The 41162-nt window shown below is 43.1% G+C and carries 41 protein-coding genes, 3 tRNA genes and 1 riboswitch; of the genes, 6 read left to right on the plus strand and 38 right to left on the minus strand.

Features of this window, described 5'->3' with window-relative positions; genetic code table 11:
- Positions 1-43: 43 nt before the first annotated feature.
- From WB217_RS02455 to WB217_RS02470, 4 genes are all read right to left on the minus strand, one after another.
- Positions 44-118, minus strand: a tRNA-Glu gene (locus WB217_RS02455).
- A 16-nt stretch (positions 119-134) separates the two neighbouring features.
- Positions 135-225 (minus strand) — tRNA-Ser (locus tag WB217_RS02460).
- A 15-nt stretch (positions 226-240) separates the two neighbouring features.
- Positions 241-315 (minus strand) — tRNA-Asn (locus WB217_RS02465).
- A 142-nt stretch (positions 316-457) separates the two neighbouring features.
- Positions 458-931 (minus strand): SprT family protein, encoded by a 474-nt coding sequence (locus tag WB217_RS02470; protein ID WP_423990394.1) that lies wholly within the window; start codon positions 929-931, stop codon positions 458-460.
- A 95-nt stretch (positions 932-1026) separates the two neighbouring features.
- On the opposite strand from WB217_RS02470, the gene cmpA reads away from it, so the two are divergent.
- Positions 1027-1140 (plus strand): cortex morphogenetic protein CmpA, encoded by a 114-nt coding sequence (gene cmpA / locus WB217_RS02475; RefSeq protein ID WP_207503039.1) that lies wholly within the window; start codon positions 1027-1029, stop codon positions 1138-1140.
- A 74-nt stretch (positions 1141-1214) separates the two neighbouring features.
- On the opposite strand, the gene WB217_RS02480 is transcribed toward cmpA, so the two are convergent.
- From WB217_RS02480 to acpS, 15 genes are all read right to left on the minus strand, one after another.
- Positions 1215-3383: a Tex family protein gene (locus tag WB217_RS02480; RefSeq protein ID WP_423990396.1), complete on the minus strand. Its 2169-nt coding sequence runs from the start codon at positions 3381-3383 to the stop codon at positions 1215-1217.
- Between the two features lie 256 nt (positions 3384-3639).
- Positions 3640-3858, minus strand: a complete 219-nt coding sequence (locus tag WB217_RS02485; RefSeq protein ID WP_423990330.1) for a hypothetical protein — start codon at positions 3856-3858, stop codon at positions 3640-3642.
- Between the two features lie 136 nt (positions 3859-3994).
- Positions 3995-4591: a SpoIIE family protein phosphatase gene (locus WB217_RS02490; RefSeq protein WP_423990332.1), complete on the minus strand. Its 597-nt coding sequence runs from the start codon at positions 4589-4591 to the stop codon at positions 3995-3997.
- Positions 4588-5382 (minus strand): RNA polymerase sigma factor SigB, encoded by a 795-nt coding sequence (sigB, locus tag WB217_RS02495; protein WP_423990334.1) that lies wholly within the window; start codon positions 5380-5382, stop codon positions 4588-4590. The genes WB217_RS02490 and sigB overlap by 4 nt, the downstream gene beginning before the upstream one ends.
- Positions 5360-5833 (minus strand): anti-sigma B factor RsbW, encoded by a 474-nt coding sequence (gene rsbW, locus WB217_RS02500; RefSeq protein WP_207503034.1) that lies wholly within the window; start codon positions 5831-5833, stop codon positions 5360-5362. Before rsbW ends, sigB begins: the two co-directional genes overlap by 23 nt.
- Entirely contained in the window at positions 5830-6162 is a 333-nt protein-coding gene (locus WB217_RS02505; RefSeq protein WP_207503032.1) for an anti-sigma factor antagonist, read from the minus strand. Before WB217_RS02505 ends, rsbW begins: the two co-directional genes overlap by 4 nt.
- Before the next feature lie 58 nt (positions 6163-6220).
- Positions 6221-7231 (minus strand): PP2C family protein-serine/threonine phosphatase, encoded by a 1011-nt coding sequence (locus WB217_RS02510; protein ID WP_335431293.1) that lies wholly within the window; start codon positions 7229-7231, stop codon positions 6221-6223.
- An 11-nt stretch (positions 7232-7242) separates the two neighbouring features.
- Positions 7243-7644: an anti-sigma regulatory factor gene (locus WB217_RS02515; protein ID WP_207503028.1), complete on the minus strand. Its 402-nt coding sequence runs from the start codon at positions 7642-7644 to the stop codon at positions 7243-7245.
- A 4-nt stretch (positions 7645-7648) separates the two neighbouring features.
- Positions 7649-8005, minus strand: coding sequence for an STAS domain-containing protein (locus WB217_RS02520; RefSeq protein WP_335376244.1), 357 nt, complete (start codon positions 8003-8005; stop codon positions 7649-7651).
- Positions 8002-8835, minus strand: coding sequence for an RsbT co-antagonist protein RsbRA (locus WB217_RS02525; RefSeq protein ID WP_423990338.1), 834 nt, complete (start codon positions 8833-8835; stop codon positions 8002-8004). Before WB217_RS02525 ends, WB217_RS02520 begins: the two co-directional genes overlap by 4 nt.
- Positions 8836-9452: 617 nt before the next feature.
- Positions 9453-9803, minus strand: a complete 351-nt coding sequence (ndoA, locus tag WB217_RS02530) for a type II toxin-antitoxin system endoribonuclease NdoA (RefSeq protein WP_041967053.1) — start codon at positions 9801-9803, stop codon at positions 9453-9455.
- 4 nt (positions 9804-9807) lie between these two features.
- Positions 9808-10089: a CopG family ribbon-helix-helix protein gene (locus tag WB217_RS02535; RefSeq protein ID WP_423990340.1), complete on the minus strand. Its 282-nt coding sequence runs from the start codon at positions 10087-10089 to the stop codon at positions 9808-9810.
- A gap of 220 nt (positions 10090-10309) precedes the next feature.
- Positions 10310-11467: an alanine racemase gene (alr, locus tag WB217_RS02540; protein WP_423990342.1), complete on the minus strand. Its 1158-nt coding sequence runs from the start codon at positions 11465-11467 to the stop codon at positions 10310-10312.
- A 369-nt stretch (positions 11468-11836) separates the two neighbouring features.
- The gene (locus WB217_RS02545) at positions 11837-12850 is read right to left on the minus strand and encodes an outer membrane lipoprotein carrier protein LolA (protein ID WP_335431302.1); all 1014 of its coding nucleotides are present in this window, start codon (positions 12848-12850) and stop codon (positions 11837-11839) included.
- Positions 12851-13037: 187 nt separating this feature from the next.
- A complete protein-coding gene (acpS, locus tag WB217_RS02550; RefSeq protein WP_423990344.1) occupies positions 13038-13391 on the minus strand; it encodes a holo-ACP synthase in 354 nt (117 codons plus the stop codon).
- Positions 13392-13495: 104 nt separating this feature from the next.
- Here acpS and WB217_RS02555 point away from each other — a divergent pair, with 104 nt between their 5' ends.
- The gene (locus WB217_RS02555; RefSeq protein ID WP_423990346.1) at positions 13496-14083 is read left to right on the plus strand and encodes a rhomboid family intramembrane serine protease; all 588 of its coding nucleotides are present in this window, start codon (positions 13496-13498) and stop codon (positions 14081-14083) included.
- An 82-nt stretch (positions 14084-14165) separates the two neighbouring features.
- Here WB217_RS02555 and WB217_RS02560 read toward each other — a convergent pair whose 3' ends face one another.
- The 14 genes from WB217_RS02560 to WB217_RS02625 form a co-directional block, all read right to left on the minus strand.
- Positions 14166-15614 carry a PH domain-containing protein gene (locus WB217_RS02560; RefSeq protein ID WP_423990348.1) on the minus strand — a complete coding sequence of 483 codons (1449 nt, stop codon included), beginning with the start codon at positions 15612-15614 and terminating at the stop codon, positions 14166-14168.
- On the minus strand, positions 15607-16089 hold the full coding sequence (locus WB217_RS02565; protein WP_423990350.1) for a PH domain-containing protein: 483 nt from the start codon (positions 16087-16089) through the stop codon (positions 15607-15609). Before WB217_RS02565 ends, WB217_RS02560 begins: the two co-directional genes overlap by 8 nt.
- A 225-nt stretch (positions 16090-16314) precedes the next feature.
- Positions 16315-17280, minus strand: coding sequence for a UV DNA damage repair endonuclease UvsE (uvsE, locus tag WB217_RS02570; protein ID WP_423990352.1), 966 nt, complete (start codon positions 17278-17280; stop codon positions 16315-16317).
- Between the two features lie 377 nt (positions 17281-17657).
- Entirely contained in the window at positions 17658-19133 is a 1476-nt protein-coding gene (locus WB217_RS02575) for a DEAD/DEAH box helicase (protein ID WP_423990354.1), read from the minus strand.
- A 311-nt stretch (positions 19134-19444) separates the two neighbouring features.
- The gene (locus tag WB217_RS02580; RefSeq protein ID WP_423990356.1) at positions 19445-20155 is read right to left on the minus strand and encodes an alpha/beta hydrolase; all 711 of its coding nucleotides are present in this window, start codon (positions 20153-20155) and stop codon (positions 19445-19447) included.
- A gap of 127 nt (positions 20156-20282) precedes the next feature.
- Complete coding sequence (locus WB217_RS02585) at positions 20283-21662, minus strand: UDP-N-acetylmuramoyl-tripeptide--D-alanyl-D-alanine ligase (RefSeq protein ID WP_423990358.1); 1380 nt, start codon at positions 21660-21662, stop codon at positions 20283-20285.
- A 177-nt stretch (positions 21663-21839) separates the two neighbouring features.
- Entirely contained in the window at positions 21840-22922 is a 1083-nt protein-coding gene (locus tag WB217_RS02590) for a D-alanine--D-alanine ligase (protein ID WP_423990360.1), read from the minus strand.
- Positions 22923-23410: 488 nt separating this feature from the next.
- The gene (locus WB217_RS02595) at positions 23411-23830 is read right to left on the minus strand and encodes a universal stress protein (RefSeq protein ID WP_423990362.1); all 420 of its coding nucleotides are present in this window, start codon (positions 23828-23830) and stop codon (positions 23411-23413) included.
- An 85-nt stretch (positions 23831-23915) separates the two neighbouring features.
- Positions 23916-25388: a SulP family inorganic anion transporter gene (locus WB217_RS02600; RefSeq protein ID WP_423990364.1), complete on the minus strand. Its 1473-nt coding sequence runs from the start codon at positions 25386-25388 to the stop codon at positions 23916-23918.
- Between the two features lie 244 nt (positions 25389-25632).
- Positions 25633-26016: a VOC family protein gene (locus tag WB217_RS02605; RefSeq protein ID WP_423990366.1), complete on the minus strand. Its 384-nt coding sequence runs from the start codon at positions 26014-26016 to the stop codon at positions 25633-25635.
- An 89-nt stretch (positions 26017-26105) separates the two neighbouring features.
- Positions 26106-27548: a heme ABC transporter ATP-binding protein gene (locus WB217_RS02610; protein ID WP_423990368.1), complete on the minus strand. Its 1443-nt coding sequence runs from the start codon at positions 27546-27548 to the stop codon at positions 26106-26108.
- On the minus strand, positions 27548-28606 hold the full coding sequence (locus WB217_RS02615) for a FecCD family ABC transporter permease (protein ID WP_423990370.1): 1059 nt from the start codon (positions 28604-28606) through the stop codon (positions 27548-27550). Before WB217_RS02615 ends, WB217_RS02610 begins: the two co-directional genes overlap by 1 nt.
- Positions 28572-29534 (minus strand): ABC transporter substrate-binding protein, encoded by a 963-nt coding sequence (locus tag WB217_RS02620; protein WP_423990372.1) that lies wholly within the window; start codon positions 29532-29534, stop codon positions 28572-28574. Before WB217_RS02620 ends, WB217_RS02615 begins: the two co-directional genes overlap by 35 nt.
- A gap of 304 nt (positions 29535-29838) precedes the next feature.
- Positions 29839-30039, minus strand: a riboswitch (cobalamin riboswitch).
- A gap of 77 nt (positions 30040-30116) precedes the next feature.
- Entirely contained in the window at positions 30117-30893 is a 777-nt protein-coding gene (locus tag WB217_RS02625) for a hypothetical protein (protein ID WP_423990374.1), read from the minus strand.
- Positions 30894-31315: 422 nt separating this feature from the next.
- On the opposite strand from WB217_RS02625, the gene WB217_RS02630 reads away from it, so the two are divergent.
- Positions 31316-32500: an FtsW/RodA/SpoVE family cell cycle protein gene (locus tag WB217_RS02630; RefSeq protein ID WP_423990376.1), complete on the plus strand. Its 1185-nt coding sequence runs from the start codon at positions 31316-31318 to the stop codon at positions 32498-32500.
- Positions 32500-33369: a GNAT family N-acetyltransferase gene (locus WB217_RS02635; RefSeq protein WP_423990378.1), complete on the plus strand. Its 870-nt coding sequence runs from the start codon at positions 32500-32502 to the stop codon at positions 33367-33369. The genes WB217_RS02630 and WB217_RS02635 overlap by 1 nt, the downstream gene beginning before the upstream one ends.
- Positions 33370-33387: 18 nt before the next feature.
- On the opposite strand, the gene WB217_RS02640 is transcribed toward WB217_RS02635, so the two are convergent.
- Entirely contained in the window at positions 33388-34254 is an 867-nt protein-coding gene (locus WB217_RS02640) for a sulfite exporter TauE/SafE family protein (protein WP_423990380.1), read from the minus strand.
- A 123-nt stretch (positions 34255-34377) separates the two neighbouring features.
- Between WB217_RS02640 and WB217_RS02645 the strand changes: the two genes are divergently transcribed.
- Positions 34378-34956 carry a YqaA family protein gene (locus WB217_RS02645; protein ID WP_423990382.1) on the plus strand — a complete coding sequence of 193 codons (579 nt, stop codon included), beginning with the start codon at positions 34378-34380 and terminating at the stop codon, positions 34954-34956.
- A 76-nt stretch (positions 34957-35032) separates the two neighbouring features.
- Here the strand turns inward: WB217_RS02645 and WB217_RS02650 are convergent, their stop codons facing one another.
- A complete protein-coding gene (locus WB217_RS02650) occupies positions 35033-35161 on the minus strand; it encodes a hypothetical protein (protein WP_423990384.1) in 129 nt (42 codons plus the stop codon).
- A gap of 144 nt (positions 35162-35305) precedes the next feature.
- On the opposite strand from WB217_RS02650, the gene WB217_RS02655 reads away from it, so the two are divergent.
- Positions 35306-36946, plus strand: coding sequence for a mechanosensitive ion channel (locus WB217_RS02655; protein ID WP_423990386.1), 1641 nt, complete (start codon positions 35306-35308; stop codon positions 36944-36946).
- Positions 36947-37562: 616 nt separating this feature from the next.
- Here WB217_RS02655 and WB217_RS02660 read toward each other — a convergent pair.
- The 3 genes from WB217_RS02660 to WB217_RS02670 all read right to left on the minus strand — a co-directional run bounded on the left by WB217_RS02660 (position 37563) and on the right by WB217_RS02670 (position 40814).
- Complete coding sequence (locus WB217_RS02660) at positions 37563-38204, minus strand: L-fuculose-phosphate aldolase (RefSeq protein WP_423990388.1); 642 nt, start codon at positions 38202-38204, stop codon at positions 37563-37565.
- A gap of 43 nt (positions 38205-38247) precedes the next feature.
- A complete protein-coding gene (mtnK, locus tag WB217_RS02665; RefSeq protein WP_423990390.1) occupies positions 38248-39468 on the minus strand; it encodes an S-methyl-5-thioribose kinase in 1221 nt (406 codons plus the stop codon).
- 110 nt (positions 39469-39578) lie between these two features.
- Complete coding sequence (locus tag WB217_RS02670) at positions 39579-40814, minus strand: ATP-binding protein (protein ID WP_423990392.1); 1236 nt, start codon at positions 40812-40814, stop codon at positions 39579-39581.
- Between the last annotated feature and the right edge of the window lie 348 nt (positions 40815-41162).

The following is a 41162-nucleotide window of genomic DNA, read 5'->3' on the forward strand; positions in this document are numbered from 1 at the left end:
CTACACCACGGGACCAATATTTATTTGAAGAAATGAAAGTAGATGGTGACCCCTACGGGATTCGAACCCGTGTTACCGCCGTGAAAGGGCGGTGTCTTAACCGCTTGACCAAGGGGCCATTAATAAAAGTGTTCTGGCGGAGAAGGAGGGATTTGAACCCTCGCGCCGGTTACCCGACCTACACCCTTAGCAGGGGCGCCTCTTCAGCCTCTTGAGTACTTCCCCATACCATAGAATTAATGGCTCCGCAGGTAGGATTCGAACCTACGACCGCTCGGTTAACAGCCGAGTGCTCTACCACTGAGCTACTGCGGAAAAATATTAATTGTCTTCTTAAAAGCTCTTTAGAAGACTGTGTCGCTGTCTTGTCGACTCTTACTATTATAGGTAGGTGCATAGTAAAAGTCAAGCTGGTTTTTAAAAGTTTTTCATTTGTTTTTTCCTCATTGTAAAAACGCTATTCTATCAACATTTCTTTCACCTTTATCAGCTTTCCCCGACACTTTCCGCATACATATCTTTCAGTATTCATTGATCGTTTTCGGTGATACTCCATTTTACAATTGCTGCATTGATAAATGACAATTCTCTGTTGCAAACTTTTTTTCTTCTCCTCAGGCAGCATGGAGCAAAATCTCGGTGCCCCGACTTGTTTCATCAGCTCCCTGAAATCTTTATCACGATGCTTGTAGCCCTTTCCCTCTAAATGAAGATGGTAATGGCATAATTCATGCTTAATGATCCCAATCAATTCCTGTTCGCCTAATTGCTCAAAGTACTTCCTGTTTATTTCAATATTATGGCTTCGCAGCATATAGCGTCCGCCTGTTGTACGGAGTCTCGGATTAAAGAACGCTCTATGCCTGAATGGCTTATGGAATTGCTCTGCAGATATTTTAACAACTAGGTTGTGTAAATGCTGATCTGTCATCATAATAAAACGCCTGCCTTTTATAGAAACATGACAACCCATTATAGCATATATTAAGGATACCTTTTCTCGTATTATCTAAAGGAGGTATTGTTATGCCTGTCTGGTTCCAGAATCAAATGAAACGAGCCTTCTATGAAAAAAATCGATACCAAATTAAACTGCTGAATCAATGCTGGTTTTTTTACAGGAATAAACAAGGCTATTAGTTGTTTGAAGTCTTTTGCTTTAGGCGTATTTTCCCATAACAAAAGACTGCAAGAAAATCCTGCAGTCTTTTCATTTAAGCTTGCTCCGGCTTAAGCATAGTCAATGCTACTCGCCCTTTCTTATGGTCAACACCGTCAACCCAGACTGTTACGATGTCCCCAACTGATACGATATCCAGCGGGTGTTTAACGAATCTATTGCTAAGCTTAGAGATGTGGACCAAGCCATCCTGCTTAACACCGATATCAACAAAAGCCCCGAAGTCTACTACGTTACGGACTGTTCCTTGTAACTCCATGCCCGTTTTTAAATCCTCAAGCTTAAGAACATCTTTCTTAAGAAGTGGAGTCGGCAGTTCATCACGAGGATCCCTTTCCGGTCTTACAAGGGCATCGATGATGTCTTTGAGTGTCAGCTTGCCAATGCCAAGATCGTTCGCAGTCTGATCGATATTGATTTTGGCTAATGCCTCTTTTAACGCAGCACTTCCTAAATCACGTGTTTTAAAACCAAGGCTGTCTAGCAGCTGCTTCACTTCTCCATAGCTTTCCGGGTGGATGCCAGTTCGGTCCAGCGGCTCTTTACCTTCTATTACTCTTAGGAAGCCGATTGCCTGCTCATAAGTTTTGGCGCCTAGGCGAGGGATTTTTTTAAGCTGCGCTCTGCTTGTGAATTTCCCTTCTTCTTCACGCTTTTTAACAATGTTATTGGCTACAGTCTTTGAAAGACCTGAAACATATTGCAGTAAAGAAGATGACGCAGTATTTACATTCACCCCTACCTGGTTAACAGCTGTCTCGACCACAAATGTCAAAGATTCGGAGAGTTTCTTCTGCCCGACATCATGCTGGTACTGTCCGACACCTACTGATTTAGGGTCAATTTTAACAAGTTCAGCCAGTGGATCCTGCAAACGGCGCGCGATTGAAACTGCGCTTCGCTCTTCTACCTGGTAGTTCGGGAATTCTTCACGTGCAAGGTCTGATGCCGAATACACACTCGCCCCTGCTTCATTGACAATCAGGTAATAAATTTCTGTATCTAATTCCTTCAGGATATCAGATACGAATTGTTCTGTTTCCCTGGAAGCTGTACCGTTACCGATTGCCACCATTTCGACATTATAATCCTTCAGTACTTTTATGAATTTCTCGCGGGCTTCGGTGCTTTTCGAACTGGAAGTATGCGGGTAAATAACACCGATTGATAGAACCTTCCCTGTTTCATCTACCGCAGCTAGCTTGCAGCCGGTCCTGAACGCTGGGTCCACCCCGAGGACAACTTTTCCTTTTAACGGCGGCTGAAGCAGCAGTTTCCTCAGATTTTCCGAAAAGATGTGGATGGCCTGTTCTTCTGCTTTTTCCGTAAGTTCATTCCTGATTTCACGCTCAATGGACGGCTGGATTAGCCGCTTATAGGCATCCTCTATTGCTTCTATTATCGCTGATGTTGTAATAGCATGCTCTTTTTTTACCCATTTACGTTGAAGGAAGTTCATGATTAAATCCGTTTTGGGTTTAATCGAGACCCTTAAGAGCTCCTCTTTCTCACCGCGATTAAGGGCAAGAATTCTGTGGGGCACAACCTTGTTTACCGGCTCTGAATATTCATAGTACATCTCATACACTTTTTTCTCATCCAACTCTTCATTCTTTACCGCAGATTCAATGGAACCGGATTTGAATGTTTCGCTGCGGATCCACTTCCTGCTGTCAGCATCATCGGAAACCATTTCAGCAATGATATCCTTTGCCCCAGCAATTGCTTCCTCGGCAGATGTTACACCTTTTTCATCTGATAAAAATTCAGCCGCTTTTTGTTCGAGGCTGCCGTTCACCGGAAACTCGAGCATCCATAAGGCAAGAGGTTCGAGACCTTTCTCCTTCGCAACTGTTGCTTTCGTTCTCCGTTTTTGTTTGTAGGGACGATACAAATCTTCTACTTCCTGGAGCTTGATTGCTTTTTCAATGCTTGTCCTAAGTTCTTCCGTCAACTTTTCCTGTTCATCGATCAGCCTGATGACTTCTTCTTTGCGCTGCTCTAAGTTCTGTATGTATTGCCATCTTTCAACTATGTCCCGAATTTGCACTTCATCAAGCGCACCGGTCATTTCTTTCCGATAGCGGGCAATGAACGGGACAGTATTCCCTTCATTAATGAGAGATATTACGCTCTGCACTTGTTTAGATGTTATTGATTGCTCTTTGGCAATGATACTTACGTATTGATCCTGCTTTTCCATCGTTTGATTCAAGAGTCAATCCTCCATATCTTTATTGGATAAGTGATTTTCTTATCCCTCATTATAGTGTACCAAAATTGCTACTGTGTTTATAGGGAGTAGTAAGGAGGTTGGTTACTCGGTATTAATTCGCATGTTATTACGCTTCTATCGCTTTACCATTATGTACTGTCATAATTCTTCCTATTTAATTGCTCAATTTGGATTTTTGGTAACAGCATTGAGATTTCTCTTACCGTTTTTCAGCTGCACCTTGTCATACGGGCATAACTTCATCTTTTCTGTACCCTTTTCCTACTTCACAACAAATTTCGGTAACAGCTTCCCTCTTTCTCTTCCCCTTTTTCAGCCACACCTTGATTTTCGGGCACAACTTCCCCTTTTCTGTTACCCTTTTTCTACTCACGATCAAATTCCGGTAACAGCTTTCCTTTTTCTCTTCCCCTTTTTCAGCCACACCCTGAAATTCGGGCACAACCTCCTCTTTTCTGTTACCCTTTTTCTACTCACAATCAAATTCCGGTAACAAAATCACCTATCCAGAACTTCAAGACCAACTCAAACATACTAAATCCCTAAACTCCCGCAAAAAACAAAAAGAAGCCCACTGGCTATAGTAGACTTCCCACAATAAAAGTTGCATCATCCATTGAATTTTCGTAATCGCTTTTTATTTGTTCTGCGATGGCTGCTACTGATCTGTAACCCTTCAATAAAGATTTTGCCCCGTGGATATCAAAACCATCTGAGTAAATCAGGAACTTTGATTCCGGTTCAAAAACGAATCTTTGGGTGTGAAATACTTGCGGCTTTCCTGACAAATATCCTGTTACCGGCAATGGATATGTCAGTTTGCCGTTTGGTGAATAGAGGAAGAATCGGATATTCCCGACACAGCTGTAGACGAATTCGTTTGTACCGAAAAAAACCTTGAAAATCGATACAGCTGCTCCCCTTTTTTGCACCAATATATTGTTGCAGTACTTCATAAGAGTATCGACATCTTCATGATGGTGTTCCTCTACTACAGCCACAACCGCCGCAGAAGCTTCGTGTGCGTATTGCCCAGACCCTAACCCATCAGCTACCACACAGACAAAATAATCATCGGTGGCAGTATAGTAATAGCTGTCACCGCACTCTAATTTACCTTCTTTAATTGTCTGGTAAGCATAAAGTTCAATTTTGTCGTTGAACTGTTGGATCATGTAATATACTCCGAATTATTGTTTTCTGCATGAATTGCTTCTTGTAGCTTCTTGATGGCTCTTCTTTGAAGTCGTGATACATGCATTTGTGATATTCCCAGCTTGTCTCCTGCTTCCTTTTGGCTCAGGTTATCAAGGTAGGTATATTGGATAATTAACTTTTCTCTTTCACTCAGTACATGGAGTACTTTTTCGAGAACCATTCTTTGATTGATTTTTTCATAGCCTTCATCAATATTCCCGACGATATCTAACAGAGTGACAGTTCCTCCATCAGAATCAGCTTCAATGGAATGGTCGACCGATAATGCCTGGTAGCTTTTGCCCATCTCCATAGCTTCCAAAATTTCTTCCTCAGAAACCTGAAGAACTTCCGCTATTTCGTCCACTCTTGGAGAGCGGTGCAGCTGTGTCGTCAAATCTTCGACTGTTGTCTTGATTTTCGGACCAAGCTCTTTGATTCTGCGCGGTACATGGACACTCCACGTTTTATCTCGTAAAAATCTCTTGATTTCACCAATGACGGTTGGTACAGCAAAGGCCTCAAAGCTTTTGCCAAACGTTTCATCGTATCGGCGGATTGCGCCTAAAAGTCCGATCATTCCCACCTGAAAAATATCCTCATGGAACGACCTTCCTTTTGAATATTTACGGGCGATTGTTTCAACCAGATTTTGATAATGGAGAACCAACTCATTTTGAGCTTCGGCGTCCTCGTGAAGCTGGTATGCTTTGATTAATTGATTAATCTCTTCTTTTGGACGTTGCTTAGGTTGAGATTGTCTCTGCATCTCTCTCCACCTGCTCTCCTTCTCGGTACTTGGTCATGAAGACCGTGACACCCTCTTTGTGATGAATTCGAACCTCATCCATTAAGGTTTCAATCAGATACAGTCCCAAGCCTCCTTCGCGAAGGAATTCTACAGAACTATTTTGATCGTAAGGACCAAGCCCCTGGCGCGCCGAATGGAAATCAAAGCTCTGGCCATTATCTGCAACCATTACTTCAAGTCGGTCTTCATATAATCCAAAACCGATGATCACTTCGCCATTTTCATTATTCTTATATGCGTGCTGTACCGCATTCGTACAAGCTTCACTTGTCGCAATCTTCAAATCTTCTATCTCGTCATATGAAAAACCCATGCGGCTTGCGATCCCGGAAAGCGTGAGGCGGATTACGCCAACAAATTCCGGTTTAGCCGGGATTTTCATTTCTATATAGTCAAACGCCTGGTTCATTGCACTCCACCCTCAATCTGGCTGTTTATATCGATAATATCGGCCAAGCCGGTAATTTCGAAAAGTCTCTGCAAACGCTCGGATAAACCGACGATTTTGAACTCCCCGTTATGGGCTCGGACATTTTTAAATACTCCTACAAACACTCCCAGCCCAGTACTATCCATATAATTGACCTCAGAAAGATCCACAACCATTTTTACGCCCTCTTTTTCGGACAAAGGGAAGAGTTTTTCCCGTAGCTGTGGTGCTGTATACGCATCAATTTCACCATTAACCTTAACTGCTAACACAGATTCTGTATCTTTAACATCTATTGAAATATTCATAACTGACCCACCCTTTACAATTCAATTGCTCTTTAGATTTACCCGGTTCGGAACCGAATTAAACCTCTCTTTTTAAAATAATTAAGGTAAAATCATCACGCAATTGGAAATGCTGAAGTTTTTCGAGTTCCCTAAAGATATTATTGACAATTTCCTGAGCATTTAAGTGAATATATTTATTAATATATCCGATTAATGTTTCCTTTTCGATGAATCCCTCTTCCGTCCTGCACTCTGTAACTCCATCAGACATCAAGATCACCATATCCCCAGCATGAATCTCTTTTTCATACTGGATATATTTCGTCCGTTTGTCTACTCCGAGTAGCAAACCTCTTGCCGTGAGCTCTGTGAATTCCTTGGTCACAGAATCATAATAAAAACCAGGCTCGTGTCCGGCAGAAGCATAATAGAAGATATTATTGTCTGGATTAAACATTCCGTAAAACATCGTGATAAACATACTTGGATCAACGTTCTGCTCAACAACCCTATTCAGGTTTTCGAGTATGCTGCTAGGGTCAAGACGATTTTCCGGCAGACTGTCCATTGCATACTTGATCATGGACATGCATAGTGCGGCCGGAATCCCTTTTCCAATAACATCCGCAATCGCAACACTTATATTATTGTTTTCATCTTGGACGAAATGGAAATAGTCACCATTCATATGCTTAGCAGGTACGCTGATCGCACCAATATCGAGACCTGGAACTGTAGGGATTTTTGTCCCCAGCAGTGTTTGCTGCACATTAGCCGCAATTTCCATTTCCGATCTTAATTCCTCCTGCTGGTGCCTCAAACTTTGGTGTTCTCTGTAAGCAATACCATAGCCGATCATGACCTCAAGGAGAATGTCAAAGGAATGCATGATATCTTCCGGAAGTTCAGGATACATCTCAAGAAGCAAGCTTTTATGAAGGCTAATGATCTCTTCCGGTGCGATTTTGTGCTCAATCGACTTACGGCTGAATTTTTGACCTGCATATAATGCTTGTTCTGATTGCTCTTTAATATAATTGTCAAGAATATCCCGATACTTTGATTCCATCATTTCTCGGAATTCCATACTGTTTCCCCCTATCGGAGCCATTTAGATGCTCTTATCTGTGTTCCTTGTCCTGGAGTTGACTCAATATCGAATTCGTCCATGAGTCTTTTTACTCCTGGAAGGCCGGCTCCAAGTCCTCCTGATGTAGAAAAGCCATCTTCCATGACCTGGCGAATTTCTTTTATACCTGGGCCACTATCCACTGCATTGATTCGCAATCCCACTTTTCCGCCGTCGTACAATTTGTCGATGCAAATTTGTCCTTTCCCAGCATACAAGTATATATTCCTTGCCAATTCACTGATGGCGGTTGTGATTCTGGCCTGGTCAACGGTGCCAAAGCCAAGCTCTTTCGCAACATTCCGGCCAAGCTGGCGCGCTGCAACGATGTCCCATTCATTTATGATCGTAACGCAGGATTGGATGTCCATTCACCTATTCCCCCAATTCCTGTTGTAATTTCTCCAAACCTTTTTCTAAATCTAATGCAGTTAGGACATCATCAAGGCTGATCCCTAATTCAATTAGCGTTATGGCAACAGCAGGCTGGATTCCGGTAATGACAACAATAGCGCCCATAAGCTTGGACATATTGATTACGTCCCCAAGAACTTTAGCAATAAACGAGTCAATGAAGTCTATCGATGTTAAATCAATGACCACGCCATTGGCGCTTGTTTCATGTATCTTATGGAGCAAATCCTCTTGGAATTGAAGAGCAGTCTGGTCGTCTAGCTCCCATTGAATGGAGACCAATAGACAATCATTCAGCTTAAGGATAGGTATTCTCACTTTGCTCCCCCCATAGAAACAATTTTTTTATTTGTCAGCTCGAGAGCTGCTTCAATACCTTTTTTCAGGTTATTCTTAGTTGTAAACTGGTTTAAATCAATACCCAGATTCACGATTGTCTGTGCGATTTCAGGACGGATCCCTACGAGCATGCACTTAGCACCAATCAGCCTGACCGCATCCGCAGCCTGGATAATATGATGGGCTACCATCGTATCGACAACTGGAACTCCAGTAATATCAATGAGGACAACTTCGGAACGATGCTTGACAGCACCCTTCAGCAGGTTTTCCATAATTTGTTTTGCGCGTTCAGTATCGATAGTACCTACAAGCGGCATTACCGTTATCCCTTCGAAAACCGGAATTAATGGTGCCGAAAGCTCCTGAAGGGCAATCTTTTGCAAGGAAACCGTTCTTTCCCACGTAGATGAATACACACTGACAATTTCATTATTCATGGGCGTTGCCCAACGGTCGAATTCGTAGATGACTTCCATCTGGTTGTCCTTTGTTACGATCCCTTCCTTTTGCATGCCATCAAAAACAATTAAGTTAAAAGTATGGAGCCCCTTGGTCACGAATGTCAAAGGCCAGCCAAGCCTGACGACCTTTTCAGCAAAATCCGTCAGTTTGTTATGGTATTCTTCATTCGAACCTTTAAAATTTGAAATGATCAAGTCGATGAATTCTTTGCTAGTGGCATTAAAAACCCGGTCTGATACAAGGCGTATCACTCGTTCATCGGCTTCTTCCTTTGTTCTATTTATCCATTCATCCAGAATCTCCTGCTTATGAGACTGAATGTAATTTGAAATTGTATTGTTCATTCCATCCTCCCCATTCTATCACACAAAAATTTTATATTACCCTCTTCCGACCAAATGTAAACCAATCTTAAAAATGTAAAAAATTATTCATAAATTCAATGTTTATATATCTCCATTTAATGATAACAGTTTGCGTTCGTCAAATAAAATCAACTTCTCGACAATGCTATTGGCTTAAAATTGTCACCATTTGACATAATCAGTGCCAAAGCGATTTTTGTAAGAAAAAAAACCAACTGAGAACGGTTTCATTACAAGGGCAGCCAGAGTATAAAGTGCATTAAAAAAACGCCTCATAAATGCTGCCTAATGGACAAAAGTTATTCTTACTATTCCTTATTATTCAGCATTCTATTTTTACCGGATAAAATTTACTGTTTAATCATCACCGAACGACCGCACTTCCACTCATTAACGCGACGGGGGTCTGACCCCCAGTGCTTTAATGCGTTAATTTGTTTACTGATGAAAATTCAATAAAAAAAGAGGCAAGCTTTCATAGCTTGCCTCCACACAGAACACATCCGTTTTATTTTTTTCGTTATGTAAAGGACCTGGAGTCCAGGCCTAATGCTTGCAGTTACAAAAAAACGCTCCTGCACAGAGCGTACTTTAAATTAAAATTCAATAAGACCTAAACTTACCTGAAGGGCTTCATCCACTTTTTCCATCATTTCGTCATCGAGATGGGTAATTTTATCGGTTAGGCGCTGTTTGTCAATTGTGCGAATTTGTTCCAATAATATAACCGAGTCTCGTTCAAAACCGTACCGCTTCGCATCAATTTCAACATGAGTTGGAAGCTTCGCTTTTTGGATTTGAGCTGTGATCGCTGCGATAATGACTGTGGGACTAAACCGATTCCCGATGTCGTTTTGGATGACCAGTACAGGGCGTACTCCGCCTTGCTCTGAACCAACAACTGGGGATAGGTCCGCAAAATAGACGTCACCACGTTTGACAATCAAGGGATTATCCTCCGCTGACTAGACGTTCAACTGCGTGTTCTGCCTCGTATTCTGCTTGAAATGCCTCAGAAGCAATGGTCAGATTAATTTTGGCCATTTCCATATAGCCTCGTCTCATGGATTCACGAATTTGTCTCTTTTTCTTCTCACGCAAATACATTTTTGTAGCCTGATAAATAAATTCGCTGCGGTTTACGTTCTCCTGCTTAACAAATCCATCTAGTTCACTTAATAGATGCTGCGGTAACTTAACCAAAATCTCAGTTGTTGCGCTGGATTCAGACACAAACATACACCTCCACCATCATCACTACATACCGTTATTAAATTCTTTATCTCTCTACCATTTCTAATCTTATCACTATTTATCCCAGATGCAAAGGCTAATCAGCAATTCTTCTGTATTATCCGCCAAAAAAATAAGGTTTTATGCAATGTTTTAAGCGAAAAAATAGTTTTGTTAATATTTGGATAATAATAGCCGTTTTCTTAAGCGTTTCATCCCTTTAAAGCAGAGAATTGTTTAAATCCACTATTTTTCCTTCCTGTTTGTAAATCCTCGGTACACGTGAAGATATGATGCAGGGAACTTCATAATTGATTGTTTCCAGCCTTTTCGCAATTTCATTGATGGAAATCATCTCATCCCCTTGTTTTCCGATCAGGGTGGCAATCGTCCCTACAGAAACCTCATTAGGCAGCTTAACCATGCACTGATCCATACAAATCCGCCCGATGATCGGGGATCGTTTACCATTTATCAATACTTCCTGTCCCTGAAGCCTGCGGATCCAGCCATCAGCATAACCTATCGGCAGTGTTCCGACCCAAATATCTTCAGCCGCCTCATAGGTTGCCCCGTAACTTACCTTTTGGCCCTTTTCAAGCTTCTTCACATGCACAAGTCGTGAATGGAGGGTGAACGCTTCATTTAATCGAACTGGCAGCTCCGGTTCAATCTCCAATGAAGGAGTTAATCCATACATAGCGATGCCGACCCTGACTGCGTTGAATTGAGCATCAGCATGCATGAGAGCAGCCGCACTATTGCTGCTGTGCACACATGGAGGGAGCTCCTCCAGCGTCGCGAGCAATTCTTTAAAAATGCCGAGCTGCTCCTTATAGTACGTTTGATCAAGTTCATCAGCTGTTGCAAAATGCGTATACACTCCATGAAGCTCGAGCCGCGGATCTTCCTGGATCGACTTTTCAATCGATTTCAGTTCTCCTGCTGACCGTATTCCGATCCGGCCCATACCTGTATCTATTTTTATATGAAGAGAAATGGAAGCACCGCCTTTAAGAACCTCACGTGCTTTTGCCAGCCATTCCTCCTGGAAAACAGTTAGAATGATGTCTTCCTCCGCAGCAATGTTAACGTCCTCAGGGCGGCTTGCGCCAAGCACAAGGACTGGTGCGGTTATCCCCTTTTTCCTTAATGCAAGGGCCTCGTCCATAAAAGCAACAGCCAGCATGGATGCTCCCGCCTCAAGCGCAGCTTCTGCTGTTTGCAAATCCCCATGGCCATATGCGTTCGCCTTCACCACCGCTATAAAATCAACCTCTTCAGGCAGATGGCCTTTAATCGCCTTCACGTTTTCTTTAATATGATCCAAATCCACCTCTGCCCATGTATCACGGTAAAAAAATCCTTGCTCCTCCACCGAAACTCCACTTCCTTCAGACCGAACATTTTATTTATTTTACCATTATCGAATTCCATCGGTTCAATGTCAAATGGTTAATATAGTTTGTGGAGAACGGCCTTATTTTCATAAAATTCAATCGTTCGTGTCAAATCCACTTACATTTGCCTACCTTTTACCTCAAGGAATAGTTCAGAAGAGAGCAGGAGTTAAGATATTCCGAAAATTTATCTTTTATTCCGGAATCCCCGGCATTTATTCCGAAAAAATCCGATTTATTCCGAAAACCATCTCGTTTATTCCGAAAAAAAAGGATTTATTCCGAAATACCTATTTCATCCAAATAAAAAACAGGCTCAGGTTGCTCTGAGCCTGTTATTCGCAATCTTATTTTTCCATGTCGGCAACCACTGATTTTGCTACCATTTCTAATTCTTCTGGTGACAAGTCGGCAGAAGCCAGCATATAGTCTACTCCAAGGTGTGTCCATGAAATCGATGTTTCAGTCATGGCGCCGATTGTAAATCCAAGGTCAACAGGCTGGCCAGTCACGTTGATTGGAGAAGACATTGCTGGCATTGCGTCAGCTTTCTCCTGAATCAAGGTGAAGGACTTGTCGCCGTCGTATGTTAAGACGACTCGCTTGCCATCCTCCGTTGTGATTTCCTTTTCATCCACTAATGTGACGCCAGGGATTTCAGCCATTGGATACTTGACCGTGAATGCCTTGTCATTGACATCTGCCATAACTGGCACTTCAAGCTGTACACGTGTCATGTTTTTCTTCATGTCAAATGCATCTTTATCAAAGCTAGCGTCGAATTTAACCTCTGAAAATTCCACCGTAACAAGTGAATTGCGGTCAGGATCCATTACCTTCACGCTTACCGGAGAAAGATTCTTTTTGTTCAGCTTAATTTCCTGGATCGGAAGCATCTTATTGTTTTGGTACCTTGTTTTCGTTTCAAAAACATAATGATTCTTTGTTGCTGAGAACTTCGCTTGTTTGTCCTCGAGGATATCTGTGATTAAAGATTCGTATAAGTACGCCTGGCTGCTGTTTTTCGGCCAGTCGCTCTGGAATCGGAAGCTTTTGTTCAGCGCAGGTGTCAAAACAAAAACTCCTTCTTCATTGCGAAGAATCATCTGGCTTTGGTCTTTCTGGGCATTCTTCAGATTCACACGGTAAAATGACGGATCCTTATGCCAGATTTCTACTTCATACACCTGAGGCTCCGTACCCATCTGCAATGTCATTTTTGCCTTAGCCTTGTAACTCTTTAAATCATTGAGCGTTCCATCCAACTCTTTAACCACAGATTCCTGTGATTTCGTACCGCAGGCAGCCAGAGCAAAAATAACCATGAGCCCGGCGAGAAGCAGCAACAACCTTTTCTTCATTCTTCCAACCCCTTTTAGTCTCATTTAAACGTGTAAAGGGAAAGAAAGGACAGGAATAAGACACTGACTGCAGATTGCCTGAGTTGTCTCTTTGCAGCCATGTTCCCGCCGCCTAGCCTTGTCTCCCTTACTGCATTATGAATATATGAGACAACCAGGGTGAATATGACCAAGCGATGACAAGCTTTTAAATTTTTTCGATGATGACCTGCGCAATCGCATACTGCTCACTATGGGATATAGAAAGGTGAACCCCATCCTTCATCGGCTTCATCACGGTTGGACGGCCATGCTGATCCGCTTCGATTTCAATATCCAGGAAGGATAATTCTTTGCCGATGCCCGTCCCTTTTGCTTTCGAAAATGCTTCTTTTGCAGCCCAGCGGCCAGCAAGAAACTCTACTCTTCTTCGTTCATTATATGTACTGTAAATGGTCTTTTCCTTTTCCGTAAGCACCCTGTCAGGAAAACGCGGCTGGGATTCAATCAGCTTCCTGATCCGGCCTATTTCAATAATGTCAACGCCAGTTCCTATGATCATTTTTCTTGCTCCTTCTAAAAAAGTTACATTCCGCATACAAAATATTGTACAACGATCTGAGATTAAGGCTATGCTTTTATATATTAGTACCCAGGAGGTTTGGCATGTTTACGAGAACTGAAAGCTTTCGTGATTTCGTCAGGTTTTACCCAATTGTTACATTGATTATCTCTATCCATATCTTATTATATTTGGCGACTACAATACCATTCTTGCCAAGCAGATATTTGTTTGAGCTGCTTTCAGGCGTAAATTTGTACATTGTAAATGGTGAATACTGGCGGCTGATCACCCCGATGTTCATGCACGCCGGCTTTGCGCATATGCTTTTTAACAGCTTTTCGCTCGTCTTATTCGGTCCGGCCCTTGAACAATTGCTGGGGAGAACGAAATTCATCCTGTTATATTTAGCAACAGGGATTGCTGCAAACATCGCAACACTTACCATAGAGCCACTAACGTATACTCATGTTGGTTCGAGTGGAGCTATCTTTGGACTGTTCGGTTTCTATATTGCAATCATTGTGTTCCGTAAGGCCATGCTGTCCCGGGAAAACTCCCAAACAATCATGACCATAGCGATCATCGGGGTTGTGATGACCTTCGTCCAATCCAATATCAACATAACCGCCCATATTTTCGGTCTGATTGCCGGATTTATGATTGGCGCTGCTATTTTTAAAAAACGCTGACAGAAAATCAACTTGCTTCTGCATAGAAAAAAGCGCCGGATTGGCGCTTTTTTCTTTTAACCACAGGCAGGTTGCCCCTGTATTACTCTGCAGCTTCATGCGAATACCAATGATAAATCATATCGGCATCCTTTTTCTCAAGGTCGATTACTTTACCGCCCGTCCCGCCATGGCCCGATTTCACAATTGCTTCTACGGTTGCCAGCTTCTTTTTTCGCTGGAAAAAGCTTTCCTTGACGGAAAAGGACTGGACTTTATTTTTCCTCATAAAAACAGTGCTCTTCACAATACGGCGGTAGCGGAATGTCAGCATGCCGCTGTCTATATTCCAGCCGGCATCCTTAAAATTCAAGAATGACCACAGTGCAGAAACCGCAAGCAGAACAAGCGCTGTATATCCCCATGGCCTGAAAAACCAAATAGCCGAAATGATAATCGGAAGGATGAGGATCCAGCCTTTTAATAAGTATCTTAAATACGCTCGTATCGGCGCGGGCGCAAGCCTGGTCCGAAATCGGTAATCCGTTAAGTACGGTTCAAGCAAATCTGGTATCCGGCTTTTTTTTACTATCGGAAGAATGAGTACCTGTGAGCTTTCATGATCTAGAGCAGAGCCCCCGGCACTTTCAAGGTAGGCAGAGGCATAGCCAAGCGGCTGCCTGATCAGGTTTTCACTGATGCGGACTGCCTGGATGCGATTCAAAGGAATCGTAAATTGCCGCTTCTCCAGCAAACCCCTAGTGATCACGAGGTCATTATCCACTTTCCTTACGGTAAAATTCGCGTATTTCAGCATCGTGCCAAAAAGAGCGATGATCCAAGCCAGCAAAAATCCTGCAAAGACGACGAAACTGACAAATATGAATCCACTTTGAACGAAAGTTTCCACTCCATCAAAAATTTGTTCATAAGGGATGAATTCTTCGAACTGAAAAACAAATGCCATTACAGCTGAAATGACGACACCGACTCCCCCAGAAGTCGAAGAAAGCATCAGCAATTCTTTTATCGAGATTTTATAAAGCACGTCCTCACTAGCTTCCAGTTCGTGTTCGTCCTGCTCCAGCCTGTCTGTCCTTTTGATTGATACTAAATAGGTATGTATTTCTTCCGCATCCTGCTTGGTGATCGCGGTCAGGACCGCTTCTCCATCCTGGAGTCCCATCCCACCTGAGCCAGCAGTCTCAACCTTCACCTTCACAAGGCCGAACAGCCTTTGTAAAATACCCTCTGATAAATCAAGACTCTGGATTCTTTCAAAAGGAATATAACGCTTTTTACGCACGATCAACCCATATTCAATTCTAAGTTCCCCTTGCTCGATGCGGTAGGTGAACCTGTACCAGGTCAGAATACCGTACACGAATACGAGCACAACAGCAGCGATCGATCCGTAAAAATAAAACTGGTCCCAATTCGTCCCCCGGCTTCCGAACACCACAAATACCAGAAACGGGATAATCAATTCCTTCAGCTGACGAAGAGCATTGACGACAGCAGCAACTGGGTGCAGCCTCTTCGGTTCAGACATCCTCATCCGCCACCCTTGCAAGCCTCGAGATGGAAGTCCTCAAGTACTCCGCTTCTTCCATATCAAGCGCAGGTATTTCATGAACTGTCGCAGCCGTGGAAACGGTTACTGTCGATAACCGGTACTTCCTCAGCAGCGGACCTTGCTGGGTATCAACATGCTGCACCCGAATCATAGGAATCAGTGTCTTCTTTATAATGAATACCCCGTACAGAAGTTCAATCTCCTGCTCCCTGACCTCATAACGCCATCGTTTCCAGCGCAGAGTCGGCAGTAAAAAAATGAATAAATAGCTATATAATGCTGCCACCATCAAGGCAGCCCCAATAATCCAATAAGGCCAATCAAATAAAACAGTCAAAGTGATCAGACCGCCCGCTATAAGCCAAACCACCAAAGAATGGAGGCAAGCAGATATTTTCCAGACAGTCAAAGCCCGCTCGGAAATACGCTTCTGCGGTTCAGAAATCGTCATAAAGCAACCTCCTGCTTTTCCAATTAATAGCACCTTCCTAAGTATACAACATGAATACTTTGTTGGGCATTAATTTCAGGCGACAGGTGTGTTTTGAGATTTGGAGCCATTAAACATTTACAGCTTATTGGAGAGAAAAATAGGTCAGCAGCTTCCCAGTATCGCGCCTCTGCCAGGCAGTAAATCGTCCATTATACAAGCAGGAGACATTTCGGAAAATCCGAATTATTTTAACAAAAAACTGCTGCCATCCATCGCTTCTACATCTGGAATCTTCTTTAAATCCTCCGCCAGCTTGAATAAGGCAAGGTCTTTCTTTTTCGCTTCGATCATGCAATGGATTTCAGGCACTGACCCCTTTATGCCCCGAAGAAAATCCATGAACATTTCCACATCGATGTATTCAGCATGGGCCCTGAATTCTTTTTCGGATCGCGGGCTGGATATATGCATTTTCACAGGCAGCCTGCAATGCTCCCACGTTCCAACGATCCTCTCCCATTGCTCCTGCCAATTTATATCCTCATGATGCGCCAGGTGATGGTGGTAGTCGAAAACAAGCGGGATGCCTAATTTTTCACAGAGATAAAGAGTATCGTGAAGGGTAAAGGATGTATCGTCATTCTCAAGGATGATCATGTCCTGCAGTCTTGTTGAGACAAGTCCCCAGTTATGGATGAACTGTTCAAGCGCCTTCTCCCTGTCATCATAAACCCCGCCCACATGAAGGACGCAGCGGTGCTCCGGATCAATTCCCATTCCCTTCAGCAAAGCATGATGCATTGCCAGCGTCTTCACCGAATTATTGAGCGTGTCTGTTTTGAGAGTATTCAGCAGCACAAAATGATCCGGATGGAAATCCACCCGCATCGGATTCTTTTGTAAAAAATCCGCTATGTCCTGCAATGGCTCTTTTAGCGTCCGCATGAATTTCCAATCTGAAAGCTCCTCGTGATTAGCAAGCGGAATCAACCTCGAACTCAGCCTGAAAAAATGAATCTCATTTGCCTTACTGTGCCTCAAGAGGCGCAAGCAATTCTCTAAGTTTGAGACCGCAATCCTCTCAAGCTTATTGATCGCCGCTTCCCGGTCCTTGATTGCCTGGAATTGTTTAAATGTCATTGTCTGCGACGGAGAAGCATTTTTCAGCTCCTCACTCATCGCCACATATCCGAGTCTCACAATCGTCATCGCCTGCACCTCAACCGTTTTTTAACGGTAGTATGCCCAACAATGTGTTTGAATTTAAGTTTCGAAATTCCCAAGTGATTTTTCACTTCACGATTTAATTGGAAAAAATCATTAGTTTTTTCCAGTTCGCGGGATTTCGACAAAATTTCGCGGGAACAACGTGAACTTTCGCGGAATAGCCAGTTGTTTTCGCGGAATTAAAGCAGATTTTAACGGAATACCTTATCTGACTATGAATTCACACTTTGTAAAAAGTGAAAATTTTCTCTTTCCAAGTATTTTTACTCCAAATATCATGGCATTGTCATAGTCTTTTTCATTGACCCACAAAAAAATCCCCGGTTTTATAATAAAACCAGGGATTTTCAACATTTTATTTATCTTGGTGATCTAGATTTAAAGCTGCCGCCTTCTCTGCTGCCGCCGGAGCGCTTAGCGCCGCCAGATCTTGGCTTCAAAGGTGGCTTCTTGCGTCCGCCGCCGCCGCTGTTAGAATCGTATCTTCTGCGGTCTTGAGGTTTTTTGTTTCTGTTTGGAAGAGGCTTTTCCTCTGTTAGCTTAACAGGAGACATATCCGGCTCTTTTGTCAGCATTTTAAGCACTGAAGCAACAACAGTTGTTGCATCATGATTTCTTAACAATTCATCCGCTGCCTGACGGTAATACTGCAGGTTGTTGGCTTCGATTGTTGTCATGATTTTTTCAATGACTGCTTTTTGCTGGCCTTCTAAAGCTTCATCCATTGTTGGAGCTTTCAGCTTTTCCATACGGCGCTTAGTTGTTCTTTCTACTACCTGAAGGTAAGATTGCTCTCTTGCAGTAACGAAAGTGATGGCCATACCTGTTTTTCCTGCACGTCCAGTACGTCCAATACGGTGAACGTAGCTCTCTGGATCCTGAGGAATATCAAAGTTGTATACGTGTGTAACGCCAGAAATATCCAAGCCACGAGCCGCTACATCCGTTGCAACAAGTACATCGATTGAACCTTCTTTGAACTTTCTTAATACTGACATACGCTTCGCCTGTGTAAGGTCTCCGTGGATTCCTTCTGCAGTATATCCGCGCAGGTTCAATGCTTCAGAAAGTTCATCTACACGGCGCTTTGTACGACCGAAAATGATAGACAATTCTGGAGATTGAATATCAAGAAGTCTTGTAAGGACATCAAATTTATTCTTTTCCTGAACTTCAACATAGAATTGCTCGATTGAAGGAACAGTCATTTCTTTCGCTTTTACACGAACGATTTGCGGATCCTTCATGAATCGCTCAGCAATCTTCTGAATTGGACCAGGCATTGTAGCAGAGAACAACAATGTTTGACGCTCGCCAGGAATTTTAGCCAAGATATCTTCAATATCTTCGATAAAGCCCATATTCAGCATTTCGTCTGCTTCATCTAGGATGACAGTTTCAACGTTGCTTAGGTCAATCGTCTTTCTGTTGATGTGGTCAAGAAGACGTCCAGGTGTACCTACGATAATATGCGGACCTTTTTTCAACGCGCGAATCTGGCGGCTGATATCCTGTCCGCCGTAAATCGCAAGAACGCCTACTCTCTTGCCAGAACCGATTTTATATAATTCTTCAGAAACCTGGATTGCCAATTCACGAGTTGGGGCAATGATGATTCCCTGGATATTAAGGTTTTCTTTTTTAATCTTTTCAACTAGAGGAATACCGAACGCTGCAGTCTTACCAGTACCTGTCTGTGCCTGGCCGATTACATCTTTGTTTTCAAGGCTGATCGGAATCGTTTGCGCCTGAATAGGAGTTGCTTCCTCAAAACCCATATTCTTTACAGCTTTTAATGTTGCGGGGCTAATGCCCATCTCTTGGAACATTGTCAACTTTGCTCATTCTCCTTTATATTCACATTTACTTTTATTATTAAGTGGCTGTTTAAGTATGATCCAAACCATTTCTGATTCTGGTTAGTTTATTGTACCGTTTTATGGCAAAATAGGTGCTAGCACCTTGGTTTTAAGCAGGGCTGAATCAGCATTGAATATCGTACGCTGAAGCACAGAACCTGAAATATTAGCAAAAAAAGGCATTCTCCAAACACGGGAGTATGTCCGCTTATAGGATTTTCTCAGATAGACACTCAATATTCATCATACCATCTTTAGGAAAGAAAAGCAATTTTTGCGGAATTGATTTAGCCGCCAATGCCTTCTCTTTGCATGGAGGTTAAAAAAATATAAACTTCCTCGAAAAGCTGTTCCTTTTCATCACAGTGACAAATCAGATGTTTGGAGTTTTTATAAAAAATCAGCCGTTTTTGTGCTGACCCAATATTTTCATATAAATATTGGGCACTTTTGGGAGGGACAATACCATCGCTCTCACCCTGTGCTATTAATGTCGGGACCTTCACATCATTGAGAATAGGCTTAATTTTATTAACGAGCCTGCGAAACTGCAAGGTAGCGGTCATGGGTGTTTCTTTTATTTTTCGCTTATAACGCCGGAACAGCTCATTTTCCTTCAGTTTTCCTTTTACTGTATCCCTCATCATTTCCCTGACGTCGACGGCGAGCTGCTTAGGGTTCACATAATAGGCAGCCGCGCTGAGCAGGACGAGTTTTTCTACCGGATATTTCGATGCAAGATAGCCTGCGATCAATCCACCCATCGAAAAACCGACGACATACACGGTATCGCATTCCTTCAGGAGCGCTTTCAGTTCGTTTTCGGCATGAAGAATCCATTGATCATATGTGATGCCTTTTAAACTGAGCTCATCTCCGTGTCCTGGAAGCGTGGGGACTGCTATTTTCCAATCCGTTCTTTCTTTTAACGACTTGGCAAGGGGTTCTACTTCAAATGGCGCCCCGGTAAATCCATGGATTAAAAGACAACCTATCATAACCAATCACCCATTAGTTTTTCTCGTATTTAATCTTTCCCCATTTTAAATCATTTAACCCTTAAAATCCTATAATAACGACTCCTGAAAACAGAAAAGATGCCCTTTTCAGGACATCTGGATGGGGTTATTTTTGCAGTGATTGCACCACTTCTTCTAGCTTCATTCCGCGGGAAGCTTTTACAAGGACAATCGTTCCGTTCGTCACATGTTTTTTCAGTTCGTCGCTTAATGCTTGTTTATCCTGGTATGCAAAAACCTTTTCTTCGCCAAGCACTTCTTTTGCGCCCTTGGCAATCATTTCGCTAAGCTTGCCATATGTGAAAACAAAGTCGATTTTCTCCGCATCTAAGGATGTTCCCACTTTATAATGGTACTCTTCCTCAAGCGGCCCAAGCTCGAGCATATCTCCAAGGACAAGAATCTTCCGGCTATAGCCAGTCAGGTTCGCAACCAGATCGATCGCAGCATTCATTGAAGTCGGGCTGGCATTGTAAGCATCATTGATGATCTTCTCGCCTTTTGCGCCTTCTGATAGCTCCATTCTCATATTCGTCAGTTTCAGTCCGGCAAATCCTTCATTCATTTCTTCAAAAGGAACCCCAAGGAACTCTGCAGCAAGCATCGCAGCTAATGCATTAAGAATGTTATGGTTGCCGAGAACTGGTAACTCGAAAGTCTCATCTCCGTGATTCGTTTTGAACCTGTTTCCATTTTCCATCGGTTCGACGCTGACAGGATAAAGGTCATTTTCAGAGCTTGATCCAAATGTCTTCAGATTGCCTGTTCCATTATACTCCTTGAGCCTTTCTTGAAGCAGCGGTTCGTCGCCATTAAAAATAATCAAGCCGTTATCTCTTAGCCCGCTGATAATTTCAAGCTTCGCATCAGCGATTGCTTCTCTGGAACCTAGGTCAAGCAAATGGGATTCGCCGATGTTCGTGATGATTACAGCGTCAGGACGGCCCATTTCTGTTAAAAATTCAATTTCCCCTTTGCTGCTCATGCCCATTTCAAGCACAGCAACCTCTGTATCTTCCCTAAGACGGAGAAGCGTCAGCGGCAGGCCAAGATGGTTGTTGAAATTGCCTTCCGTTTTCTGTACCTTGAATTTTAATGCCAGCAAATCCGCTGTCATATCCTTCGTCGTCGTTTTGCCGTTGCTGCCTGTAATGCCGACTACTTTGATATCGAGTGAATTGCGGTAACTTCTTGCCAGCTCCTGCAAAGCCACTGTTGTATCTTCAACGATCATGATTGGCAAATCTTCAGGAGGATTCGGAACATCCTTTTGCCAAAGTGCAGCTGAAGCTCCGCCGTTTTCAATAACGTCAACAACAAAATTATGCCCGTCCGTTCGTTCACCTTTAAAAGGAACAAACAAATTCCCTGCTTCGATTTTTCTTGTATCGATCGAAACGCCTTTGACGATCACATCACCGAACCTGCTGACATCGTTTAACGCTCCGGCCATTTGAGCGATTTCTGATAATGTTTTTTGGATCATATTGATTTCCTCCCATTGACGGCAAAAATGAAGGAACACGGCCAAAAAAGCATAATGCTTCCGCTGGCCGTGTTTCCCCTCGATGTAAATTTATAAATGCTCTACCAGTTTGTACATACACCCCACCACATTAACGCATCAATCCGCCGGGGGTCTGACCCCCAGCACTTTAAAGTGTTAAAAGGTATATTTGATTTTTTGCTTTTCGGTGTGGCGTTCGATTGCCAGGTTTACTAATTTTTCGATTAGTTGCGGGTATTCGACTCCCGTGTGCTTCCACAGCAGCGGGAACATGCTGAATGGAGTGAAGCCAGGCATTGTGTTGACTTCGTTGATCAGGAATTCTCCTTCTTTTGTAAGGAAGAAGTCAGCGCGGACAAGTCCTGAGCAATCAAGCGCTTTGAACGCTGCAACCGCCATCTCTTGGATATCCGCATATTGCTGTTCAGTGATTTCAGCAGGAATGATCATCGCTGTATCGCCATCTTCGTATTTAGCCTTGTAATCATAGAAATCCTTCTTAGGAACGATTTCACCGACTACAGAGCATTCAGGCTCGTCATTGCCCAATACGCCGATTTCGATTTCACGCGCAACGACACCCTGTTCAATGATGATTTTACGGTCAAATTGGAATGCTTCTTTGAACGCAGCTTCAAGCTCCACTTTGTTTGAAGCCTTGCTGATTCCAACACTTGATCCAAGGTTCGCCGGCTTTACAAAGCATGGATAGCCAAGTCTTTCTTCTACCAGGCTGTAAACTTTTTCGTTATCCTTTTCCCATTCGCTGCGCAAAGCAGATACATAATCCACCTGAGGCAGTCCAGCTTGGGCAAAGATGTTTTTCATGAGTACTTTATCCATTCCAGCTGCCGATGCTAAAACACCATTGCCGACATAAGGAAGGTTCAATAATTCCAATAGACCCTGCACCGTTCCATCCTCACCGTTTGGACCGTGAAGCAACGGGAAAATGACATCAAGGGTCTGGCTTGCTTCCGCTCCGCCAGCCTGGAATAATGCTGGTGTAAATGAAGGGGATGGCAGGTTTGAAGCATCAGAAAACTCAAGAGCTTTCACATTTTCAGCCGGGGCGCTCAATTGAGGGCCCTTGACCCACTCTCCCTCCTCCGTTATGTATATAGGATAAATCTCGAATTTTTCAAAATCCAATGCCTTCGTAACCGCCAGCGCAGTCTGCATGGAAACTTTATGTTCAGCCGATTTGCCGCCATACAGCAGCCCGATTCTTGTCTTCATAAAAATTGACCTCCAATTATGATTCACTTTTCAATTCAGATAACATCTATGTCGAGTGTCTTAGCCTGATTTCATCCCGATTAACCCCTTGCGATTATCCGCCATCAAGAAATAACTTTTAAGGGGCACAGGTCCGGCCATGGCACTTCCGCTTATTATTTTACCACTTTATATTTTAAGAAAGTAAATGTTATCAATTTTTAATATTAGTTCCCCAGCTATACTATTTCCTCTTTTATTTGTATGAAACCTCAAGGTTAATTTAAAACCTGTTTGTTGAGAAACAAAAGTACTTTTATCGCTCCATTTTTAGGAAAAGAACCCAGTTTTCCTGTGTAAAATACCATATGAATCTATTAATAATTCCGTGAATATTGATTTCTCAACACAAGGAAAAATTTCGAGGCAGAATTTCATGAAGCTAAAGAAATCGATTTCCTCCAGTTCAGAATAAAAATAAAACCCGCCATCAGGCGAGTTCATCAGAATTATTTAACAATCATCACCGGCGCTTTTACGCGTTTTGCAACTTTATGGCTGACGCTGCCAAGTACCATCTCCTGAAGGCCATTCAATCCGCGGCTGCCGACAACAACTACATCGAATTCGTTATTGTTAGCATATTCAACAATTGCCGGGCCAGGTTCTCCCAGTAATTTTTCCAGCTTAAAGTTCAAATCTTCGCTGTTAAACAGGCTTGTAACTGGCTGGAGTCTAAGTCTTCTTTTTTCCTCGACCACAGAACGATCTGGATTGTGGAGTATATCTTCCTTCGATGTCTGTCCATCGATGACGTAAACTACGGTAATTTCACTATTGCCGCTTAGTTTTGCCAGTTCCGCGGCTTTTTTTGCCGCCCGCACAGAATGGCCAGAACCATCTGCCGCAAGTAAAATCTTTTGAAACATCGATACTCTCCCCCTGCCTATGTATCTACTATCTTATTTATAAAAGAAAGCACGCTGAATAGTCAACGTGCTTTCCCAAGAATTATTAATGTCCGGAAAGCTTTGCGCCTTCCTGTTTGTGAACGGCAAGCTTTTCAATCAAAGTAGAGCTTGGCTCATTCAAGCCCTGCAAGCGGACTGCCGTAGCGTTCTCCCTTAATTTCAGGACAATTTTATCAATTGCCGCAACGGCTGAATCATCCCATACATGGGCATGGGTGAGGTCTATCACTACTTCTTTTGCTGTTTCTTTAAAATCGATCGAGGCAATCAAGTCTGTTACGGAAGCAAAAAACACCTGACCTGTTATAAAATATGTGCGTCGTTCTGCAGCAATATCGAAAGTGGAGTTGACCTTCACTTTTGAGATCTTCGCTACAAAGAAAATCGCACTCAGGATGATACCGGCAAAGACACCTTTTGAAAGATCGTGTGTGAATACCGTGGTAACAGTACTTGTCACCATTACAATGGAATCCGTAACTTGATTTTTCGCCAATCCTTTAATCGAGGACCAGTCGAAGGTACCAATTGATACCATGATCATGACTCCAACAAGTGCTGCCATCGGAATTCTGACGACTAGATCTCCTAAAACAATGATCAAGAACATCAGGAATGTACCCGCCACAAATGCAGACAGTCTGCCTCGTCCGCCAGATTTAACGTTAATCACTGACTGTCCAATCATCGCACAGCCTGCCATGCCGCCAAAGAATCCAGCAACAATATTCGCAAGCCCCTGTCCGCGGCTCTCCTGGTTCTTATTGCTTTCTGTATCTGTCATATCATCCACAATCGAAGCCGTCAGCAATGATTCCAGCAGGCCTACCATTGCTAAAGCAATTGAATATGGAAAAATAATTTTCAAAGTTTCAAAGTTAATTGGTACATTTGGGATAAAGAATGCTGGCAATTCAGAGGTCAGCTTTCCCATATCCCCAACTGTCCTTACATCACTATTCGTCATAAGCGCGATAATCGTGATGACGATAATTGCGACGAGCGGTGATGGAACTGCCTTCGTTACCCGCGGAAACAAATAGATAATCGCAAGAGCTCCTGCTACCATTGCATACATGACCCATGTAGCATCAACAAATTGTTCAAGCTGTGCCATAAAAATAAGAATGGCCAGCGCATTCACAAAGCCAATCATGACAGATCGTGGTATAAATTTTGTAAACCTCGCAAGCTTAAAGACACCAAACAGGATTTGCAAGATCCCAGTCAGGATGGTCGCAGCAAACAAGTATTGCAGGCCATGATCTTTTACCAGCGTGACCATGACAAGAGCCATTGCTCCTGTTGCTGCAGAAATCATGCCAGGACGGCCGCCAAAAAACGCAATCGTCACGGCAATCGCAAATGAAGCGTAAAGACCAACCATCGGATCAACACCCGCAATAATCGAAAAAGCGATTGCTTCAGGAATCAGGGCAAGCGCGACAACGATACCTGAAAGAATATCGCCCTTAATATTGCCAAACCATTGCTGTTTAATTGTATTCGTATTCAAATAAACACCCCTTATTATTTGTTGTGGCTTCCTACTCTCAAGCAAGCCGGGTCCGATAAAAACAAGAGATATCATAACATAATAAGAGAAATAGACAACCACAAATGTAAACGTTACAATTTTTGTTTATCTGCTGTTTTCTTCAATATTCGTCATTTTTCATATAAGTATAGTGAAAGTAATCCTGCTAACTGGAATCCGATTCCATAAAAAAAAACCCTGCGTAACAACAGGGATTCACTCTTTATCCAATCGGCGTGCAAATTTCAATATAATGCCCATCAGGGTCAGCCGCATACGCAACAACCTGTCCCCATGGCTTTTCTGTAGGCTCCAATAAAATCGGAACGCCAGCCTCGCGTAATTTTTCTACCGCACCTTTTACATCCTCGGTCACAAAACCAAGCTCAAAGGTCTGTTCCTTCCGTTGTCCATCAGGGATCGGAAGCTTAGTGATTTCACGGCCGCTTTCCCTTGTGTTCATGGAAAGGACTGTATTGCCTGTTTCATATTCGATATATGTGCCAAATTCATTGCGAAGCTTCAAGCCAAGCAATTCACCGTAAAAGTGTTTTGTTTTTTCCAAATCCTCAACATATAAAATAACGTACCCAAGTTTTACATCCATGATTATCACCTCATCTTATACATTCGTGAACAGTTTTAGGATTCCTTCTTCAACGTTGCAGGAAACATATAGCCGCCATTCCTTGCCCCTCAATATTTCATTGCAGATTGTGCAGCTCGATATTTTAATATCGCTTCCCTCGTACAGGTGTAAATTCCCTCACTGATCAATTTCCCAAGCGGAGTTGCTGTGCCGGCATAGGATATTAATTCTCCTTGCTGAGTCGCGGCAATGCAAATACTGTCCGTGGAAATCCCGGGTGATGTGCCGGCTTTTCCAGAATGGCTTCCATCCACTTCCTGCAAAACACTCACTTTCGCTTCAGCCGCCGTCATCGAACTCTGGATAAACGCTTCCTCGGAAATTTTCCCGTTAATAAACAGCCACGTATTGATATTCCGCGGAAGTTCCCTCGACGTGTTCCCTGCAGATACTAGCACAAAAATCGAAAATTCATCAGCTTCGAAAAGCTCGCAGGCCGCAGTCTCTGAGGGAACAGCCGTCATCATGCCTACAGTCTCACTTGGAAGGAATCCATTCTCCTGCAAATATTCCGCCATTTCCGCTTTATGGTCGCTGCAGTCATAATCTGCTGGAACAACCCTATTCACAAATGAACGATGCCACCCTATCCCTGCACCGGTAATTCCGGATGACATCGTCCTTAACGGAATCGGTGACTTGAGGACAATACGGTCACTGCCCATATCGAGCAGCTCCGAATCGATTTTTATATTTTGTTTTTCACCATCCCCAACTTCCGGAAGCAACAGCAGCTGAGGCTTTGCGATTTCAGGATGCGGATGATTTTTCACTTCAGTTTTATATACCTTCCGTATCCGCTCTTCTTTTAAAACTTCCATAGGAGTGTCCACAATCACTATCTGGCCATTTTCCATGAGAAGCAGTCTATCACAATAGAGCGATGCTAAGTTCAAATCATGGAAAATAGACACAACGGTCAATTCTTCCTCAACGGTCCATTTTTTCAGCAAATCCAGCAATTCTTTTTGAAAAGAAAGGTCAAGGTGATTCGTTGGCTCATCAAGTAGAAGGATTTTCGGCTGCTGTGCAAGAGCCTGGGCAAGAAATACCCGCTGCTTCTCACCTCCTGATAATTCAACAATGGACTTTCCCTGAAGGTGGGTAATCCCCGTCTGGCTCATCACCCTTTGAACAATAAACTCATCGTCTTTAGTCCAACTGTGCAGCCAGCCTTTTTGGTGTGCATACCGGCCAAGCGATACGGTTTCTTTTACCGTGTAAGGAAAGGCCTGATCAGCATGCTGGGGGAGCACTGCCATCAACCGGGCAAGCTGCTTCGGAGTGTAGGCATCCAGCGGCTGCCCATCTAGGGTAATACCACCAATTTTCGTACTCAAAGCACCGGAGATCATTTTTAACAAAGTGGTTTTCCCGCTCCCGTTCGGACCAAGAATGCCAAAGAGCTCCCCTTTTCCCACGGCAAACGAAACCCCCTTCAGGACTTCTCCACCCGAATATCCGCCTGTTAAATCGTTAACGGTTATCATCATCCAGCACTTCTTTCCTTACGATTTCTCATTAAAATAAGCGCAAAAACCGGAGCGCCAATCAGCGCCGTAATCACCCCGATGGGAAGTTCTGCCGGCGCAATCACGGTACGTGATACAAGATCGGCCAGAATCAGAAAGCCGCTGCCGATTAAAACCGATAGCGGAAGCAAATGTCTGTGATCCGGTCCCCAAATAGTCCTTGTTAAATGGGGAATGACCAATCCTACAAAACCGATTGTTCCTGAAACAGCAACAGCTGAACCTGTCAACAGCGAGCCTGACAGGAGAATCAACAGCTTCCTTCTTTCCACATTGACACCAAGATGCTGGGCACGCTCTTCTCCAAAGGACATCGCGTTAAGTTCCCTGGCATTGGCTAGCAAGATCACCAAACCAATCATAAAGAATGGGAGGATAATTTTAATATACTCCCAGCCCCTCATCGATACGCTGCCAAGCAGCCAGCCGATGATCTGCCGAAGCTCCTCCCCCGAAAGGGCAATCATTAATGAAATAAACGCTCCTAGAAAGGAACTAAGAATGATTCCGGTCAGGATAATCGTTTCAACCCTGAGCAGGCGGTCGATTTGCCGGGCAAAAAATAACACAAATAGAATTGTTGCGAAGGCGAATAAAATACTCAGCACTGGCAGCGTATAAGATTGGAAAAACGGCAGCGATATTCCCAAAAACAGGGTAATAACTGCGCCAATCGAAGCCCCTGAAGAAATCCCTAATGTATATGGATCTGCCAGCGGATTCCTTAACAGCCCCTGAAAGGCGGCTCCTGCAATCGCAAGGGACGCTCCGACAAGACCTGCAAGCAATACGCGCGGCAGCCTGATCTCCATCACAATGCTTACATGCATCGGATCGATTCCCTGTCCCTGAAAGCGGAAAATTTCAGCACCAATGATTTTAATAATAGCGGGTACAGGGATGGAAACCGTTCCGATTGAAATGCCAAACAGCATCGATATGATTAAAAAGGCTGTGGCCGCAACATATGCTGAACCTTTTTTATTTAAAAACGTCCGGATATATGGCTTTTGCAAGCTCCTCTGCTCCTTCAGCCAGCCTTGGACCTGAACGGGTAACGAGGTCGGAATGGACATCGAAAACCTGCTGGTCCTTGACGGCTTTTACATTTTTCCAGCCCTGTCGCCCAAGTACCTGCTCAACCGGCTTTTCTGAGTAATAACCATAGGTTGTGACAACGACGTCTGGATTACGCTCGACGATTGCTTCTTGATCGACCTTCGGCCAGCCTTCCATATCGCCAATAGCATTTTTCGCACCAATTAATGCGAGCATTTCATCGATGAAAGTGTTTTTTCCAGCAGCATAAATCTCAGGTGCCGGGGATACCTCGACGAACACTGTCTTTTGCTGATCCGCCTTGATGGCTTCAGCCTGTTTTTTCAATTCAGCAAATCGGTTTTTCATATCACCAACGAGGTTTGCTGCTTTCTCCGGCTCACCAATCGCTTGTCCGATCTTCTCAATCGATGTATAAACTCCGTCAAATGTCTGTGCATCATTCACGACCACGACAGCAATTCCCGCATCGCGCAATTGCTGAAGCCCCGCTGCCGCACTATCAGCCGTTGACTCATGGGCAAGAATAAGATCAGGCTTCAGGGAAATCATTTTTTCAACATTGAATTCCATCCCGCCGATTTTTTCCTTCGCCATCGCTTCTTCAGGATAATTATCAAAATCTGTCACGCCAACAATCGCATCGCCATGATCAAGCGCATAAACGATTTCCGTATTGCTAGGAATCAGTGAAATGATTTTTTCTGGTTTCTCTTCAATTACTACTTTATCATTAAGTGCATCTTTTACCGTAACCGGGAACCCTGTCTGTTGTTCCTGTGCTGCTTTTTCCTGCTGCTTTGGTTCGGACTGTTTATCTCCACATCCTCCGAGCACGATGACAGCCATTAGCATGGCCAATAATAATGAATAGTACTTTTTCATTTACTTCTCCTCCATTTTTAATTTTCCGCGATGTGCGGAAAAGCTTCTGAATAAGCTCTGTTAAAGCTGAGTGTTTTTTTAAACCCTGTTGATTGTAGTGGAAGGCGCGAAGACTCCTGCGGGCTCAGCGCCGGCCCCGCGGAAAGCGAAGCGCCTGGAACGAAAATCAACAGCCTTGTTTAACAAAGCCTTAAATAAAATAAAAAAACATCTCCACCTGAAGGGGAGATGTCCGAGTAAGCAAATGTTTTTGAAGATACAAAAAGACATAGAGCCTGTCGGCACCTCCCTATCCTCGTAGGTTTGCTGGTGCAATGAACAGGCAGGTCTCCTGGCTCATGGTCATCGCTTGCTGCGCCTTCCCATACTAGTACAGTGGCATTTTGCAGCTTGCTTCCATTTACAGTGGCGGGACCGCGTTGGATTTTCACCAACTTCCCTTTTAAGTCTTATTTTAATAAGGCTTTGCATAGCCTTAAAAGACACCCGATTCATATGATTATGTAATTTTCCGCTAAATCCAATTATACACAATCGCGGAAAAAATGCTTGAAAAAAGATAAAATTTCGATAAAAATCTGATTATTGCGCCAGCAAACTCCATTCCTTCAGCTTTTTATCAAATATGAGTTTGCCATCGCAATTATTCCTGCTTGCCTCTTTGAACTCTTCATACATATCGTCCATATTGGAAAAATCGCCGATGATCCAAATCGGTATTTCAAAACGGTTGCGGTTTTGCTGCATATTCTTGAGAGAAAATACAGCTCCTTCCTTCAAAGCCGGAGTCAGGGATTTTAGAATTTCCTTGCTGACAGAAGGATAGGATTTCTTTTTCCTGATCCCCAGCAATGTTTTCTCAGGCTTCAATTCGCCAAGTTTGCCGGCTATCACCATTCCGAGCATGCGGAAAAAGTCATTGAAGTTCCGGTAATACGTTTTATTGAACCAGCCATCTTCGTGAGCAAGATAAGCAAAGCGGTTGCCCAATTGATTATAGAATGGGAGCTTGAGATGATGCTTGATATGTCCAAGATAGAGGAGTTCCGCTATTTCCTGCCCTGTAAGCACATTCAACGCTTCTATTTCCTCAAAATCGATCCAGCAGAAATCACCGAAGGCATGTACATTTTCAACAACAAGTTTTTCCACACTATCTTCCGGGACATATTCAAATAAGGTATGCCGATTAAATTCCCCATCCTCATATTGATGCTTCAGCAGCAGCAAATGATTGAGTGAATCCGATAGAGAGCGGGCAAATTCAAAAAATTCGATTCCGTATGAAAGTACATATTGATCCCGGTCGTTCAAATGGACATATACCATTTCCCGGTTATAAGGATGGTGCTTTTTCAAGGGGCAAACCTCCCGGACAATTTCTTGGCTGTGAAGATTGTTTATGGACTCAAATTCGCTAAAGAACGAGTTCGAATTCAGACAAAATTGAGCTCCACTTCCGTTCATCATGACGCTCATTCCATTCTAACAAAAATCATTAAAAATATCTTATTTTGATACTCAATATTTTTTTGATATAATTGCAGCTTTTTGGATGAAAAAACATCTTTATTATTGTCTATCACTAAGAAAAGAATCCCAAGTCTTTCAGCAGATCTCATTTAGCCTTTTCTGTCTATTTTTCAGCAACTAAATGCTCACTTCCTTCGTCTATTATTTCTGTATACAAAAATGTTCACGTCAGGGCATTGTAAGGATATTTTTTCTTTGTTAGCATAAATTTGTAAGTATCAAGAGACAATCCGGACAGGGTGTATGTTATGGGAAATCCTTCGAAAAAGTATGATCGGTTTGACTGGACATTGACGTTCATTCTGATGCTGTTTTTTCTGACAAGCTGCGCAGCCATTTACAGTGCGCAGAAAACAGGGCAATACAGTGAGAACTTCATGTTCAAGCAAATATTCTGGTACGTGGTCGGCGCAGGTATCATCGGTGTTGTCATGCAGTTTGACAGTGAGCAATACAGGAAGCTTTCCTGGTATTTATACGGCTTTGGCATTTTCCTTCTCATCGGATTGTACCTTGCTCCTGCCAGCATTGCTCCCCACATCAATAATGCAAAAAGCTGGTTTGTCATCGATCCAATCGGTTCAATCCAGCCTTCAGAATTTATGAAAGTCTTTCTGGTCCTCGCCCTCAGTAATGCCATTTACATCCACCATGAAAAACACGAAAGAAAGTCCTTCCAAACAGACTTGCTCCTCTTTATCAAGCTTGGAGCGATTACTGCGTTCCCGCTTGGACTGATCATGCTTCAGCCTGACCTTGGAACAGCACTTGTTATCCTTGCCATCTTCACCGGCTTGATTCTCGTTTCCGGCATCACCTGGAAAATCATTTTGCCGCTTTACGGCGGCGGTGCGGCGCTTGGTGCAGGAATTCTATATCTCGTAATCTGGAAACCTGAAATCCTAAAGGAATATTTAAAAGTGAAGACCTACCAGTTTGGGCGAATATATGCCTGGATCGATCCTGAAAGCTACCAGAGTGAGTATGGCTACCATTTGATCAAATCACTCAGGGCAATTGGCTCCGGGATGCTGACCGGCAAAGGATTCAGCGGCCGGGAAGTGTATATCCCCGAAAGCCATACAGATTTTATTTTCAGCGTGATTGGGGAGGAATACGGCTTCGTGGGCGGCAGCGTGGTTATCAGCCTCTTTTTCCTGCTAATCTATCATTTAATAAAAACAGCTTTGGATACAAACGATCCATTTAATACTTATATCAGCGCAGGTGTTATCAGCATGGTCACTTTTCACGTCTTCCAGAATATTGGAATGACCATACAGCTGCTGCCCATCACCGGCATCCCTCTGCCTTTCATTAGCTACGGCGGCAGCTCGCTCATGGGCAATATGCTCGCCATGGGTCTGATCTATGGCATTCACTATCACCATAAAACATATATGTTTGCATCAAATGACAGGAGTTTTAGCTAATGAAATTAATCAGCCATTATCGCGACAATGATCTTTTAAGAAAAAGTTTTATCGAACTCGCCCGTGAAATTTTCGGCATCAATTTTAGCAGCTGGCATGAATGGGGGTATTGGAGCAACCGCTATATCCCTTACTCCTATGCAGACGGGGACAAAATCGTTGCCAATGTGTCAGTCAACAAGCTTGACTTTATCGTTGAAGGTTACAGATACAGAGCTTTGCAAATCGGAACAGTGATGACTCATCCTGATTACCGCAGCAAAGGACTATCCGCGAGCCTGATGAGTCAAATCCAGGAGGAGCACAAAGATCATTACGACTTCATGTACCTTTTTGCCAATGACAGCGTACTCGGTTTTTACCCAAAATTCGGATTTGAACGGGTGGAGGAATTTTTATATACAGCGAAGACGGCTTCTCAGACTAGAGATGTATTGTTGCGGAAGTTGGATATATCCAATCCGGAGGACCTTCAGCTAGTTGAAAAAATGGTTTATGAAAGAATCCCTGTTTCAAAGGTTTTTGCCACAGCTAATTCTGGTGGCATCACGATGTATCATGTCTTGAATATATTTACAGATCACCTTTACTATTCGGCACAGGACGATGCGATCGTTATTTTTTCAAAAGATGATGGCAAGGTTCAGCTGTTTGATGTAGTCAGCAGGGCGCCGGTAAACATTGAAAGGATTCTTGCTGCAATAGCCGATGGAGCCACAAACAAGATCGTGTTCCACTACACACCCGATTATGAAGAACTGAAATATTCACTCAGTCCATTTAAAAGAGATGGTGCCCTGTTTGTAAAAACAAACGGAGGTCTACCCTTTCCACGGCAGGCGAAACACCCTGTTACTTCTGAGGCATAAGAAAAAGGCTGAGAACCCTCAGCCTTTTTTTGGTATTTGTTTTTTTTGATTTATTTTTACAAAAGAACGGGCAAAGAAATAGAGAATGAAAACACTCATGATTGTCAGCCCTGTTTTATTTAAAGCAAACAGCTTCAGCACGGCTCCTGCAAGTGTAGCAAGGTACAGCATGCCCAGCATCGCATTCATTTCCTTGTTTTGAAAATAACCCGTCAGTCTCGCGCCGAATTGAGAGCCAATCAGCCCGCCAGCGATAAGCATCAAGCCGATCACATAGTCGATATCGGTTTTGACAGCATAGGAAACGAAACCAACACTCACGATCAGGAGAACAGCAAAAAGGCTTGTTCCAACTGCCTTTTTCGGGTTAAATCCAAGCATCGTGATGATCAGCGGTACAATGATGAAGCCTCCGCCTACACCGAGTGCAGCAGATGCGAAACCGCCGACAAAGCCGATCGAAAGTAATTTAGGCACCGAAAATGATTCGGGTGCAATGACACCTTCGTCTGACTTTTTGCCCTGGCGAATCATACTAAACGCAAAATAAGCCAGCAATACTATATACATGAACGGAATCACGATATCATCCCAGCCGCGGGCTTCAAGATAATAAACCATCGGCCTCGCCAGCTGTGTAGCCGCAATTCCGCTCGCCCCCATGATCAGTCCCTCTTTCCAGAGGATATTTTTCAGCTTAATATGGGCTGTGATTCCCGATAGAGAGGTTCCAATCGTAAAAAACAAGCTTGTCGTGATGGCTTGAAGCGGAGAGAATCCCATCAGCAGCAAAATCGGCGTCAGGATGAACCCTCCCCCTACTCCAAAGAATCCCGACAAAACACTGATCAGACCACCCAACACAAAGAAAATTATGTATTCCATTTACAACATCCTTTAATATTCAAATTCTTCCTTAGGATACCATGTTCACTTGTATAATTGGCTCTAAACGATTCAGTAATGTTATACTTTCTACTAAATCAATTTTAAAGGAGTAACTGCTTAATGTCTGAATGGATACATACTTTTGAAGATTGGCTGCTTGAATTCGGCTCTCTTGGACTATTTATCGTGTCCTTTATGGAGTCCTCCTTCTTTCCGATTCCGCCTGATGTTTTGATGATCCCAATGGGAATTGCGAATCCTGACCGGGCGTTCTGGTACGCCTTCCTTACGACTGCCGGATCCGTTCTTGGTGCGCTGCTGGGATGGTATATCGGAAAAAAGGTCGGCCGGCCAATCCTGCGGTATTTTATAAAAGAAGAAAAAATAGTCAAGGTAGAACAGTATTTTGAGAAATATGGCGCGATGGCGATCTTAATTGCTGGCTTCACGCCTATCCCATATAAAGTATTCACGGTTTTTTCTGGAATCTCCCGAGTTAAGATCCCAACACTCATCATCTGGTCGATTATCGGCAGAGGAGCGCGATTCTTCCTTGAAGCAGCAATCATTGTTGCCCTTGGGGACAAGGCTATGCCGTTTATCCAAGAGAATTTCGCCATGCTGACAGCAGCTGTAGGCGGAGTGGCGATTGTTGGTTATCTGGTTTACCTTTTTGTACGCAAGGCCAAAAAAGCATGATAAATTCAGCCGGGACCAGGCGACTGGTTCCGGTTATTTGTTATGGGAGAGTTAGATAAAGAACCCTGAATCCCCTTCAAATCCTTACAATATCCAGCCTGATGATTTCTCCTGTTTGCTCATTCCAGCCCTTTTCCAGCGCTCGAAGATCCTTCGTTGAAGCATTCATATTCCTGAAGCCTTCCAAAATGTTTGTCAGAAGCAATATTCCCAGCCCTGTTTACATTGCCATCATTTGGGTAGATTAAAGTAAGCTTGCTAGCTAACTAAGATTTTTTCCTAATAGATTTATTATGTGCAGTGACAAGTTAGCTATATCAAAAAGCCAAATGAATAAGGAGTGAGAAATTTGTACAATAATTTTAATAGCAATTGGGATGGCATCCTTGGCAAATTGCCTAATGTGCTGATCGCTCTTGCTGTCCTGTTGGTTGGATGGCTTGTGGCAAAATTGATTGAAAAAGCGGTTTACAAAGGGCTGCAAAAAACAAGTCTTGATAACAAGCTTTTTTCTAACATGAATAACAAGAAATATTCAGCAGAGAAAATCATCAGTAAAATTGTCTATATTTTGATTCTAGTATTCGTCTTCATCATGTTCTTGAATATCCTAGATTTATATATTCTTACAGAACCGCTCGTTGGAATGATTTCTACCATTACATCAGCGATCCCGAATATTTTAAAAGCAGGACTTATTCTATTATTTGCCTGGCTGATTGCTTCAGGATTGAAATTCCTGATCCAAAAAGGCGGCAAGACTTTAGGTGTGCATGAAAAACTAAGCAAGTACAAGCTTACGGATGATAACATGCAAACAACAAGTGCAGTCGACAAGGTCGCTAAGATCGTGTTCTATCTAGTGCTGCTGATGGCATTGCCGGCAGTTTTATCAGCTCTTAATTTAGGTGGAGTATCTGAGCCGTTTGAAAACATGATTCAGGGTATCCTGAGCTTCATTCCTAAATTATTCGCTGCAGCGTTAATCCTCTTCGTCGGCTATTTGGTTGCTAAAATTGTCCGTGATATCCTGACGAACTTCCTGCAAAGCATTGGTACCGAAAAATTAGTCCAGCGTTTTGGATTATCTCGTTTATTCGAGGGTACAAGTCTTTCCCGCGTAATCGGCACAATTGCTTTTGTATTCATCTTGATTCCGACTGTGATTGCAGCGCTTGAGCGCCTCGACATCGAAGGAATCTCAACACCAGCGATCGCTATGCTTAATGACATTCTGACGATGATTCCTAACATCGCCGTTGCGATTGTACTAGTTTTAATCGGTATGTGGCTTGGCAAATGGCTTAAGAAGTTCACAACTGATTTATTAAGACGAATTGGTCTTGATTCCTATTTTAAAGGGATGGGCGTAGCTAAGCGTCCAAACTCATTAAATTTCTCTGAAATGATTGGCTATATTGTCCAAATTTTCGTTGTCCTTCTGTTTGTAGCGGAAGCACTGAATGTTGTTAAACTCGATTTCTTCGTGGGCCTCGCAACAGCAGTTATCGGTTATATTCCAAACGTTGTAGCTGCGCTCGTCATCCTTGGTGTCGGCCTATGGCTTGGCAGTCTTGCGAAAAAGGTCCTTGGCAGCGTATTGCAGGGTGAGTCCTCAAACGTGCTTGCCACAATCGCAAAGTATGCGATCATTACAATCTCTGTATTTATGGCACTTGACCAATTAGGAGTAGCTCCAGCTATTGTGAATGCAGCCTTCATCCTGACCCTAGGCGGACTCGCTCTAGCATTTGGACTCGCATTCGGTCTTGGCGGCAAGAACTTCGCTTCAAAATATTTGGCTAAGTTCGATGACAAAATTGAAAAAACAAGCATTAATAAGGCAGCGGTGCAGCAGCAGAAAGTGAAAAATAACAACCCTGTAAACCCTGTCACACCGCAAACGCCGCCGAATCTTAGCAACCTGAACCAGACAGGCCCTAACAATCCATTGGATTTGAATAACAATCATGATCCGCTGAACCCTTAATTGGCTTTTTTAAGGTAAATGCTGATTTTTAGCACCTGTTGATTGGAGCGGAGGGTACTCGACTCCTGCGGGATCAGCGGCCAAGGCGAGACCCCGCAGGAGCGACGCGACGAGGAGGCTCACCTGACGCCCCGCGGAAAGCGAGTGCCCGTAGCGGAAATCAACAGACAACATTAAAAAGCACAGCTGCTATACTGGCAGCTGTGCTTTTTGTATGTATTAACTGAAATTATCTATAAAAAAGATGACTATAAATACTATGAAGGCATAAAAACTAAGATGCAATAGCACGGTAGTGAGAAAGTCCTTCAGTTTTTCAAATGAAATAGGTTCACTTTTCCTTGTTCTTGCTCTCATGGACCTTTTATCCTCCTTAGAAAATCTATCCAATCTCTCCATAACTTTGAAAATATCATAGCATATTCTAGTAATTTTGTACTTCACTTTTTTTTAAATAGGCTACCCTGAAAATAAGGGAGCCTGCAAAGCTAATTTACATACCTTATGGTGCAAAGCTTTTGCATAACTCGTCTGTTAGGCGATAATGCTCCTGCAAAGCTTAAAATGTGCCCACAAAAAACAAAGGACCCTCACAAGAAAGAGGGTCCTTTCGCGATTATCGCTGGCCGTAGCTTTTAAATTTCTTCGCCAGCAGCTGCATTTCTTCTTCAGAAAGCAATGTCGGTTCACCAATCGCTTTTGCCTGATAAAAAATCTGGGCGCTGAATTCAATTTCTTCTGCGACTGTAAATGCTGTCTCAATATTATGGGCGCCAGCAATCATTCCGTGATTCGCGAGGAGAACTGCTCTTCTGTCAGTCATTCCTTCAAAAGCTTTTTCTGCAAGCTCCCTCGTCCCAAACGTAGCATACGGAGCGCATCTTACATTCGGGCCGGCAAATGCAACCAAATACGACACCGGCGGAATGTCCCAGCCAAGTGAAGCAATGGTTTTCGCGTAAGGAGAATGTGTGTGGACCAAGGCATTCAAATCGTCGCGGCGCTGGTAAAAAATCAAGTGCATATCCAGTTCGCTCGATGGCTTTTTGCTGCCATCCACCACTTCGCCTTGCAAATTGATGATGACGACATCTTCTGGCTTGGTATCGAAATAATCGATCCCGCTCGGACTGATGGCAACCAGCTCTTTTTCACGGTTAAAAATGCTGATATTCCCGCCAGTGCCCTTTGTCAGTCCGCTTGTAATGATTTTTTTGCCATATTCTACGACCTTCATCCGTTCTTCTAGAAGTAACATGGCCTAAAGCCTCTCTTTCAAAGTCTAGATTAGGAACGTCTTATTATTGCACATTATGGCTCAAAGCTGAATCCTTTAATACACGTAAAAATTCATCTCCAGTTTTAAAATTGGCAGCATTCAGGATGAATTGCTTTGCCGCTGTCAGGCAAAGTCTTTCTGCTTTTACCCGCTGCTGCTCGTCTGAAATGGTTGTAAGATCCTTGACCTTTGCCAAACCAGCGATGCGGCGGACCATTTCCATACCCGTTACAGACGCTGTATCCTTAAGGACAGTATCCAAATACCAGCGGTCAAAGCCTGGTTCTTTCGCCATAATCTCAGTGACATTTCGCTTCCAGCTTGCAAAGAATTTTTCAGCGAAAAGATCAACTGTATCTCTGATTGTCTCTTCTAACCATGAAAGGTACTTCTCGTCAGCCTTCGTTACATACGCTCTTGACCACGCAAACATCAGGTTTGCGACCACGTTCCCTACGTCATAGCCCATTGGTCCGTAAAAAGCGAACTCCGGATCTATTACCTTAGTCGAATCTTCTTTTACAAAAACAGAGCCAGAGTGAAGGTCACCATGAACAAGAGCCTGGGCATTCGTCATAAACGCGAATTTCAGCTTGGCCGCTTCAAAGCGCAATGCGTCATCTCCATAAATGTTCTGCTCAATCCATTCCTTGTTAGCCGGGAACAGGTCATTGCGATTATTATGGTCTGTAAAAGGTTCAGAGTATACTAGATCCTCGGAAATTTCGCACAATTCAGGATTGATGTAGTCCTGAACAAGAGCTTTCTTCTCCTTATGTTCCATGACCACATCCGATGTCAGCAGCAGGGTATTTACCATAAATGTCGTCAGATCATCCGCAAGCTTTGGAAAAATACGCTCTTCCATCAGTGCTGTCCGCAGAATGGTATGGTCAGATAAATCTTCCATTACGCAGCAATTCATCACATTATCAAATAAATAAACTTCTGGAACAAGGCCAGGGGCCAGCTCTCCTTCAAGCTTCAAAACATTTGACTCGATCCTGATTCTGTTCGTTGAAAGTTTGAACTCATCGGAAATCCTCGCCGTGTCGCCTGCCTGTTTTACAATTACGGATTTCCCAGACTCTTCATCTATCACACGAAATACATAGTTTAAATTGCCATCGCCAATTTCAGCGCATTTCAAATTATTAGAGCCGTCAAAAAAGCCGGTTTTGGATTTAACATATTGAATGACCTCGTCGGCATTCATCAAAAAGTAGGAATTAAAATCTGTCATGGTGTTGACCCCTTTCCCAAAAAACAATTATAGAAATCTTTTAAAAATTATTATATCTTGATTGAAACACTAATTCTATTAAAAAAGAAGACGGATTTTTTCCGCCTTCCTCATTCACATGGAAGCAGGATGGTGAAGGTTGTTCCCTTGCCCTCTTCACTATCAACTATAATTCTGCCTCTCATCCTGTGGATGATATCATAAGAAATCATCAGCCCCAGGCCTGTTCCTTTTTCCTTGGTAGAATAATAAGGGTTGCCGAGACGTTCAAGCTGGGCTTTGTTCATCCCCACGCCCTCATCTCGGAATTGGACTTTTACCTGGCCCTTGTCCAATTTTGCGATGATATAAATGCTTCCGCCTTCAGGCATAGCTTCGATTCCATTTTTTATGATATTAATAAATACCTGCCTGATTTCATGGGAATCCGCCCTGATCCAAAGTTCCTTTTCTATTCCTTCAACTAATTCCGTATTTGCCAGATGGGAGTAAGACCTCATGAAATCGATAATCTCCTTCAAAAGGCCGCTTAGATTCATTTTAGCGGTGCCGCCTGTGTTCGGTTTCGCCAGCGATAAAAAGTTATCGATGATTGTTTGGGTTCGATCGAGCTCCTGCAATGAAATGGAAATAAAAAGATTCTGATCGTCACTTAAATTCCTTTCTCCCTGCAGCACCTGCATAAATCCTCTGATTGTCGTCATCGGGTTGCGGATTTCATGAGCAACCGATGCCGCAAGCTGGCTAATGGCGGAAAATTTCTCGGCCTTGTGCAATTCATGCATCATCTTTAATTGGAAGTTCGTCATTTCGATTATGTAAATCGTTACAGATAAAGCAATAAATGACACGATTGAAAACACCAGCAAATAGAGGTATTCCTGCTGATTGCCAGAGTGTATCAGAGCAGCCAGCCTAGTCGAAGTAATCAGTGAATAAACAAAGAGTCCCAGTGCAATCTTCTTTTTAACGGATGAATCCTGGTACATTTTTTCTATCGCGAAAAATAAGATAATAATAATGGCGTAGTTAATCGCAGTGATGGTTAATCCCTCAAAATTCACAAAACCTTTTAATATCAGCATTACAGCAACAAGCAATATCCCATCTGTCCGGCTAAGATAGAAGAAGGCAACGAATACCGGAATCAATTTCAAATCAAATTCCATCCCGGCCTCGAATCGAACCGGGAAAGCCATCGTCAATAATAAAGCTGCCAAAATCGACATCTTGAAAAATTGCTTATGGTGAATAGCCCGCTTTTGCATCAACAAGAAATTGTACATAAAGCCAAGTGAAAGGATTATAGATAAATGAAGGATTAAATCTTTTAAAAACTCTACCATTAATGATCCCCCGGGAACGACCAGAATGTAAATAAATAGAAACTATTGATTCACCTCTTATTATCCACTCCCCAGCGCATTTCTTCAACGGGAAAATTCAGATTTTTTAGATATTCTAATATAATTGTTCCTTATGAAAAGTTTTATACAGGGCCTTTAGAACTTATGCTATAATGAAATCAACCATTACTTTACCGAGTAAAAACCCCACTCTAACCAAGTGGGTTTTTTTGTTATACATACTTTTGTACATAAAAAGAGAAAATCCTTTCACACATTAAAGCGCCGGGGGTCAGACCCCCGGCACGGCCACGCGTTAAATCACTGGGGGTCTGTCCCTCAGTACGG

This window comes from Mesobacillus sp. (genome assembly GCF_049588175.1).
Taxonomy (GTDB): domain Bacteria; phylum Bacillota; class Bacilli; order Bacillales; family Cytobacillaceae; genus Mesobacillus.

Excerpts from the sequence above, each read along its gene's own strand:
- rsbW (WP_207503034.1), bottom strand. The coding sequence starts at position 5,833 with ATGAACCAGGCGTTTGACTATATAGAAATGAAAATCCCGGCTAAACCG.
- WB217_RS02605 (WP_423990366.1), bottom strand. The coding sequence starts at position 26,016 with ATGGATGTAAAACTTGGGTACGTTATTTTATATGTTGAGGATTTGGAA.
- WB217_RS02620 (WP_423990372.1), bottom strand. The coding sequence starts at position 29,534 with ATGAAAAAGTACTATTCATTATTATTGGCCATGCTAATGGCTGTCATC.
- WB217_RS02635 (WP_423990378.1), top strand. The coding sequence starts at position 32,500 with ATGAAATTAATCAGCCATTATCGCGACAATGATCTTTTAAGAAAAAGT.
- WB217_RS02480 (WP_423990396.1), bottom strand. The coding sequence starts at position 3,383 with ATGGAAAAGCAGGATCAATACGTAAGTATCATTGCCAAAGAGCAATCA.
- WB217_RS02470 (WP_423990394.1), bottom strand. The coding sequence starts at position 931 with ATGACAGATCAGCATTTACACAACCTAGTTGTTAAAATATCTGCAGAG.
- WB217_RS02660 (WP_423990388.1), bottom strand. The coding sequence starts at position 38,204 with ATGTTACTTCTAGAAGAACGGATGAAGGTCGTAGAATATGGCAAAAAA.
- WB217_RS02525 (WP_423990338.1), bottom strand. The coding sequence starts at position 8,835 with ATGAACAATACAATTTCAAATTACATTCAGTCTCATAAGCAGGAGATT.
- cmpA (WP_207503039.1), top strand. The coding sequence starts at position 1,027 with ATGCCTGTCTGGTTCCAGAATCAAATGAAACGAGCCTTCTATGAAAAA.
- WB217_RS02585 (WP_423990358.1), bottom strand. The coding sequence starts at position 21,662 with ATGATCCAAAAAACATTATCAGAAATCGCTCAAATGGCCGGAGCGTTA.
- WB217_RS02590 (WP_423990360.1), bottom strand. The coding sequence starts at position 22,922 with ATGAAGACAAGAATCGGGCTGCTGTATGGCGGCAAATCGGCTGAACAT.
- WB217_RS02630 (WP_423990376.1), top strand. The coding sequence starts at position 31,316 with ATGGGAAATCCTTCGAAAAAGTATGATCGGTTTGACTGGACATTGACG.
- WB217_RS02510 (WP_335431293.1), bottom strand. The coding sequence starts at position 7,231 with ATGGAATTCCGAGAAATGATGGAATCAAAGTATCGGGATATTCTTGAC.
- sigB (WP_423990334.1), bottom strand. The coding sequence starts at position 5,382 with ATGCAGAGACAATCTCAACCTAAGCAACGTCCAAAAGAAGAGATTAAT.
- WB217_RS02545 (WP_335431302.1), bottom strand. The coding sequence starts at position 12,850 with ATGAAGAAAAGGTTGTTGCTGCTTCTCGCCGGGCTCATGGTTATTTTT.
- WB217_RS02595 (WP_423990362.1), bottom strand. The coding sequence starts at position 23,830 with ATGTTTCAAAAGATTTTACTTGCGGCAGATGGTTCTGGCCATTCTGTG.
- WB217_RS02610 (WP_423990368.1), bottom strand. The coding sequence starts at position 27,548 with ATGATAACCGTTAACGATTTAACAGGCGGATATTCGGGTGGAGAAGTC.
- WB217_RS02670 (WP_423990392.1), bottom strand. The coding sequence starts at position 40,814 with ATGGTAGAGTTTTTAAAAGATTTAATCCTTCATTTATCTATAATCCTT.
- WB217_RS02490 (WP_423990332.1), bottom strand. The coding sequence starts at position 4,591 with ATGATCCAACAGTTCAACGACAAAATTGAACTTTATGCTTACCAGACA.
- WB217_RS02640 (WP_423990380.1), bottom strand. The coding sequence starts at position 34,254 with ATGGAATACATAATTTTCTTTGTGTTGGGTGGTCTGATCAGTGTTTTG.
- WB217_RS02645 (WP_423990382.1), top strand. The coding sequence starts at position 34,378 with ATGTCTGAATGGATACATACTTTTGAAGATTGGCTGCTTGAATTCGGC.
- uvsE (WP_423990352.1), bottom strand. The coding sequence starts at position 17,280 with ATGACGATTGTGAGACTCGGATATGTGGCGATGAGTGAGGAGCTGAAA.
- WB217_RS02555 (WP_423990346.1), top strand. The coding sequence starts at position 13,496 with ATGTTTACGAGAACTGAAAGCTTTCGTGATTTCGTCAGGTTTTACCCA.
- mtnK (WP_423990390.1), bottom strand. The coding sequence starts at position 39,468 with ATGACAGATTTTAATTCCTACTTTTTGATGAATGCCGACGAGGTCATT.
- WB217_RS02515 (WP_207503028.1), bottom strand. The coding sequence starts at position 7,644 with ATGGACATCCAATCCTGCGTTACGATCATAAATGAATGGGACATCGTT.
- WB217_RS02565 (WP_423990350.1), bottom strand. The coding sequence starts at position 16,089 with ATGACGATTTCTGAACCGCAGAAGCGTATTTCCGAGCGGGCTTTGACT.
- WB217_RS02560 (WP_423990348.1), bottom strand. The coding sequence starts at position 15,614 with ATGTCTGAACCGAAGAGGCTGCACCCAGTTGCTGCTGTCGTCAATGCT.
- WB217_RS02580 (WP_423990356.1), bottom strand. The coding sequence starts at position 20,155 with ATGATAGGTTGTCTTTTAATCCATGGATTTACCGGGGCGCCATTTGAA.
- WB217_RS02505 (WP_207503032.1), bottom strand. The coding sequence starts at position 6,162 with ATGAATATTTCAATAGATGTTAAAGATACAGAATCTGTGTTAGCAGTT.
- acpS (WP_423990344.1), bottom strand. The coding sequence starts at position 13,391 with ATGATCATAGGAACTGGCGTTGACATTATTGAAATAGGCCGGATCAGG.